The organism is Phycicoccus sp. Root563 (genome assembly GCF_001427915.1).
In the GTDB taxonomy this organism is placed as follows: Bacteria; Actinomycetota; Actinomycetes; order Actinomycetales; family Dermatophilaceae; genus Pedococcus.
In genome coordinates this window covers 1914657-1972327 of the sequence record NZ_LMGM01000001.1, presented here as the reverse complement: position 1 = coordinate 1972327, position 57671 = coordinate 1914657, and the positions used below count along the sequence as shown (strand labels likewise).

General features: G+C 71.1%; 51 protein-coding genes and 1 tRNA gene (2 of these 52 cut by a window edge). 41 read left to right on the top strand and 11 right to left on the bottom strand.

Features of this window, described 5'->3' with window-relative positions; genetic code table 11:
* The 9 genes from ASD62_RS09325 to ASD62_RS09285 form a co-directional block, all read left to right on the top strand.
* A protein-coding gene (locus ASD62_RS09325; protein ID WP_056915723.1) for a sodium-translocating pyrophosphatase crosses the window boundary here: on the top strand, window positions 1-1609 show its 3' portion. The gene continues 887 nt to the left of window position 1, outside the view; 1609 of the gene's 2496 nt are visible here — the last part of the coding sequence; the start codon falls outside the window, past its left edge; the stop codon is at window positions 1607-1609.
* A gap of 94 nt (window positions 1610-1703) precedes the next feature.
* Window positions 1704-2177, top strand: coding sequence for a GNAT family N-acetyltransferase (locus tag ASD62_RS09320; protein ID WP_056915722.1), 474 nt, complete (start codon window positions 1704-1706; stop codon window positions 2175-2177).
* Between the two features lie 9 nt (window positions 2178-2186).
* Entirely contained in the window at window positions 2187-2900 is a 714-nt protein-coding gene (locus ASD62_RS09315; protein WP_056915721.1) for an AIM24 family protein, read from the top strand.
* Window positions 2900-4405, top strand: a complete 1506-nt coding sequence (locus ASD62_RS09310; RefSeq protein ID WP_056915720.1) for a PqqD family peptide modification chaperone — start codon at window positions 2900-2902, stop codon at window positions 4403-4405. Before ASD62_RS09315 ends, ASD62_RS09310 begins: the two co-directional genes overlap by 1 nt.
* A complete protein-coding gene (locus ASD62_RS09305; protein ID WP_056915719.1) occupies window positions 4402-4953 on the top strand; it encodes a chloramphenicol phosphotransferase CPT family protein in 552 nt (183 codons plus the stop codon). The genes ASD62_RS09310 and ASD62_RS09305 overlap by 4 nt, the downstream gene beginning before the upstream one ends.
* Window positions 4954-5044: 91 nt before the next feature.
* Window positions 5045-5647, top strand: a complete 603-nt coding sequence (locus ASD62_RS09300; RefSeq protein ID WP_157581418.1) for a TetR/AcrR family transcriptional regulator — start codon at window positions 5045-5047, stop codon at window positions 5645-5647.
* Entirely contained in the window at window positions 5647-7380 is a 1734-nt protein-coding gene (locus ASD62_RS09295; RefSeq protein ID WP_056915717.1) for an ABC transporter ATP-binding protein, read from the top strand. Before ASD62_RS09300 ends, ASD62_RS09295 begins: the two co-directional genes overlap by 1 nt.
* A complete protein-coding gene (locus tag ASD62_RS09290) occupies window positions 7377-9413 on the top strand; it encodes an ABC transporter ATP-binding protein (protein ID WP_056915716.1) in 2037 nt (678 codons plus the stop codon). Before ASD62_RS09295 ends, ASD62_RS09290 begins: the two co-directional genes overlap by 4 nt.
* Complete coding sequence (locus ASD62_RS09285; protein ID WP_056915715.1) at window positions 9406-10209, top strand: pentapeptide repeat-containing protein; 804 nt, start codon at window positions 9406-9408, stop codon at window positions 10207-10209. The genes ASD62_RS09290 and ASD62_RS09285 overlap by 8 nt, the downstream gene beginning before the upstream one ends.
* A 62-nt stretch (window positions 10210-10271) precedes the next feature.
* On the opposite strand, the gene ASD62_RS09280 is transcribed toward ASD62_RS09285, so the two are convergent.
* Window positions 10272-11255 (bottom strand): hypothetical protein, encoded by a 984-nt coding sequence (locus ASD62_RS09280; RefSeq protein ID WP_056915714.1) that lies wholly within the window; start codon window positions 11253-11255, stop codon window positions 10272-10274.
* A gap of 159 nt (window positions 11256-11414) precedes the next feature.
* On the opposite strand from ASD62_RS09280, the gene ASD62_RS09275 reads away from it, so the two are divergent.
* Both ASD62_RS09275 and ASD62_RS09270 read left to right on the top strand, forming a co-directional pair.
* Window positions 11415-13175: a sodium:solute symporter family protein gene (locus tag ASD62_RS09275; RefSeq protein WP_056915713.1), complete on the top strand. Its 1761-nt coding sequence runs from the start codon at window positions 11415-11417 to the stop codon at window positions 13173-13175.
* A gap of 11 nt (window positions 13176-13186) precedes the next feature.
* Entirely contained in the window at window positions 13187-13498 is a 312-nt protein-coding gene (locus ASD62_RS09270) for a hypothetical protein (protein ID WP_056915712.1), read from the top strand.
* A gap of 13 nt (window positions 13499-13511) precedes the next feature.
* Here ASD62_RS09270 and ASD62_RS09265 read toward each other — a convergent pair whose 3' ends face one another.
* From ASD62_RS09265 to ASD62_RS09255, 3 genes are read right to left on the bottom strand one after another with little or no spacing between them, the layout of a single operon-like run.
* Window positions 13512-14699 (bottom strand): MFS transporter, encoded by a 1188-nt coding sequence (locus tag ASD62_RS09265; RefSeq protein WP_056915711.1) that lies wholly within the window; start codon window positions 14697-14699, stop codon window positions 13512-13514.
* A 20-nt stretch (window positions 14700-14719) separates the two neighbouring features.
* Window positions 14720-15121: a VOC family protein gene (locus ASD62_RS09260; RefSeq protein ID WP_056915710.1), complete on the bottom strand. Its 402-nt coding sequence runs from the start codon at window positions 15119-15121 to the stop codon at window positions 14720-14722.
* Window positions 15118-15822, bottom strand: coding sequence for a TetR/AcrR family transcriptional regulator C-terminal domain-containing protein (locus ASD62_RS09255; protein ID WP_056915709.1), 705 nt, complete (start codon window positions 15820-15822; stop codon window positions 15118-15120). The genes ASD62_RS09260 and ASD62_RS09255 overlap by 4 nt, the downstream gene beginning before the upstream one ends.
* Before the next feature lie 104 nt (window positions 15823-15926).
* Between ASD62_RS09255 and ASD62_RS09250 the strand changes: the two genes are divergently transcribed.
* Window positions 15927-16985 (top strand): NAD(P)-dependent alcohol dehydrogenase, encoded by a 1059-nt coding sequence (locus ASD62_RS09250; protein WP_082580660.1) that lies wholly within the window; start codon window positions 15927-15929, stop codon window positions 16983-16985.
* Between the two features lie 210 nt (window positions 16986-17195).
* Window positions 17196-18116: a hypothetical protein gene (locus tag ASD62_RS09245; RefSeq protein WP_056915708.1), complete on the top strand. Its 921-nt coding sequence runs from the start codon at window positions 17196-17198 to the stop codon at window positions 18114-18116.
* Window positions 18117-18264: 148 nt separating this feature from the next.
* Here the strand turns inward: ASD62_RS09245 and ASD62_RS09240 are convergent, their stop codons facing one another.
* Window positions 18265-19068 (bottom strand): dioxygenase, encoded by an 804-nt coding sequence (locus ASD62_RS09240; protein WP_056915707.1) that lies wholly within the window; start codon window positions 19066-19068, stop codon window positions 18265-18267.
* 187 nt (window positions 19069-19255) lie between these two features.
* On the opposite strand from ASD62_RS09240, the gene topA reads away from it, so the two are divergent.
* From topA to ASD62_RS09145, 19 genes are all read left to right on the top strand, one after another.
* Window positions 19256-22051 (top strand): type I DNA topoisomerase, encoded by a 2796-nt coding sequence (topA, locus tag ASD62_RS09235; protein WP_369818788.1) that lies wholly within the window; start codon window positions 19256-19258, stop codon window positions 22049-22051.
* A 103-nt stretch (window positions 22052-22154) separates the two neighbouring features.
* Window positions 22155-24407: a VCBS repeat-containing protein gene (locus ASD62_RS09230; protein WP_082580658.1), complete on the top strand. Its 2253-nt coding sequence runs from the start codon at window positions 22155-22157 to the stop codon at window positions 24405-24407.
* 139 nt (window positions 24408-24546) lie between these two features.
* Window positions 24547-25908: a serine hydrolase gene (locus tag ASD62_RS09225; RefSeq protein ID WP_056915704.1), complete on the top strand. Its 1362-nt coding sequence runs from the start codon at window positions 24547-24549 to the stop codon at window positions 25906-25908.
* Window positions 25909-26096: 188 nt separating this feature from the next.
* On the top strand, window positions 26097-26903 hold the full coding sequence (locus tag ASD62_RS09220) for an ABC transporter ATP-binding protein (RefSeq protein ID WP_235529318.1): 807 nt from the start codon (window positions 26097-26099) through the stop codon (window positions 26901-26903).
* The gene (locus ASD62_RS09215; RefSeq protein ID WP_056915703.1) at window positions 26896-27603 is read left to right on the top strand and encodes an ABC transporter ATP-binding protein; all 708 of its coding nucleotides are present in this window, start codon (window positions 26896-26898) and stop codon (window positions 27601-27603) included. Before ASD62_RS09220 ends, ASD62_RS09215 begins: the two co-directional genes overlap by 8 nt.
* A gap of 56 nt (window positions 27604-27659) precedes the next feature.
* Complete coding sequence (locus ASD62_RS09210; protein WP_056915702.1) at window positions 27660-28904, top strand: ABC transporter substrate-binding protein; 1245 nt, start codon at window positions 27660-27662, stop codon at window positions 28902-28904.
* A 92-nt stretch (window positions 28905-28996) separates the two neighbouring features.
* The gene (locus ASD62_RS09205) at window positions 28997-29869 is read left to right on the top strand and encodes a branched-chain amino acid ABC transporter permease (RefSeq protein WP_056915701.1); all 873 of its coding nucleotides are present in this window, start codon (window positions 28997-28999) and stop codon (window positions 29867-29869) included.
* Entirely contained in the window at window positions 29866-30894 is a 1029-nt protein-coding gene (locus ASD62_RS09200; protein WP_056915700.1) for a branched-chain amino acid ABC transporter permease, read from the top strand. The genes ASD62_RS09205 and ASD62_RS09200 overlap by 4 nt, the downstream gene beginning before the upstream one ends.
* A gap of 52 nt (window positions 30895-30946) precedes the next feature.
* Complete coding sequence (locus ASD62_RS09195; protein WP_056917280.1) at window positions 30947-31723, top strand: MerR family transcriptional regulator; 777 nt, start codon at window positions 30947-30949, stop codon at window positions 31721-31723.
* A 192-nt stretch (window positions 31724-31915) separates the two neighbouring features.
* A complete protein-coding gene (locus tag ASD62_RS09190; RefSeq protein WP_056915699.1) occupies window positions 31916-32311 on the top strand; it encodes a hypothetical protein in 396 nt (131 codons plus the stop codon).
* Between the two features lie 49 nt (window positions 32312-32360).
* Complete coding sequence (locus ASD62_RS20475) at window positions 32361-32909, top strand: hypothetical protein (RefSeq protein WP_056915698.1); 549 nt, start codon at window positions 32361-32363, stop codon at window positions 32907-32909.
* On the top strand, window positions 32910-34394 hold the full coding sequence (locus tag ASD62_RS09180) for a sensor histidine kinase (protein ID WP_056915697.1): 1485 nt from the start codon (window positions 32910-32912) through the stop codon (window positions 34392-34394).
* Window positions 34391-35017: a response regulator transcription factor gene (locus tag ASD62_RS09175; protein WP_056915696.1), complete on the top strand. Its 627-nt coding sequence runs from the start codon at window positions 34391-34393 to the stop codon at window positions 35015-35017. Before ASD62_RS09180 ends, ASD62_RS09175 begins: the two co-directional genes overlap by 4 nt.
* 240 nt (window positions 35018-35257) lie before the next feature.
* Complete coding sequence (locus ASD62_RS09170; RefSeq protein ID WP_082580656.1) at window positions 35258-36964, top strand: ABC transporter substrate-binding protein; 1707 nt, start codon at window positions 35258-35260, stop codon at window positions 36962-36964.
* 5 nt (window positions 36965-36969) lie between these two features.
* Window positions 36970-37926 carry an ABC transporter permease gene (locus ASD62_RS09165; protein WP_056915695.1) on the top strand — a complete coding sequence of 319 codons (957 nt, stop codon included), beginning with the start codon at window positions 36970-36972 and terminating at the stop codon, window positions 37924-37926.
* Entirely contained in the window at window positions 37923-38840 is a 918-nt protein-coding gene (locus tag ASD62_RS09160) for an ABC transporter permease (RefSeq protein ID WP_056915694.1), read from the top strand. Before ASD62_RS09165 ends, ASD62_RS09160 begins: the two co-directional genes overlap by 4 nt.
* Entirely contained in the window at window positions 38837-39898 is a 1062-nt protein-coding gene (locus ASD62_RS09155; protein WP_056915693.1) for an ABC transporter ATP-binding protein, read from the top strand. The genes ASD62_RS09160 and ASD62_RS09155 overlap by 4 nt, the downstream gene beginning before the upstream one ends.
* A complete protein-coding gene (locus tag ASD62_RS09150) occupies window positions 39895-40956 on the top strand; it encodes an ABC transporter ATP-binding protein (RefSeq protein ID WP_082580654.1) in 1062 nt (353 codons plus the stop codon). Before ASD62_RS09155 ends, ASD62_RS09150 begins: the two co-directional genes overlap by 4 nt.
* On the top strand, window positions 40953-42737 hold the full coding sequence (locus ASD62_RS09145; RefSeq protein ID WP_056915692.1) for a gamma-glutamyltransferase family protein: 1785 nt from the start codon (window positions 40953-40955) through the stop codon (window positions 42735-42737). The genes ASD62_RS09150 and ASD62_RS09145 overlap by 4 nt, the downstream gene beginning before the upstream one ends.
* A gap of 18 nt (window positions 42738-42755) precedes the next feature.
* On the opposite strand, the gene ASD62_RS09140 is transcribed toward ASD62_RS09145, so the two are convergent.
* Complete coding sequence (locus ASD62_RS09140; protein ID WP_056915691.1) at window positions 42756-43430, bottom strand: GntR family transcriptional regulator; 675 nt, start codon at window positions 43428-43430, stop codon at window positions 42756-42758.
* A 65-nt stretch (window positions 43431-43495) separates the two neighbouring features.
* Here ASD62_RS09140 and ASD62_RS09135 point away from each other — a divergent pair, with 65 nt between their 5' ends.
* The 5 genes from ASD62_RS09135 (at window position 43496) to ASD62_RS09115 (ending at window position 48699) form a co-directional block, all read left to right on the top strand.
* The gene (locus ASD62_RS09135; RefSeq protein ID WP_056915690.1) at window positions 43496-45109 is read left to right on the top strand and encodes an L-lactate permease; all 1614 of its coding nucleotides are present in this window, start codon (window positions 43496-43498) and stop codon (window positions 45107-45109) included.
* A 63-nt stretch (window positions 45110-45172) separates the two neighbouring features.
* On the top strand, window positions 45173-45790 hold the full coding sequence (gene tmk, locus ASD62_RS09130; protein WP_056915689.1) for a dTMP kinase: 618 nt from the start codon (window positions 45173-45175) through the stop codon (window positions 45788-45790).
* The gene (locus ASD62_RS09125; protein ID WP_056915688.1) at window positions 45787-46926 is read left to right on the top strand and encodes a DNA polymerase III subunit delta'; all 1140 of its coding nucleotides are present in this window, start codon (window positions 45787-45789) and stop codon (window positions 46924-46926) included. The genes tmk and ASD62_RS09125 overlap by 4 nt, the downstream gene beginning before the upstream one ends.
* 64 nt (window positions 46927-46990) lie before the next feature.
* On the top strand, window positions 46991-48544 hold the full coding sequence (locus tag ASD62_RS09120) for an alpha/beta hydrolase (RefSeq protein ID WP_056915687.1): 1554 nt from the start codon (window positions 46991-46993) through the stop codon (window positions 48542-48544).
* A 78-nt stretch (window positions 48545-48622) separates the two neighbouring features.
* A tRNA-Thr gene (locus ASD62_RS09115) sits at window positions 48623-48699 on the top strand.
* Between the two features lie 281 nt (window positions 48700-48980).
* Here the strand turns inward: ASD62_RS09115 and ASD62_RS09110 are convergent.
* From ASD62_RS09110 to ASD62_RS09100, 3 genes are all read right to left on the bottom strand, one after another.
* Window positions 48981-51212, bottom strand: a complete 2232-nt coding sequence (locus ASD62_RS09110) for a response regulator (RefSeq protein ID WP_056915686.1) — start codon at window positions 51210-51212, stop codon at window positions 48981-48983.
* Window positions 51209-51577 (bottom strand): STAS/SEC14 domain-containing protein, encoded by a 369-nt coding sequence (locus tag ASD62_RS09105; RefSeq protein ID WP_056915685.1) that lies wholly within the window; start codon window positions 51575-51577, stop codon window positions 51209-51211. Before ASD62_RS09105 ends, ASD62_RS09110 begins: the two co-directional genes overlap by 4 nt.
* A gap of 72 nt (window positions 51578-51649) precedes the next feature.
* On the bottom strand, window positions 51650-52399 hold the full coding sequence (locus ASD62_RS09100; protein WP_056915684.1) for a DinB family protein: 750 nt from the start codon (window positions 52397-52399) through the stop codon (window positions 51650-51652).
* 218 nt (window positions 52400-52617) lie between these two features.
* Here ASD62_RS09100 and ASD62_RS20085 point away from each other — a divergent pair, with 218 nt between their 5' ends.
* The 3 genes from ASD62_RS20085 (at window position 52618) to ASD62_RS09085 (ending at window position 54170) form a co-directional block, all read left to right on the top strand.
* Window positions 52618-52755, top strand: a complete 138-nt coding sequence (locus ASD62_RS20085) for a hypothetical protein (protein ID WP_157581416.1) — start codon at window positions 52618-52620, stop codon at window positions 52753-52755.
* 99 nt (window positions 52756-52854) lie between these two features.
* Window positions 52855-53475 carry a LysE family transporter gene (locus ASD62_RS09090; protein WP_056915682.1) on the top strand — a complete coding sequence of 207 codons (621 nt, stop codon included), beginning with the start codon at window positions 52855-52857 and terminating at the stop codon, window positions 53473-53475.
* Between the two features lie 35 nt (window positions 53476-53510).
* A complete protein-coding gene (locus ASD62_RS09085) occupies window positions 53511-54170 on the top strand; it encodes a GNAT family N-acetyltransferase (RefSeq protein ID WP_056915681.1) in 660 nt (219 codons plus the stop codon).
* 69 nt (window positions 54171-54239) lie between these two features.
* On the opposite strand, the gene ASD62_RS20470 is transcribed toward ASD62_RS09085, so the two are convergent.
* Both ASD62_RS20470 and ASD62_RS09075 read right to left on the bottom strand, forming a co-directional pair.
* The gene (locus ASD62_RS20470) at window positions 54240-54998 is read right to left on the bottom strand and encodes a hypothetical protein (RefSeq protein ID WP_056915680.1); all 759 of its coding nucleotides are present in this window, start codon (window positions 54996-54998) and stop codon (window positions 54240-54242) included.
* 178 nt (window positions 54999-55176) lie between these two features.
* Window positions 55177-56952 carry an ATP-binding protein gene (locus ASD62_RS09075; RefSeq protein ID WP_056915679.1) on the bottom strand — a complete coding sequence of 592 codons (1776 nt, stop codon included), beginning with the start codon at window positions 56950-56952 and terminating at the stop codon, window positions 55177-55179.
* Between the two features lie 477 nt (window positions 56953-57429).
* On the opposite strand from ASD62_RS09075, the gene ASD62_RS09070 reads away from it, so the two are divergent.
* A protein-coding gene (locus ASD62_RS09070; RefSeq protein ID WP_162254758.1) for an ATP-binding protein crosses the window boundary here: on the top strand, window positions 57430-57671 show its 5' end (the start). The gene runs 3430 nt beyond the window's last position; the window shows 242 of its 3672 coding nt (coding positions 1-242); it begins with the start codon at window positions 57430-57432; its stop codon lies beyond the right edge, outside the window.

The following is a 57671-nucleotide window of genomic DNA, read 5'->3' as shown; positions in this document are numbered from 1 at the left end:
CGGTGAGAACGCCCTCTCGGCCATCAACCGCGGCTTCTACATCTCGGCCGCCATCGCTGCCGTGCTCTCCGGTGTCGCCGCCTTCATCTACCTGCCCGACAGCTACGCCGGGCTCGGTTCGTCGAACGCCGGGATCAGCGCCCTCTCGGGCAACCCGCGCTACGCCGCGATCCTGGCCGTGCTCATCGGCATCGTCCTCGCGGCCGTCATCCTCTGGCTGACGGGGTACTTCACCGGCACCGACAAGCGGCCCACCAAGGACGTCGCCCGCACCTCGCTCACCGGTGCGGCCACGGTCGTCCTGTCGGGCATCGGGGTCGGCCTCGAGTCGGCCGTCTACACGGCCGTCATCATCGGTGGCGCCGTCTACGCGGCCTTCCTGCTCGGTGGCGGCTCGGTCATCCTGTCGCTGTTCTTCATCGCGCTGGCAGGCTGCGGCCTGCTCACCACGGTCGGCGTCATCGTCGCCATGGACACCTTCGGCCCGGTCTCCGACAACGCCCAGGGCATCGCCGAGATGTCCGGCGACGTCGACGGTGAGGGCGCGCAGATCCTCACCGACCTCGACGCGGTGGGCAACACCACGAAGGCGATCACCAAGGGCATCGCGATCGCCACGGCCGTGCTGGCCGCGACCGCCCTGTTCGGCTCCTACTCCGACGCGTGGCAGGCGAAGTTCGAGCCGATCTTCACCGCGTTGCAGCAGAAGACGCAGAGCGACCTCATCGCCAAGGTCCAGGGCGGCTCGCTCACCCAGGAGGCCGCGCAGGCGCAGTTCACGCAGATCCTGCAGAAGGCCAACGCGCCGTTCGACCTGCAGATCGTGACGCCGAGCGTCCTCGTCGGACTCCTCATCGGTGCCGCGACGGTCTTCCTGTTCTCGGGCCTGGCCATCAACGCCGTCACCCGCGCCGCCGGCGCCATCGTGTTCGAGGTGCGTCGCCAGTTCCGCGAGCACCCGGGGATCATGGACTACACGGAGAAGCCGGAGTACGGCAAGGTCGTCGACATCTGCACCCGCGACTCGTTGCGTGAGCTCGCGACCCCCGGCCTGCTGGCCGCACTCATGCCCGTTGCCGTCGGGTTCGGCCTCGGCATCGGGCCGCTCGCCGGCTTCCTGGCCGGCGCGATCGGCACCGGCTGCCTCATGGCGGTGTTCCTCGCCAACTCCGGTGGTGCGTGGGACAACGCGAAGAAGATCGTCGAGGACGGTGCGCACGGCGGCAAGGGCAGCGACGCCCACGCGGCCACGGTCATCGGTGACACCGTCGGCGACCCGTTCAAGGACACCGCCGGCCCGTCGATCAACCCGCTGATCAAGGTGATGAACCTCGTCTCGGTGCTCATCGCCCCGGCGATCGTCACGCTGTCCATCGGGGACGACAAGAACTCGCCGATCCGCTACGGCATCGCCGCGGTCGCCCTGCTCATCGTCGTCATCGCGGTCGCCGTGTCCAAGGCGCGCGACCTCGCCATCGGCGGCGACGAGGACGGCGAGAAGGCCGAGCGGATGGACGCCTCGGCGCCCAGCTCCGGTGAGGCCACCACCGCTCCCGGTGAGGCGGTCGACGACGCGACCGGTCACATCGAGGAGCCGGCGAACCGCTAGCCCGCACCACGTCGCCCGAACGGCCGGTCCCACCACCACGGTGGGGCCGGCCGTTCGCCGTCCACCCGGTATGGCGCCCGCGTAGATTCCGCCCATGGCCCCTCCCGCCGAAGTCACCGTCGCCACCGTCACCGAGCAGGACCTCGAGGACCTCGTGCCGTCGATGCTGTCCTACGCCCGCTTCTACCGCGAGGACCCGTCGGTGGACGACCTGGAGGCCATGGCCCGGGCCTTCCTCGCCGGCGGCGGGGGCACGCAGCTGATCGCTCGTGACGCGCAGGGGCACGCGGCAGGCCACGCGACCGTCCTGTGGAGCTGGGACACCACGCTGGGCCTGCCGCTCGCCGTGATGGAGGACCTGTTCGTCCACGCTGAGTCCCGCTCGCACGGCGCCGGGCGGGCCCTGCTCGAGGCCTGCCGCGGCCTGGCCGCGGACCGCGGGTGCCGCTGGCTCCAGTGGCAGACCGCTCCTGACAACGCCAGGGCGCAGCGGCTCTACGACAGCCTCGGCGGCGACCGGTCCGAGTGGTTCACCTACCGCCTCCCCACCGGGGTGCCTTCGGCCTAGGCTTGCCGCATGCAGAGTCCACTGTTCGAGCAGGCGAACCTCGAGGTCCAGGCGCAGCAGCGCTTCGCCCTCCAGAACCCGCAGATGCTGCGCGTCCACCTCGGCGGCGACGTGCTCGCCGTCAAGGGCGCCATGGTGTCCTACCAGGGCAGCATCCGCTTCGACCACGAGAAGGCCGGCAGCGTCGGCAAGCTGTTCAAGAAGGTCGTCACGGGCGAGGACGTCTCGCTGATGCGGGTCTCCGGCGAGGGGGACGTGTTCTTCGCGTCCGAGGCCGGGTTCGTCTTCCTCGTCGAGCTGACCGGCGACGGCATCAGCCTCAACGCCCGGAACCTGCTCGCGTTCGACTCGAGCATCGAGTGGGACATCAAGCGGGTCCAGGGCGCCGGGATGCTCAGTGGTGGGCTCTTCAACACGACCCTGCACGGCACCGGCACTGCAGCGATCCACACGGTCGGTCAGCCGGTCGTCCTCGACTGCGGTACCCAGCCGACCTACGTCGACGTCCAGGCCTGCGTCGGCTGGTCGGCGAACCTCGTGCCGCAGGTCGTCTCGAGCATGAACGTGCGCTCGATGCTCCGTGGTGGCTCCGGCGAGGCCTTCCAGTACGCGTTCCACGGCCCCGGCTTCGTCATCGTGCAGCCGAGCGAGTGGACGCCGCCGCCGGCCCAGGGTGGAGGCAGCGGGGGAGGGTTCAACCTCGGCGGCCTGCTCGACGGCTGATGGCCTCGACCCCGCCACCCACGGCCACCGACCCCGCACTCGTCGCCGCGCTGCGCACCGACCTGGCCGCCGCGACATACACGGTCGAAGGGGTGTCCGACCTCCTCGGCCCGCTCGCCGGGGCAGCCCTCGCCCGTGAGCAGGTGCTGCCCGCGCAGCGGGTCACCGCCGATGCGGGCACGCCGCTCGCCACCCTCGTGCGGCTGTTCGGGCTCGGCGACGCGGTCGACACCGACGACGTCGCCGCGGCGCTCCCGACGCTGGGCCTGCAGGGGGCCCAGTCCCTGGGCCTGGTGCGCGAGCAGGGCCCCGGCGTCGTCGCGACGTGCGACCTGCGCCCCTACGGCGACGAGGACCACGCCTGGTGGGTGGCCTCCGACCTCGCCGAGATCGCGACGCGCGAGCCGTTGCACGAGGACCACGTGCTCGGCATCGGCGGTGCCTCGACGACCCTGGCGTCCTGGACCCCGCGTCCCGTGGTCGGTCGGGCGCTCGACATCGGCACCGGGTGCGGCGTCCAGGCCCTCCACCTCGGGGCCCACGCCGGACACGTGACCGTGACCGACCTGTCCGAGCGTGCCCTCGACTACGCCCGCTTCAATGCTGCCCTCAACGACGTCAGCTGGGAGGTCGTGGGCGGTTCGATGCTGGATCCCGTTGCGGGTCGGCAGTTCGAGCTCATCGTCAGCAACCCGCCGTTCGTCATCACGCCCCGAACCCCGGACGTCCCGCTCTTCGAGTACCGCGACGGGGGTGCCTCGGGGGATGCCATCGTCGCGGGGCTCGTGCGCTCCATCGGTGACCACCTGGTCCCCGGCGGCATCGCCCAGTTCCTCGGCAACTGGGAGGTCGTCGGCGACACCGACTGGCGTGACCGGGTGCGCGGCTGGGTCGAGGGCACCGGGCTCGACGCCTGGATCGTCCAGCGTGACGTGCAGGACCCCGCCGAGTACGCCGAGACCTGGGCGCGCGACGGCGGCCACCACAGCGCCACGGTCGAGTTCGCGACGATGTATGCCGCGTGGCTGGACGACTTCGCGTCCCGCGACGTGACGGCCGTGGGGTTCGGGGTCGTCACGCTGCAGCGACCGCTCGGCGACCGGGACCCGTTCGTGCACCTGGACGAGGTCGGAGGGCCCGTCGCCCAACCGATGGGGCCCCACGTCCTGGCGGGCATCCGCGCCCGCACCTGGTTGGCCGAGCACGGTGACGACGAGCTGCTCTCCGTCGCCTGGACGGCAGCCGCCGACGTCACCGAGGAGCGGCACTCGCGCCCGGGTGACCCGGACCCCAGCGTCATCCTCCTGCGGCAGGGTGGCGGACTGCGACGCTCCGTCCGCCTCGACACCGCGGGGGCGGCGCTGCTCAGCGTCTGCGACGGCACGCTGCCCGCCCGCGCCGCGATCGCCGCCATCGCCCAGCTGCTCGAGGTCGACGAGGACGTCCTGCGGCCCGACCTCGTCGCCCTGCTCCGGGAGCTGGTGGCCGACGGTCTGCTGACGTGAGGTCGGGTCCCCACGTCATCGTGCTCAACGGCGGGTCGAGCTCGGGGAAGTCCGCGCTCTCCGCCGCCCTGGTCGACCTGTTGCCCGGCACCTGGCTGCGCCTGTCCGTCGACACGCTGATCGACGCCTTGCCGCCCGGCTTCGACCGGGTCGAGGGCGGCCTGGTGCTGCGTCCGGACGGCACGGTCGGGACCGGACCGGAGTGGCGGCACGTGGAGCACGCGTGGATGGGTGGGGTCGCGACCATCGCCCGCGAGGTCCCGGTCGTCGTCGAGGACGGGTTCCTGTCCGGACCGGCCGCCCAGGACCGTTGGCGCGGTGCGCTCGAGGGGCTGGACGTGCTCTGGGTCGGGGTCCGGTGCGACCCCGAGGTGGCCGAGGCGAGGGAGCAGGCGCGCGGCGACCGGGTCGTCGGGATGGCGCGGGCGCAGGCGCTCGCAGTCCACGAGGGGATCGACTACGACCTCGAGGTCGACACGGCGCGGTCGTCGCCCCGGGACGCGGCCGCTTCGGTGGCCGAGCAGGTCCGGGGCGCCCCGACGAAGTGAGCGCCCGCCCCGGTCGCGCACCTCATCTCCTCCATTTCCGCAGGTCAGGAAAGGTGTTGTGAGTGAGTGCTCACTCACTTACTCTGATCGGGTGACTCCCCGAGCCCCCGCCATGGCCCCCGACGAGCGCCGCGCCGCGATCATCGCGTCGACGGTGCCGCTGCTGCGCGACAAGGGCCGGACCGTCAGCACCCGGGAGATCGCCAAGGCGGCGGGGGTGGCGGAGGGCACGATCTTCCGGGTCTTCGAGTCGAAGGACGAGCTCGTCGACGCCTGCGTCCACGACGCGTTCCAGACCGAGTCGCTGGTCCTGCGGCTGCTCGAGATCGACGACACCCTCCCCCTGCGCGAGCGCCTGGCGGCCGCGGTGGCGACGATGCAGGACTACCTGCGCGGGATCTTCTCCCTCATGACCGTCCTGCAGGCCGGCGGCAAGCCGATGCGCCCGCCCCACAAGGGCCAGGACCCCCGGCGAGAGCGGGCCAACACCGCTGTCGACGACGCGTTCGTCGCGCTGATCGGGGCGGACACGGACCAGCTGCGCCTGCCGGCGCGCGAGCTCGTCAACTACCTGCGGATGCTGACGCTCTCGAGCGTGCACCCGATGCTCCACCACCAGGGCTCCTCACCGCAGGAGCTCGTCGACGTCATCCTCGAGGGCGCCCTGCGGCGTCCCGAGGGAGGGGGGAACTGATGCTCGTCCGGATCGTCCGCGACTACCTGCGGCCCTACCAGGGGCTGGTCACCGTGCTCGTCGGGCTGCAGCTCGTCGGCACCATCGCCTCGCTGTACCTGCCCAGCCTCAACGGCCGCATCATCGACGAGGGGGTGGCCCAGGGCGACACCGGGTTCATCCTGCGCACGGGTGGCTGGATGCTGGCCGTGTCGCTGGCCCAGATCGCCGCGACCGTGTGGGCGACCTACCTCGGCGCGCGTTCCGCCGCGGGCCTCGGCCGTGACCTGCGCGCCCAAGTCTTCGCCCGGGTCGGTGACTTCTCCGCCCAGGAGGTCTCGCGCTTCGGCGCGCCCACCCTCATCTCCCGCACCACCAACGACGTCACCCAGGTGCAGCAGGTCGTCTTCATGGGCGCGGCGATGATGGTCTCGGCGCCCATCATGATGGTCGGCGGCGTCATCATGGCCCTGCGCGAGGACGTCGGTCTCTCGTGGCTGCTGGCCGTGTCCGTCCCGCTGCTGGCGCTGTCGGTCGCCCTCGTGATCCGCCGCATGATCCCGCAGTTCCGGACCATGCAGGAGTCGGTCGACTGGGTGAACCGGGTGCTGCGCGAGCAGATCACGGGCATCCGCGTGGTGCGAGCCTTCGTCCGCGAGGACCACGAGCGGGCCCGGTTCGCCGAGGCCAACACGCAGTACACCGGCACGGCCCTGGCGGTCGGGCGGCTCATGGCCATGGTCTTCCCCATCGTCATGCTGATCTTCAACGCCTCGACGGTGGCGGTGCTGTGGTTCGGCTCGCACCGCGTGGCCAGCGGGCAGATGCAGATCGGCGAGATGACCGCCTTCATGAGCTACCTCATGCAGATCCTCATGTCGGTGATGATGGCGACCTTCATGTCGATGATGATCCCCCGTGCCACCGTGTCGGCCGGGCGCATCGCCGAGGTGCTGGACACCGACTCGACCGTGGTGCCCCCCGCCGACCCCGTCACCATCCCACGGGTCGGTGCCGGCATCGAGCTGCACGACGTGACCTTCGCCTACCCCGGCGCCGATGTCCCGGTCCTGCAAGGGGTTTCACTCAGGGCCGAGCCGGGCAGGACGACCGCGATCATCGGCAGCACCGGTGCGGGCAAGTCCACGCTGCTGTCGCTGGTCCCGCGCCTGTACGACGTCACGGGTGGTCAGGTCCTCATCGGGGGCGTCGACGTCCGGGACGCTGCGCTCGAGGACGTGTGGGCGCGGATCGGGCTGGTCCCGCAGAAGCCCTACCTCTTCACCGGCACCGTCGCGAGCAACCTGAGGTACGGCGACGCCGACGCGACCGACGACGAGCTCTGGGAGGCGCTGCGCATCGCCCAGGCGGAGGACTTCGTCCGCGCCATGCCGCAGGGGCTGGACTCGCCCATCGTGCAGGGTGGCACCAACGTCTCCGGTGGCCAGCGTCAACGGCTCGCGATCGCGCGTGCCCTCGTGGCCAAGCCGGAGATCTTCCTCTTCGACGACAGCTTCTCGGCCCTGGACCTGTCCACGGACGCCAGGCTGCGGTCGGCGCTCAAGCCGGTCACGCGGCACGCCGCCGTCGTCGTGGTGGCCCAACGGGTGTCGACCATCGTCGACGCCGACCACATCGTCGTCCTCGACGACGGGCTCGTCGTCGGGGCGGGGACCCACGACGACCTGCTCGTGACGTGCCCGACGTACGTCGAGATCGTCGAGTCCCAGCAGAGCGCGGAGGCAGCAGCATGAGCGAAGGTGTGAAGACCGCCGAGGAGAAGGCGGCAGAGGCCCGTCGCGGGCCGGGTGCGCGAGCCGGCCAGCGGCACGGACCCATGATGGGTGCCGGTGTGCCGGCGGAGAAGTCGCAGAACTTCGTCCCCTCCGCGAAGCGCCTCCTCGGCCTGCTCCAGCCCGAGCGCACGCCCCTGTATGCCGTGCTGGCGCTCGCCGTCGCGAGCGTGGGCCTGTCGGCCATCGGCCCGAAGATCCTCGGCCGCGCGACCGACCACATCTTCGCGGGGGTGGTGGGCGCACGGTTCCCGGTCGGGACCGACAAGGCGCAGCTCGTCGAGGCGCTCCGCGCCCGGGGCGAGGGCAAGCTCGCCGACCTCGTCGGCGGGATGCCGTACCTCGTCCCGGGACAGGGCATCGACTTCGGCGCGGTGGGTGACGTGCTGCTCCTGGTGCTGGGCATCTACCTCGTCGCCAGCCTGCTCTCCTGGGCACAGGGCTGGCTGCTCACCGGGGCGGTGAACCGCACGATCTTCGGTCTGCGCCGCGACGTCGAGGACAAGCTCAACCGGCTTCCGTTGCAGTACTTCGACGGCCAGCCGCGAGGTGAGCTGCTCAGCCGGGTCACCAACGACATCGACAACGTCGCCCAGAGCCTGCAGCAGACGCTCAGCCAGCTGCTGACGTCCCTGCTCACCGTCGTCGCGATGATAGCGATGATGCTCTACATCTCGCCGCTGCTCGCACTGATCGCCCTCGTCACGATCCCCGTGTCGATGGCGGTCACCGCCGCCATCGGCAAGCGCTCGCAGAAGCACTTCGTGCAGCAGTGGAAGAGCACCGGTGAGCTCAACTCGGTCGTCGAGGAGTCCTTCACCGGCCACGAGCTGGTCAAGGTGTTCGGTCGCCAGGACGAGGTGCGGTCGTCGTTCCGCGCCAAGAACGACGACCTGTATGCCGCGGGGTTCGGTGCGCAGTTCGTCAGCGGCATCATCATGCCGACGATGATGTTCATCGGGAACCTCAACTACGTCGTCATCGCCGTGGTCGGCGGGCTGCGGGTCGCGAGCGGCTCGATGACCCTCGGTGACGTGCAGGCCTTCATCCAGTACTCGCGCCAGTTCACCCAGCCCCTCACCCAGGTCGCCTCCATGGCCAACCTCCTGCAGTCCGGGGTGGCCTCGGCCGAGCGCGTCTTCGAGGTGCTCGACGCCACCGAGCAGCGGCCCGACGCGGTCGGCGCGACGGTCCTGGACGAGCCGCGCGGTCGGGTGGAGTTCGAGGACGTCTCGTTCTCCTACGACCCGGCGAACCCGCTCATCGAGCACCTCGACCTCGTCGTCGAGCCCGGCCAGACGGTCGCGATCGTCGGGCCCACCGGTGCGGGCAAGACCACGCTGGTCAACCTCGTGATGCGGTTCTACGAGCTGGATGCCGGGCGCATCACGCTCGACGGCGTCGACATCACGGCCCTGACGCGGCACAACCTGCGCAGCGAGATCGGCATGGTGCTGCAGGACACGTGGCTCTTCGGCGGCACGATCCGCGACAACATCGCCTACGGCAAGCCCGGGTCCTCCGAGGAGGAGGTTCTGGCTGCCGCGAAGGCCACCTACGTCGACCGGTTCGTGCACTCCCTGCCCGACGGGTACGACACCGTCCTGGACGCCGAGGGCGGCAACATCAGCGCCGGGGAGAAGCAGCTGCTGACGATCGCACGGGCGTTCCTGTCCGACCCGGCCCTGCTCATCCTCGACGAGGCGACGAGCTCGGTCGACACCCGCACCGAGCTGCTGGTGCAGCAGGCGATGTCAGCGCTGCGGCACGACCGCACGAGCTTCGTCATCGCCCACCGGCTGTCGACGATCCGCGACGCCGACGTCATCCTCGTGATGCGTGACGGCCAGATCGTCGAGCAGGGTTCGCACGCCGAGCTGCTCGCTCGCGACGGCGCCTACGCCGAGCTGTACGCCGCGCAGTTCAGCGGCGCGGCCGTCGACGTGGACTCCGGGGACGCCCCCGCCCCCGAGCTGACGCCGGCGCGTGGCTGAGGTCGAGCTCGCTGCGGACTGCTCGCGGTGCTTCGGGTTGTGTTGCGTCGTACCGTCCTTCGCGGCGTCGGCCGACTTCGCCATCGACAAGCCTGCCGCGACGCCCTGCCCCAACCTGGCCCAGGACTTCCGGTGCGGCATCCACACCGAGCTGCGCCCGCGCGGCTTCGCCGGCTGCACGGCATACGACTGCTTCGGAGCCGGCCAGCGGGTCTCGCAGGTGACGTTCGGCGGAGTGGACTGGCGCACGTCACCCGGGACCGCCGCGCAGATGTATGCGGTGTTCCCGGTGGTGCGCGAGCTGCACGAGCTCCGGCGCCACCTCGGTGAGGCGGCGCGGCTGGTGGCCGGCACCGACCTCGCCGTCGAGGTGTCCGCCCTGGACGCCGAGGTCGAGGCGCACGCCGCCGGAACACCGGTCGCCCTGCAGGAGGTCGATCTGGCCCGCGTCGGCGCAGCGGTCGGGGCCCTGCTGGCCACGGTGAGCCTGGCCTCGCGGTCAGGTGGTGGTGGCCCGGGCCCCGACCTGTCGCGCGCCGACCTGGTGGGCAGCGACCAGAGGATGCGCGACCTGCGGCGAGCCAGCCTGCGTGGTGCCCTCCTGCTGGGTGCCGACCTTCGCGGGGTCGACCTCGGACGGACGGACCTGCTGGGGGCGGACCTGCGCGGTGCGCGGCTGGACGGGGCGGACCTGTCCGGCTCGCTCTTCGTCACCGGCCCGCAGGTGGCTTCTGCACGCGGGGACGGAGCGACCCGTCTGCCCTGCGAGCTGGCACGGCCTGATCACTGGACCTGACGCCCGGGGTGCCAGGAGCAGCGCAGGCCGTGCTCCTGGCACCCCGGGGGACCGGCAGGAGGTCAGCCCCGGTGGGCCCGCAGCGGGGTGATCCAGTAGGGAGCGGTGTCCGGGTTCGCGACACCGAAGCGGGCGTTGACCGCCCACAGGGTGCCGCCGACGAGGACCGCGGTGGACGGGACGTCGAGGCTGGCGTCGGTGAGGGTGCGCTGGTACCTCGCCGACCATCCGTGGCGACTCTGCTCGAGTCGCACGACCGACACCTCGGCCTGACCGGTGCCCCTGACGTTGTAGAGGGTCCGCCCCGACAGCTCGAGGCCGTCCCCGCCGGTGATGGCAGGGCCGCCGCGGACCGGGATCGACGTCGTCACGCCGGTGCGCGGGTCGACCCGCCAGAGCCCGCCGACCCGGCTGTTGTTGAGGACCGCCGAACCATCCGACAGCTGGCGGATGCCGTTGGCGTTGTTGGCCACCCCGTCGCCGGCGGGCCAGGCACCACGCAGTGGGAGGAAGGCCGCTGCGGCCCCGGTCGGCTGCGCGTGTCGTCCGAGGGCGATGACCGTGAGCCGGTCGACCCTGGAGTCGGTGACCCAGACCGCGTCGCGGGTCACGACCAGGTCGTTGAGGAAGACGCCGCCGGGGACGACGGTGTCCGAGGCGACCCGACCCGTACGACTGTCGACGGCCCAGACGTGTGCGACGCTGCCGACGTTGCCGGCTGCCCAGACCAGCCCGGTGCGGTCGTCGCGGTCGAGGCCACGGATCTGGCGGCCCTCCGCTCCGGGGAGCAGCACGCGGCTCGTCCGGCGGCTCAGGTCGCCGGTGACGATGCGGCCGTCGGCGAGCGACCCGACGTAGTAGGTGTCGCCCGGACCCGCGGTGATGCCTTCCGGGCGCAGGCCGTCGGGGAGGGGGACGAGGGACGTCCTGGCGGCGCCGGCGGGTGCGGCCGCGGCGACGAGGAGTCCGAGGACGGCCGCGAGGGCCGTGAGCAGGGGTGCCGGTGACCTGAGCCATCCGGCGCGTGGGTGCACGGTGTGTTCCATCAATCCATGATGCGTGGGTTGTCCCGAAGCTGCACCGCGACGTCGTGGTCGGCGCCATGCCAAGGAGCAGCGGCGGGGAGGAGCGCGGGGCCCGGATGCCCTTTCGCCCCACAACGCCTAGGTTTGATCCGCTGGTTTGTCGTCACCTAGGAGCCGCTGATGTCTCACCTCTCCCTCGCGGTGCCCGCCGCGACCACCTTGATCGACGCGAACTGGTTGGACTACCTGCTCGTCGTCATCTACTTCGGGTTCGTCCTGGGCATCGGGTTCATGGCCCGGCGGTCGGTCTCCGACTCCATCGACTTCTTCCTGTCGGGACGCTCGCTGCCCGCGTGGGTCACCGGCCTCGCCTTCATCTCGGCCAACCTCGGTGCCGTCGAGATCATGGGCATGTCGGCCAACGGCGCCGAGATCGGCCTGCCGACGGTCCACTACTTCTGGGTCGGCGCCATCCCCGCGATGTTGTTCCTCGGCGTCGTGATGATGCCGTTCTACTACGGCTCCAAGGTGCGCTCGGTCCCCGAGTTCATGTTCCGCCGGTTCGGCACCGGCGCCCACCTGGTCAACGCGATCAGCTTCGCGGTGGCCCAGCTGCTCATCGCCGGCGTCAACCTCTACCTGCTCGGCTCGATCGTCCACGCGCTGCTCGGCTGGCCCCTCTGGGTCGCGCTGATCGTCGCCGCCGCGATCGTGCTGTCCTACATCACCCTCGGCGGGCTCTCGGCCGCGATCTACAACGAGGTCCTGCAGTTCTTCGTCATCGTGGCCTCGCTGCTGCCGCTGACCCTGATCGGCCTGCACCGCGTGGGTGGGTACGGCGGCCTCAAGGACAAGATCGCCGCGTTCGCGGAGTCTGCTCCCGCTGCCGCGAAGGTCGCTCCCGCGGCCCAGCAGCTCGAGTCCTGGCCCGGTCAGGCGCTCTCGGGGTTCAGCTCGTCGTTCCTGTCGGTCATCGGCATCGTGTTCGGCCTCGGGTTCGTCCTGTCGTTCGGCTACTGGACGACGAACTTCGTCGAGGTGCAGCGCGCCATGGCCTCCAAGTCGATCTCCGCGGCGCGCAAGACGCCGATCATCGGCGCCTTCCCGAAGATGTTCGTCCCGTTCATCGTCATCCTCCCCGGCATGGTCTCGGCCGTCCTGGTCAAGGAGATGATCGACCTCAAGGGTGGCGGTACCCCCGCGGGTGGCGCGTCCGGCGAGGGCGTGAAGTACAACGACGCCCTGCTGCTGCTCATGCGTGACGTCCTCCCGAACGGCCTGCTGGGCCTGGCGATCGCGGGTCTGCTGGCCGCGTTCATGGCCGGCATGGCCGCGAACATCTCCGCGTTCAACACCGTCTTCAGCTACGACCTGTGGCAGCGTTACATCCGCAAGGACCACAGCGACGACTACTATCTGCGCATCGGCCGCCTCGCGACCGTCGCGGCGACCGTCATCGCGATCTTCACCGCGACGATCGCGTCGAGCTTCAGCAACGTCATGGACTACCTCCAGACGCTGTTCGGGTTCTTCAACGCACCGTTGTTCGCGACCTTCATCCTCGGCATGTTCTGGAAGCGGATGACGGCCACGGCCGGCTGGGTCGGTCTCTCGAGCGGCACCATCTCTGCGGTGGTCGTGGCGTTCCTCTCCGAGGACGCGTTCGGCTCCGCCAGCCTCGGCGTGCTGGGGCTGTCGGGGCAGGGCGCCAGCTTCGTGGCCGCCTCGACCGCGTTCGTCGTCGACATCGTCGTCAGCGTGCTCGTCACGATGGTGACGGAGCCGAAGCCGGCCTCGGAGCTCAAGGGCCTCGTCTACTCCGAGACGCCCAAGGAGGACCTCCGTGATCCCGAGGAGGCCAGCCAGCCGTGGTACCAGCGCACGATGCCACTCGCCGGCATCGCGCTGCTCATGGTCCTCGTCCTCAACTTCGCCTTCTAGGAGACGCTGCCATGTCCGACAACACGACCTCGACGAAGCCGGCCAAGAAGACCGCCGGCGCGTTCGACATCCGCAACATCATCGGCAGCCTCCTCGGCCTCTACGGCGTGATCCTGCTGCTCGCAGGGCTGTTCGCCGACAAGGCCCTGGACAAGACCGGAGGCGTCAACGCCAACCTCTGGACGGGCATCGTCCTGATCGTCGTCTCGGCCCTGTTCCTCGGCTGGGCCCGGGTCAAGCCGATCGTCGTCCCCGACGAGGTCGAGAAGGTCGGCGACGACCCGACGCGACCGGCTCCCCGGCGCCGCTCCGGCGGTCACTGACCCGCACCTCCCGTCACCGAGGGGTATGCCGCGTGGTCACCACGCGGCGTACCCCTTTGTCGTCCCTCGCCCGGGTCAGCCCCAGGACCGCCGCGGCGGCGAGGGCGAGGAGGCCTCCCACGACCCACATCAGGTGAGGTGAGGAGCTGAAGAGCGCGCCGGCCAGGGGTGGCGCGACGACCGTGCCGCCGATCGAAGCGGCGCCGTAGAGGCTCTGGTAGCGGCCGTGCATGCCCTCGGGGGCCCGGTCCGCGGCGTGCGCCGTGGCGGTCGGCTTGTAGAGCATCTCCCCGGCCGTGACGACGACGACGGCCGCGAGCACGGTCACGACGGCGGGGGAGGGGGCGACGACCAGCCAGCCGACGCCGACGAGGACGAAGCCGGCGACGATGAGCGGCTCGGGTCGTCGGGCCCGCAGGCGATGGGCCAGCCACGGCTCGAGGAACACGATCAGGGCGCAGTTGAGCGAGATGGTGCTGCCGTACACCCAGGGCGCCGCGCCGAGCGCCTCGAGCTGCCACGGGACGGCCGAGTACGCGAACCGGTAGGCCGTGTCGGCGGCCACGACGGTGAGCAGCAGCAGGACGAATCGCGGGTCGGCCCGGAGCGCGTCGAGGACGCGGCGTGGGGCGCCGTCGGCGACCGTGGCCCGGGCGGAGGCGGGGACCACGAGGAGGACCACGGCGAGCATCAGCAGGCTGGCCACCGCGTCGATCACGAAGACCGCGCCGAAGTGGTGCACGGCGAGCAGGCCGCCCAGCGGGGGTCCGAGGACGGTGCCGGCGTTGTTGACCGACCGCATCCAGGCGCTGGCCTGGCGGCGGTCCTGCGCCGGGAGCGCGCTGGTGACCAGCGCGAAGGAGACCGGGCGCCCGATGCCACCGAGGGCGCCCATGACGAACAGGACCGCGGCGAGGCCGGTGGTCGGCGTGAGCGGGACGGCGACACAGCCGAGGGCGGAGGCGAGCGACGCGACGGCGAGCGTCGGGCGCAGGCCCCACCGGTCGCCGATCGACCCGCCGGCGAGGTTGCCGGCGATCGTGCCCACGCCCCATACGGCGGCGATCGAGCCGGCGGCCACCTCGTCGAGCCCGCGGTCGGAGACGAGGTAGAGCGGGACGAACACCCAGGCCATCGAGCCGAGCGCGTTGACGAACCGGCCGACGAGCAGCCACCTCACCCAGACCGGAAGCTCGCGCACGTCGGCATCCTGTCAGGTGGTCACCACATGGCGTCGAGCTCGGTGCCTCCGAGGGCCGGGGGGTCGTAGCTGGGCTGGTAGAGCACCATCGTCCCGGCTCCGGGGACCACGAGCTGGACGGTCCGCCCCCATCCCTGATCGACGACATCGCCCTCGAAGCGGGCGCCGCGCCCCTCGAGCTCGGTCATGGTGGCCTCGAGGTCGTCGCACATCAACGACAGGTCGAACCTCTGGTCGGTGCCACCCGAGCGCCCTTCGTGCTCCCACGAGGAGGGGTGGACGCCGAGCTCGCTCGGGCCGGTTCGGAAGATGAGCCAGCCGCCGCCGGTGTCGGCGCCGGGCAGCTGGAGGACGTCACGGAAGAAGGCGCGCGCGGCCGCGGGGTCCTCGGCGTAGACCAGGGTGTGCAGGGCAGTGATCATGGGACGACGGTAGAGGCCCGGCGGCGCTCGAGCCCCTCGAGCAGGACATCGAGCCCGAACTCGAACTCGGACTGGTCGTCGCACCACCCGAGGGTGGAGGCCGGGTCGTCGTGGGCGACCTCCGCCAGCATGCCGACGAGGTGGGGCACGTGCTCTGCCATCGCCTCGAGCATCTCCTCGGACGCGTCGTCGGCGGCCGCGCCGGGGTCGAAGAGCTCCTGCGAGAAGCCGACGACCCGGCTGCCGAGCGCGTGCAGCGAGTGGTGTGCCAGGTCGTTGCTGAACCCGCCCGCGCGTAGCACCCCCACGACGCCGTCGTAGTAGCGGACGAGGTCGAGGTTCATCGCCGTCCGGGTCTGCAGCACCCCGGGTGCCCAGCGGTGCCGCAGCATCACCTCCCGGGCAGCCAGCGCCCTCGCGCGCAGCGCCCCGCGCCAGTCCGTCGCGGGGTCCGGCGCGTCGAGCGAGGACGTCCCGGCGATGAGCTGGGCGGCCACCAGCTCCACCATCGCGTCGAGCATGGCGTCCTTGTTGGCGACGTGGTTGTACAGGGACATCGCCTCGACGCCCAGCTCCTGACCGATGCGTCGCATCGAGACGGCCCCGATCCCCTCGGCGTCCGCGACGGCGACGGCGGCCTCCCCGATCCGCCCACGACTGAGGGGGCGGGTTGCTGCGGCGGTCCGGGCGGTGTCGGTCACCAGCCAAGGGTAGCCCGCAACCGTTGACAGACTTACGGCGTAGGTCTAACTTACAGCGTACATATTTACACCGTAAGTTGGACTTGAGGCACCGGGAGAGGGCCATGACCGACATCGACAGCAGCATCTCGCTGGACCATCGTCCGGCCGGCGGGGACGAGGGAGCCGGCACGACGCCGACGACCATGCGAGCCGCCGTCCACGAGCGCTACGGCCGACCCGAGGACGTCGTGGCGGTGCGCACCGTGCCGGTCCCCGCGGTCGGCCCGACCGATGTGCTCGTCCGTGTGGCGGCGGCCTCGGTCAACGCCCTGGACTGGCACTACGTCACCGGCCTGCCGATGTTCGCGCGACCGACGCTGGGGCTGCGCCGGCCCAAGCGGCAGGTCCCCGGTGCGGATGTCGCGGGGGTGGTGGAGGCGGTCGGCGCAGACGTCACCCGGCTCCGACCGGGGGACCGGGTCTTCGGCGAGGTGTCCGGCGGGGCCTATGCAGAGTACGTGGTCGCGCCGACCGACTGGCTCGTGCCGGTACCGGCCGGGGTCCAGCTAGAGCAGGCAGCCACCATCGGGGTCGCGGCGGAGACGGCGCTCCAGGGGCTGCGCGACTGGGGCGGCCTGCAGCCCGGACAGCGGGTGCTGGTCAACGGCGCCTCGGGGGGTGTCGGCAACTTCGCCGTCCAGCTGGCCAAGGCCCTCGGCGCCTCCCACGTGACGGCGGTCTGCAGCACCCACAACCTCGAGGCGGCGCGACGGGCGGGCGCCGACCGGGTCGTCGACTACACCTGCGAGGACCTGCGGGCGGTGGGGGACACCTTCGACCTCTTCTTCGACAACGCCGGCAGGCTGAGCCTGCGCGACAGCCGCCGGCTGGTCGCGGACGGTGGAACGTACGCCATGGTGACCTCGCCCAAGTCCACGTGGCTGCACCCCCTGCCGCGCATGCTGAGCGTCCCGTTCGTCTTCGCGTTCGGCGGTCGCACGGCGCCCGCGTTCAAGGTCGCGTCCCGCAGCCGTTCCGACCTCGAGCTCCTGATCGACCTGGTGGCGCAGGGAAAGGTGAAGCCGGAGATGGATCGGCGCTGGTCGCTGGACGACGCCGCGGAGGCCCTGCGCGTGCAGGGCGAGTTCCACGCTCGCGGCAAGTCAGTCGTCATCCCCTGACCCCAGTTCGGACCCGTCCCGCCCGCCGACCCCCGACCCCCGACCGACCCCTTCCGCGCTTTGGGTGCCCAGACGGTCGGGATTCCGACCACCTGGGCACCCAAACTCGGGCAGCGGGCGGCGTCCACAGGGCTTCCGCTGCCGCCGGGGGGTCCACAGGAGTGGACGCGGACGTCGTGAGCTCGCCGGGACGTCGACCACCCTGCCGTCATGGGTGGGGAGCGGCTGTGGGAACGGCGACGGAGTGTCCAGCTGGCCGCAAGCGACAGGGACGGCGTCATCTCTCGAGCGGACCTGCGCGACCTCGGAGTCGACCGCCACGCGGTTGCGCGTGAGGTGGCGGCCGGTCGGTGGCGGCTGCACGGTCGCGCCACGGTGGCCGTGCACACGGGGAGCCTCTCGCGCACTGCCTGGTGGTGGCGTGCCGTCTGGGAGGTGGGTCACGGCGCGGCGCTGGATGGGATCTCGGCGCTGCACGCAGCCGGACTGGAGAACTTCACGTCCGACGAGGTGCACGTGGCCGTCCCCCACCCGGCGGTGCCGCGACCCGTCGACGGGGTGGTCCTGCACCGCATACGCGACCTGGACCTGGATCGGGACGCGGTCGGGGCGGGTCTGCCGCGGGTCCGATCCGAGGTCGCGACGATTCGCGCCGCGCAGTGGGCGGTCAGTGACCGGCAGGCCGCGCTCATCGTCTGCATGGCGGTGCAGCAGAGGCTCGTCCGAGCCGAGCAGCTGTGCCCCGTTCGGCACCCCGGCGCGCACTACGGCCGGACCCGGTTCGTGCGACGCCTCGTGCGCGACGTGGCTGACGGAGCGCAGTCCCTGGGCGAGCTCGACTTCGCGCGGCTGTGCCGCGAGCGGGGGTTGCCCGTGCCCAGTCGACAGGTGGTCCGTCGTGGCCCTCGGGGTCGCCTCTACCTCGACGTGGCCTGGGAGGATCACGGCGTGGTCGTGGAGATCGACGGGGCGCAGCACCGGCAGGGGCTGGCCGTCACGTTGGACAACCTCCGTCGCAACTCGCTCACCCTCGGCGACGACATCGTGCTGACGATCGACCTGATCGGGCTGCGCCTGGAGGAGGACCTCTTCATGGCGCAGGTCGGGCAGGCGCTCCGTCGAGCCGCCTGACCGGCTGCCTCTCTCTTTCTTCCGCGCTTTGGGTGCCCAGATGGTCGGATTTCCGACCGTCTGGGCACCCAAAGCCAGGCCGGGGCGGCGTCGGGGCGGCGTCGGGGCCGGGGCCGGGGCCGGGGTGGGGCGGGCTTGGAGGGTGGGGCTACGCGAACTGCCAGGAACGCTTGCTCAGGCCGAACCAGAACCCGTCGATGACGCTCTGGTTCTCCAGCGACCCGGACTCGTATGCCGCGCCGAGACTCACGTAGAGGGGGGCCCAGTGCTCGGTGCGCGGGTGGGCCTCGAGGGCAGCGGGGGCCTTGTGGACGAAGTCGAGGATGCCGTCGACATCTTGGCGCTCGAGCGCCTCGGCGGCCCAGTGGTCGAACTCGCTCGAGGCGGCCGGGGGAGTGCCGTCAGGGCCGGCCGACGGGTTGAACCAGCGCAGGTTGTGGGTGGTGAACCCCGAACCCACGATCAGCGTGCCCTCGTCGCGCAGCGGGGCGAGCTTGCGACCGATCTCGAACAGGGCCCTGGGGTCCAGTGTCGGCATCGACATCTGCAGGACGGGGATGTCCGCCTCGGGGTACATCTCGACGAGCGGCACGTAGGCGCCGTGGTCCAGGCCGCGCGACTCGTCCCGGTGGACCGGGGTCTCGGACGACTGCACGAGCTTGGTGATGCTGTCCGCGAGCTCGGGCGCACCCGGGGCGGCATACGTGACGTCGTAGTACTTCTGGGGAAAGCCCCAGAAGTCGTACACGAGGGGGACGTCGCCGGAGGTCGCGCTGAGGGCGAGCGGGGCCTCCTCCCAGTGCGCCGACACCATGAGGATGTTGGTGGGCTTGCCGAAGCGGCCGGACCAGTCGGACAGCTGGCGGGTCCAGCGGGGGTCGTCCGCCAGCGGCGGCGCGCCGTGGCTGAGGTACAGCACGGGCTGCCGCTCGGGCAGGGAGGACTCGGTCATGACATCAGTGTACATCTACTTGAACTTTCAACCAAGTGCTCGAGGCAGACCGCTCAGGACCAGCACCAGGCACGTCCGCGAGACCGGACGAGGCAGATTTGACGGGACCGGCTACCGTCTTTCGCGTTGCCATGTCCACGCTGCGACGAATCCGCAGCACATGGGAGCAGGAACCGAGGAAGAGAACGTGGCTGAAGGGCGCAAGCTCGTCATCGTCGAGTCGCCGGCCAAGGCGAAGACGATCGGCGGATACCTGGGCAAGGACTGGGACGTCGAGGCGTCCGTCGGTCACATCCGCGACATCCCGACCCCGTCGGAGATGCCCGCAGACATCAAGAAGGGCCCGTTCGGCCGGTTCGGCGTCGACGTGGACAACGGCTTCGAGGCCTACTACGTCGTCGACAACGACAAGAAGAAGAAGGTCGCCGAGCTCAAGCGCCTGCTCAAGAACGCCGACGAGCTCTACCTGGCCACTGATGAGGACCGCGAGGGCGAGGCGATCGCCTGGCACCTGCTCGAGGTGCTCAAGCCCAAGGTCCCGGTCAAGCGCATGGTGTTCCACGAGATCACCAAGGAGGCCATCCAGCGCGCCTCCACCAACACCCGTGACCTCGACGTCGCGCTCGTCGACGCCCAGGAGACCCGCCGCATCCTCGACCGCCTGTACGGCTACGAGGTCAGCCCGGTCCTGTGGCGCAAGGTCAAGGCGGGACTGTCCGCCGGCCGTGTGCAGTCCGTCGCCACCCGCATCGTCGTGGAGCGCGAGCGCGAGCGGATGGCGTTCGTCCGTGCGTCCTACTGGGACGTCGAGGGCGACTTCACGCCCGACGGCGCGTCGAACCAGTTCACGGCGCGGCTCAGCTCCGTCGACGGCAACCGCGTCGCCATGGGCCGTGACTTCAACGACGACGGCACCCTGAAGGGCAAGTCGGTCGTCCACCTCGACCAGGCCACCGCGACCTCGATCGCGACCCAGGTGCTCACCTGCCAGGTGGCCGTGACCAGCGTCCAGGAGAAGCCGTACACCCGGCGTCCCAGCGCTCCGTTCACGACCAGCACCCTGCAGCAGGAGGCCTCCCGCAAGCTGCGCCTCTCCTCGAAGAACGCCATGCGCGTCGCGCAGCGCCTCTACGAGAACGGCTACATCACCTACATGCGTACCGACAGCACCACGCTGTCGGAGGCCGCCCTCACCGCCGCGCGCCAGCAGGCCCGGGACCTGTATGGCGCCGAGTACGTCCCCCAGTCGCCTCGCCTCTACGAGAAGAAGGTCAAGAACGCGCAGGAGGCCCACGAGGCCATCCGTCCTGCCGGGGACCGCTTCCGGACGCCGGCGCAGGTGGCCGGCGAGCTGCGCGGTGACGAGTTCGCGCTCTACGAGCTGATCTGGAAGCGCACCGTCGCCTCGCAGATGGCCGACGCGCGTGGCTCGACCGCGACCGTGAAGCTCGGCGGCACGCTCGAGGACGGCCGGGTCGTGGAGTTCAGCGCCTCCGGAACGGTCATCACGTTCCGCGGCTTCCTCGCGGCATACGAGGAGGGTCGCGACGAGGAGCGCGCGTCCAAGGCCGCCGAGGCCGAGGAGGAGCGCCGCCTCCCCAAGCTGAGCGAGGGCGTGTCCCTCACCGTCGTCCGGGCCGAACCGGACGGCCACGAGACCACGCCGCCGCCGCGCTACACCGAGGCGACGCTCGTGAAAGCCATGGAGGAGAAGGGAATCGGTCGTCCGTCGACCTACGCCTCCACCGTCGGCACGATCCAGGACCGTGGCTACGTCAACACGCGTGGCTCGGCCCTGATCCCGACCTGGCTCGCGTTCGCCGTGACGCGGCTGCTCGAGGAGCACTTCACCGAGCTCGTCGACTACGACTTCACCGCCTCGATGGAGGAGGACCTCGACCGCATCGCGGGTGGCGACGCCCAGCGCGCGGAGTGGCTCAAGCGGTTCTACTTCGGTGAGGGTGATGGGGCGCTCGTCGGCTCCGAGCCTGGTCTGCCCGACGCGGGCAACGCGCACCTCGGCCTCAAGCAGCTCGTCGAGGACCTCGGTGACATCGACGCCCGCGCGATCTCGACGATCGACATCGGCGAGGGGATCGTCGTGCGCGTCGGCCGCTACGGCCCGTACGTCGAGGAGACCGTCCCGCGCGGTGTCGACCTGTCGACCGGTGAGATGACCGACGACGCCGACACCACGCCGCGTCGCGCCACCATCAACGACGACATCGCCCCCGACGAGATGACCCCGGCCAGGGCGCGTGAGCTGCTCGAGCAGTCCGCCGACGACGGCAAGGTCCTGGGCCAGGACCCGGAGAACGGTCGCGACATCGTGGCCAAGGCCGGGCGCTACGGGCCGTACGTCACCGAGGTCCTCGACGAGGAGACTGCGGCGCTCAAGGGCAAGAACAAGGTCAAGCCGCGCACCGCGTCGTTGTTCAAGGACATGGACCTCGCGACCATGGACCTCGAGACCGCGCTCAAGCTGCTCAGCCTGCCCCGCGTCGTCGGCACCTCCACGGAGGAGGACGGCAGCGTCGTCGAGATCACGGCGCAGAACGGTCGCTACGGTCCCTACCTCAAGAAGGGCACCGACTCCCGGTCCCTGGTCACCGAGCAGCAGCTCTTCGACATCACGCTCGAGGAGGCGCTGGCGATCTACGCCCAGCCCAAGCAGCGTGGTCGGGCCGCCACGGCTCCCCTCAAGGAACTCGGCAACGACCCGGTCTCCGGTCGCCCGATGGTGGTCAAGGACGGCCGGTTCGGTCCGTACGTCACGGACGGCGAGACCAACTCGACCCTGCGCAAGGGCGACGAGCCCGAGTCGATCACGCCCGAGCGTGGTGCCGAGCTGTTGGCCGAGAAGCGCGCGAAGGGTCCGACGACCCGCAAGCGCGCGGCCAAGAAGGCCCCGGCCAAGAAGGCTGCGAAGAAGACGACCGCCAAGAAGACCACCACGAAGAAGGCCGCCGCCAAGAAGGCCTGAGGAACGTTGCCGGTTCGCGCAAGTTCCGCCGCTCCCGGCCCGCGACGCGCCCTACCCGTCTAGGCTCCCGCCAGCATCAGCTGGAAGTTGGGGAGCAGAGGGTATGGCGCGTCGTCGCGTTCGGGGAATTGTTGCTGTCGTCGGTGGGGTCGTGGCGACCCTCGTGGCGGGTCTGCTGACCGCCACACCAGCCAGTGCTGCGGCCGGACCGGTCATCACGTCCATCTCGGTGAGCACCAACGCCGTCAAGGCGCCAGGCGAGGTGGTGCTGTCCTACACCGCGACCACCACCGCCCCCGTGGACGAGGCTCTGGCCGGGTACAAGGACCCAGCCGGCCGGCTCTACTCGGTCAACCTGTCGAAGGGAACGTCAGGCTCGGGGACCCGGAAGGTGCCGGACGGGGTGCAGAACGGGACGTGGACGTTGCAGTACGTCTTCCTCACGTACTCCCCGAACGACTTCACGTACGCCTGCAACCCGTCGTACGCCAGCACTAACGCCAAGTGCACCGAGACCCGGGACCTGTCGCCGTACGACGTCGTGGTGTCGGGGTCCACCGAGGACTTCGAAGCGCCGGTGCTGACGTCCATCTGGGTGTCGCCCACGAAGGTCGAGCCAGGGACCCCCGTCACCATGCGCTTCGCCGCCCACGACCTGCACCCCGTCGTGAAGGCCACCTTCACCTGGGTCCACGGCGCGCAGGACGAGCACTTCTCTCTGACGTCGACGGATCCGGCGGAGCTCGCGGCAGGTGCGTTCACCCGCACTGTGCCCCACCTGCAGTCCAACGGCGGCTACGTGCTGTCGTCGGTCGTCCTGGAAGACCCCAACGGTTTCGCCTCCCGGTACGCAGCAGACGGAACGATCGGGTACACGGCACCAGCCGGGATCTTCTTCCCCCAGCCGACGCGACCCCGCGGGACCCACAGCATCCCGTTCTCGGCATCAGGTCTCACCGTCGCAAACTCCTACTACGACGGACCCGGCCCGGTCCTCGCGAGGCTGGCGGTGACGTCCTCTGCCGTGTCCGGTGGAACAGCGACCGCCACCTACTCCACGACGCTGACCTCCTCCACGCTCCGGTCGATCTCGGCGCTGTACCTCCTGGACGGCGATCCGGGTGTTGCCACCAGCCTGTGGTCCGAGGACGGCCGGGCCGCGGGGAGCGTGACTCGCGGCCTCCCCCAGCGCGTGGGCACCTACCGGTTGCAGCGCGTGGTGCTGCTGGACGCAGCGATGCGAAGGACGGAGTACACCCGCGATGGTCGGGTGCTCGACGAGCGGGGGAAGACCATCGGCGAGCACGCGCTGGACCTCGCGGCCGAGCACATCGTCGCGAAGCCCAGCAAGCTCGACGTCTCGGGACGGAGTCGTCCGCAGTCGATCGAGCTGGGGGTCTCGACCATGCCCGACGAGGCGCAGGACCTCACGTCCTACCGGGTGGTGGTCAACCCGGGTGGTCGGGTCGTCACCGTGCCGGTGACGGGGGAGTACAGCAAGGTGGTCGTCCCCAGCCTGCGCAACGGCACGACCTACACCCTGGCAGTCACGCCTCAGAGCAAGATCGGTCCCGGTCCCACGACGACGGTGTCATTGACGCCGATGATCTCCGGGAACGTCTGGGGAGCCGGGGACGTGAACATCGACCGGCGCGACGACCTCTTCGCGCGACTGCCGGCAGGACAGGTGCGGCTCTACCGTGGCGCCGGGTTCCCGAAGTTCAAGGCCGCAACCACCGTCACGGACCTCCCTTCGAGCCGCAACTTCCCGTCGGGCCGGATCTACGGGTACACGGCGTTCCTCACGATCAACCAGGACGGTGGCCTCGAGGGAAACATGGTCGACCGGGACGGGAAGTCGCTCGGGTCGACGATCAGCGGGACCGGCTGGGGGAGCATGCGCTCCATCGACGGCACTGCCGACTTCTCCGGAGACGGTCTGCCCGACATCGTGGCGGTGACGTCGACCGGTGCGATGCGGCTCTACAAGGGCAACGGCCAGGGGAGGTTCGCCGCGGGGACCCAGATCGGGACCGGCTGGGGCTCGATGGTCCGGGTGTTCGTGCCCGGGGACGTGACCGGTGACCGCAAGGCCGATGTCATGGCGGTCGACGCGACCGGCGTCCTGTGGATCTACCGCGGCAACGGCCGGGGCGGCTTCCTGGGTCGGGTCAAGGTGGGTCCGGGCTGGGGCGGGATGGGTGCGCTGTTCTCTGCGCGCGACGCGAACGGCGACAGCCGTGGCGACCTCGGGGCGATCACGATGAACGGTGAGCTGCGGTTCTACAAGGGTCGCGGCAACGGCACCTTCACCGGCGCGACCGTCGCCGGCACCGGCTGGGGGTCCTTCCTCTAGACCCAGCCGGGCGACCCGGCCCACGAAGCGACCCCGCCCACGAAACTGCGCTCTGCCCATGGAACTTCGTGGGCAGAGCGCACTTTCATGGGCTGGGTGGCAAGCCACCCGCCGACGGTGGCGGCTACGGTGAGGCACCATGCCGCTCGAGACCACGACCGTTGCCGCCCTGGACCGCAGGCTCGCCGAGGAGCAGTCGACCTGCCGCCTCCCCTCCATCGCTGCCGGCCTGGTCCGCGGTGGGGAGCTGGTCTGGTCCGGTGCCGTCGGCACGGTCGACGGTCGCAAGGACGGTGAACCGGCCACCGACGACACGCAGTACCGCATCGGCTCGATCACCAAGACCTTCGTCGGCGTCGAGGTGCTGCGCCTGCGGGACGAGGGTGCCCTGGACCTGTCCGACCGGATCGACGCCCACCTGCCCGAGACCTCCGACAGCGAATTCGGGCACGTCTCGGTGGCCCAGCTGCTCTCGCACAGCTCCGGCCTGCAGGCGGAGACCAACGGCCCGTGGTGGGAGCGCACCGAGGGCGGCGACTGGGCAGCCCTGCTCGCCAGCCGCCCGGGCCTGCGGTTTCGCCCCGGCGCCCGCTTCCACTACTCCAACACCGGGTACGCCGTCCTCGGCGAGCTCGTCGGCCGGCTGAGGGGAGTGCCGTGGGACGAGGCGGTCCGCGCCGGCCTCCTCCACCCCCTCGGTATGGCGCGGACCTCCCTTCGCCCGCAGGCCCCCAGCGCCCCGGGCTGGGCCGTGCACCCGCTGGCCGACCTCGTCCACGTGGAGCCCGAGCACGACGCCGGGGCGCTGGCGCCGGCCGGCCAGCTGTGGTCCACGGTGTCGGACCTGGCGCGCTGGGCGGCCTTTCTGGGTGGGCGGACCGAGGGGCTGCTCTCGGCTGCGACGTTGGCGGAGATGTGCCTGCCGATCGTCGTCAACGACAACCCCGGCCAGGCGTGGACCGCGGCGCACGGACTCGGGTGGCAGGTGTGGAACCTCGAGGGCCGCAGGTTCGGTGGCCATGGCGGCTCGATGCCGGGGTTCCTCGCCGGGCTGCGGGTCGACCTCGAGACCGGTGACGGCGTCGTGGTGTTCGCCAACGCGACCTCCGGGATGGGCACGATCACCGTCGACCTGATGACCCTGCTCGCGAAGCGCGAACCCCTCCCGCCGACCCCGTGGACCGCCGACGCCGAGCAGGTGGGCGGACTGGAGCTGGTGGGGGACTGGTACTGGGGGACGACGGCATACTCGCTGCGCCTGGCCGCAGACGGTGGACTGGTCCTGGGCGAACCCGGGCTGAAGCGTGGCTCGCGGTTCAAGCGCACCGAGACCGGCTGGGTCGGGCTCGACAGCTACCACGAGGGGGAGCCGCTGGTGGCGCACCGTGGCCCCGACGGGCACGTCAGCCACCTCGACCTCGCCTCGTTCCGGTTCAGCCGCACGCCGTACGACCCGACCGCGCAGATCCCCGGGGACGTCCACCCCGACCGCTGGCACTGACCGCGTCCTGAGCACGGGAGCGCCTCGCGAGGCTCTCTCGCGCCTTGATCAGGTATGTGGGGCCCGGACATGTTCTCTGGCGGCTCTGTGTCGAGGGCGGCCATGTCCGGGGTCACTGGGCGCCCCTAGTGTTCTGCAGAACCGCGACGGTCCCCCTGCCGTCGCACCAGCCGCACGAGGAGGTGCCGGTGCCCACCGAGGCCAGCCCGAAGGCATCAGGCTCAGCAGGTCGAGCAGCATCAGCCCTGCTCGAGACCCGCGACCTGACCAAGGAGTTCCGCGGATTCCGCGCCGTCTCCGACGTGAGCCTGCGGGTCGTCGAGGGCACCGTGCACGCCCTGGTCGGCCCCAACGGCGCCGGCAAGACCACGCTGTTCAACCTCCTGACCGGCTTCCTCACGCCGACGTCGGGCGAGGTCCTCCTCGCGGGCCGCGACGTGACCGGTATGCAGCCGGAGCAGATCGCGCACCTCGGCATCGCCCGCTCGTTCCAGATCACCAGCCTGTTCGACCAGATGAGCGTCGTCGACCACGTCGAGCTCGCCCTCGCCTCGCCCACCGGGCTCGGCTACCGGTTCTGGCGGTCGAGCTCGGCGATGAAGCAGTTCCGCCCGCGAGCGATGGAGCTCCTCGACGAGGTGGGCCTCACCGACCGTTCCGGCGCTGCTGCCGGTTCGCTGGCCTACGGGCAGAAGCGCGCCCTCGAGCTCGCGCTCGCCCTGGCGCTCGACCCCAAGCTGCTGCTGCTCGACGAACCCACCGCAGGCATGGGCCTCGAGGACGTCGACCGGACCATCGCCCTGGTCAAGAAGGTCGCGGCCGGCCGCACCGTCGTGTTCGTCGACCACAACATGCACGTCGTCGGTTCCCTGGCCGACACCGTCACCGTGCTGCAGTCCGGGCAGGTGCTCGCCGAGGGCACCTACGAAGAGGTCCGGAACGACGACAAGGTCATCACCGCATACCTCGGACAGGCCGGAGACCAGCATGTCTGACCAGACCCTGGAGATCGCGGGACTGTCCGCCTGGTACGGCGAGGCCAAGGTCCTCACGGACGTGGACCTGCGGGTCGAACCCGGTGAGGTCGTCACCCTCGTCGGCCGCAACGGCGCCGGCAAGACCACGCTGCTGCGCTCGGTCATGGGACTGCACCGCCAGGTCGAGGGCACCGTCACCTGGGGCGGCGACGACCTCGGCAAGGCCAGCGCCGACAAGCGCGCCCGCGCCGGCATCGGCTGGGTGCCGGACGACCGCGGCATCTACGCCACCCTCACCGTCGCCGAGAACCTCCTGCTCCCGCCGGTCACGAGCAAAGCCGATGCCTGGAGCCTGGACCAGGTCTACGAGCAGTTCCCGGTCCTGCACGAGCGCCGGGACTTCCCCGGCACCAAGCTCAGCGGCGGCGAGCAGCAGATGCTGGCCATCGCCCGGGTGCTGCGGATGGGGTCCACGCTCCTCCTGCTCGACGAGCCCAGCGAAGGCCTCGCCCCGGTGATCGTGCAGCGGATCGGCGAGATCATCCGCCAGATCAAGTCCCAGGGCGTCTCCGTCCTGCTCGTCGAGCAGAACGTGAAGTTCGCCTCCACGGTCGCCGACCGCCACTACCTGCTCGCCCAGGGCCGGGTCGTGGAGTCCCTGGACAACGACAGCTTCCAGTCCCGCACCACCGAGCTCCTCGAGTACCTCGGCATGTAGCCGCGGTGCATCACGCACCACAACCAACGCACCACCGAACCACCCCAGGAGGGGACATGAAGCGCAGCAAGTCCTTGGCCCTCGCGGCCACCGCTGTCACGGGCAGCCTCGTGCTCGCCGCCTGTGGCGCAGGCGGTCCCGCCGCCAGCGGCGGCAAGATCAGCGACGACAAGGTCGTCCTCGGTCTGCTCAACGACCAGTCGGGGGTCTACAAGGACCTGTCCGGCCCCAACTCCAAGGTCGCCATCGAGATGGCCGTCGCGGACTACAAGGCCAAGTACGGCGACAAGGCGGTGGCCAAGAACATCGAGATCGTCCAGGCCGACCACCAGAACAAGCCCGACATCGCCAACACCAAGGCGCAGGAGATGTACGACCGCCAGAAGGCCGACATCATCCTCGACGTCCCCACCTCCTCGGCCGCGCTCGCCGTCGCCACGCAGGCCAAGGCCAAGAAGAAGCTGTTCATCGACATCGGTGCAGGCACCACCGCGCTGACCGGCAAGTCGTGCAACAAGTACACGTTCCACTGGGCCTACGACACCTACATGCTCGCCCAGGGCACCGGTGCCACGGCCGTGCAGAACGGTGGCAAGAACTGGTCCATCGTCTACCCCGACTACGCCTTCGGCCAGGACATGACCAAGTCCTTCACCAGCGCCGTCACCAAGGCCGGCGGCACGGTGCAGCAGTCCATCGCGACGCCGTTCCCCAACGACAACTTCTCGACCTTCATCACCAAGGCCGAGTCGAGCAAGCCCAACGTCATCGGGATCATGGCCGCCGGTGGCGACCTCATCAACTTCGTCAAGCAGTTCAACCAGGCCGGCCTGCAGGGCAAGACCCAGCTCGCCGTCGGCCTGATGTTCATCACCGACATCCACAGCCTGGGTGTCGACCAGTTCCAGGGCACGCAGTTCACCGACGCCTGGTACTGGAACTTCGACGACCAGAACCGCGCCTGGGCCGACAAGTTCAAGGCCAAGACGCAGACGCGTCCGTCCTTCGCCCACGCCGGCAACTACTCCGCGGCCCTGCAGTACCTCGAGGCCGTGCAGCGCGCGGGTACGGACAACTCCGACGCCGTGGTGAAGGAGCTCGAGGGAAAGAAGCTCAACGACGTCTTCCTGCGCAACGGTGAGGTCCGCGCCGCCGACCACCGCGTCCTGCACGACGCCTACCTGGTCAAGGTCAAGAGCAAGGACCAGGTCAAGGAGGAGTGGGACTACGAGGAGGTCGTCTCCACGATCCCCGCGGCCGAGGCCTTCAACCCGACCGTGAGCACCGACTGCACGATGTGACGGCCCGGACCCGGTGGGCGACCCCCACCCACCGGGTCCGCACCCTCCCCGCACCCTTCCCGCCACCGCCGCACCGACGAACCGGAAGAGCCATGACCGCATTCATCCAGTACACCCTCCAGGGCCTGGCCCTCGGCGGGTTCTACGCCCTGGCCGCCCTGGGCCTGGCGGTGATCTTCGGCGTGCTCGGCGTGGTCAACTTCAGCCACGGCGCCTGCTACATGCTCGGCGCCGTCGGCGCCGCCCTGCTGCTCGACGCGACCGGCCTCGGTTTCTGGGCCGCCCTGCCGATCATCACGGTGGCGATGTTCCTGTTCGGCGTGCTGCTGGAACGGCTCTTCGTCCAGTGGCTGCTGCGCCTGGACCCCCTCTACAACTTCCTGCTCACCTTCGGCATCACCTTGTTCCTCGTCGACTTCGTCAAGCGCCGGTATGGCGTCTCGTCGCTGCCGTACGAGCTGCCCGCCGGCCTGCAGGGCCGGGTGAACGTCGGCAGCGTCTCGCTGTCGAGCTACCAGATCTTCGTGGCGGTCTTCTCGGTCGCCCTGTGCCTGGCGGTGTGGCTGCTGCTCACCAAGACGCGGGTGGGCATGATCGTGCGGGCCTCGACCGAGGACGCCGAACGCTCGCGGGCGCTGGGCATCAACGTCGGCCGCTGGGTCACCCCCGTGTTCGGCTTCGGCATCGCCCTGGCCGGCCTCGCCGGTGTGCTGCGGGCGCCCACGGGTTCGGTCAACGCCGACATGGGCAGCTTCTTCATCATCATCCTGTTCGCCGTGGTCGTCATCGGCGGACTCGGGTCCATCCTCGGCGCAGTGGTGGCGGGCTTCCTCGTCGGACTCGTCGAGGCCTACGGCCAGGGCTACGCCGGGTCGTTCAGCCAGGTCCTCATCTTCGTCCTCATGGCCGTGGTGATCCTGGTCCGGCCCTCGGGCCTGTTCGGTCGCGAGGAGGCCGCATCATGAGCTCCCAGCTGGTGTCCAAGGTCGACGTCGACCTCCCCGACGCCCCGTCCATCACGGCGCAGCGCCCCTACCTGCGGTGGGTGGGCCTGGCCGTCGGCCTCCTCGTCGTCCTGGCGCTGCCGTTCTTCATCTACCCGCCGGTCGCGATGGACATCGCCGCCTGGGCGCTGTTCGCGATCTCGGTCGACCTGCTGCTCGGCTACACCGGCCTGCTGTCCTTCGGGCACGCCGCCTTCTGGGGCACGTCGGCATACACGACCGGCCTCATCGCGATCCACGCCGGCCTGCCGTTCCCGGTCGCGGTGCTGGGCGGCGCGGTCTGCGCCATGATCCTGGCGGTGCCGACCGGGTACCTCGCGGTCCGGCGCACCGGCATCTACTTCGCCATGGTGACCTTGGCGTTCGCGCAGATGGTCTACTTCATCGCCAACCAGTGGCGCAGCGTCACCGGCGGCGAGAACGGCCTGCAGGGCGTGCCCAAGAACCTCGGTCCGCTGACCGACCTGATCAACCAGGACCCGTTCTACTTCTACTACGCGGCCCTCCCGCTGATCCTCATCGGCGTCGTCATCGCCTGGCGCACGGTCAACAGCCCGTTCGGCCGGGTCCTGGTCGCCATCCGCGACAACCCGGCCCGCGCCCGCGCCCTGGGTTACGACGTCGAGCGCTACAAGATCATGGTGTTCGTCATCTCGGCGGGCCTGGCCGGCCTGGCCGGTGGGGTGTTCTCCGCCAGCCACGGGTTCGCGTCGCTGCAGGAGCTCATCTGGACGACGTCGGGCAAGGTCGTGCTGATCACCGTCCTCGGCGGCATCGGCACCCTCTGGGGCGGTCCTGTCGGCGCCGCGCTCGTGGTGCTCCTCGAGGACCGGCTCGCCTCCTCGGGGTTCAACGGCATCGGCATCATCACCGGCGCGATCTTCGTGATCATCGTCCTGGCCTTCCGGCACGGCATCTGGGGCACCGCCCGCAACGGCATCGGTTCCTGGCTGCGGTCGCGGCGCCGGGCCCGCGAGGACGCCTGAGTCACGGAACGGCCTTGACCCTCACGCGGCGTGAGGGGTCACAGTGGTCGTCATGACCGAAGGCACGCAGCTGACCATGCTCACGGTGGGGCAGGTGGCCGAGCAGTTCGACCTCACGGTGCGGACCCTGCACCACTACGACGAGATCGGGCTGCTCACGCCCACCGACCGTTCGCGGGCGGGCTACCGGCTCTACACCCCCGACGACCTCACGCGCTTGCAGCACGTGGTGGTCTACCGGCGGCTCGGGTTCACCCTCGAGGAGGTCGCCCTCCTCCTGGACCACCCGGAGAGCGCGGAGCAGCACCTGCGTCGCCAACGCGCAGCGGTCATGTCCCGGCTCGACGAGATGCGCGATCTCGTCGTGGCCATCGACCGAGCACTGGAGCGAGAGATGAACAACCAGCCAGCCAGCACCGAGGACATGAAGGAGCTCTTCGGCGACGGCTTCCACGACAGCCAGACCGAGGCCGAGCAGCGGTGGGGCGACACCGACGCCTGGAAGCAGTCCCAGCAGCGGACCAAGGGGTACACCAAGGCCGACTGGGCGCAGGTCAAGGTCGAGAGCGACGCCCTGCACCAGGGTTTCACCGACGCCATGGACGCAGGGGAGCCCCCGACGAGCGTCGCGGCCATGGACGCGGCCGAGGCGCACCGGCGGCACATCGACGAGCGGTTCTACGACTGCTCGCCCCAGTTCCACCGCAACCTGGCCGACCTGTACACCAGCGACCCGCGGTTCACGGCGACGTACGACGAGATCCGCCCGGGCATGGCGCTCTACGTGCGGGACGCGATCTACGCCAACGCCGACCGCCAGGAGGCCTGACCTCCCTCGCCCGACGACCCACCGGTATGGAGCCGGCTCCCCCTCGAGGGAGCCGGCTCCTCCGCGTGGGGTGGCCGGTCGGAGAAGGGCGCGTGGGTACTACGACCATCGCCCAATACCGCGTGAACCGACCTGAACCGCACAGTGGTCGCACGGTCACAGGTGGTGACCACCTCACGGAAGGACAGAGCGATGAACACCTCCACGAAGAGCGCAGCGGTGGTCCTCGGCGTCGCGCTGGTCGCCACCGTCGGCGCCCAGCCCGCCAGTGCCAAGGGCCTGGACGTCCGCGCCAGTGGCACCTGCTCCAAGGGCAGCGTCTGGAAGCTCAAGGCCAAGGCCGACGACGGCCGTATCCAGACCGAGCTGGAGGTCGACTCCAACCGGGTCGGCCAGGCCTGGTCGGTGCGGCTCTCGGACAACGGCGTGCTGCTCTGGTCGGGGAAGCGCACGACTGTGGCCCCGAGCGGCTCGTTCACCCTGGGCCGCCTCGTCGCGAACCGTGCGGGCACCGACCGCATCAGGGCCACCGCCACCACGACGTCGACCGGCGAGACCTGCTCCGCCGTCGTCGTCTTCCCCGGATAGGCCCCCTGCACCTCCATCACCCGTCACACTGGTCCCGGAAGGATCTGTCATGAAGCGCACCACCATCACCCTCGCCGCCCTCGTCGTGGCCCTCTTGCCCGCCGCCGCAGGGCTCTGGGGCAACGCCTCCTTCTCCCAGGCGGTCCCCGTGCGGGTCCCGGCCAGCGGCCAGGTCGCCACCGGGACGGCCACGTCGCCCACCGGGACCTCGACCACGGCCGACGACCACGGCGGCGACACCCCCCGTGACCAGCGCACCGAACCCGGTGACGACCGCGACCACAGCGCCACCTCGACGGGCTCCTCCACGTCCTCCGGCCACTCCGGCCGCGGGCACTCGGGTTCGGCCACGCCGAGCGGCACCTCCACCACGGCCGACGACCACGGTGGCCGCACCCCGCGCGACCAGCGGACCGAACCCGGTGACGACCGCGGGTCGGCGACGTCAGGCAGCGCGACGTCCGGCGGCTCTGGTTCGGGGTCTGGTTCGGGGTCTGGTTCGAGCGGATCGGGCTCGAGTGGTTCCGGCTCGGGCGGCCACGGTGGTTCCGACGACAAGGGCGCCGACGACCACGGCGGCCACGGAAGCGACGACTGAGTGACCAGCACCCCCAGCAGCCCGGCCGTCTCGGAGCACCCCTCTCCCGAGACGGCTGCGGCTGTGTCCGCAGCCCCCGCCGACGAAGCCGTCGCCGTGCCCACCGACGAGGCCGTCGCCGTGCCCTGGGTGACGGTGTCGCGGCCCGTCGTCGAGGCCGAGGTGGACCCACCGGTGCGGCCCAGGCGGGTGCTGCTGCAGCTCATCGCGGGCCTGGTCGCGGTGCTCGTGGTCGTGGGGGTGCTGGGTTCCCTTGCGTCGCAACGGCTCGCCGAGCGCGAAGCCGTCAACGACGCCGCGAACACCGCGGACGTCCTCGCCGATGCCGTGATCGCCCCGTCGCTCAGCGACGCGCTCGTCGCGGGCGACCCGACCGCGCTGGCCGAGTTCGACACCCTCGTGCGCGACCGTATCCTCGGTCCGGCGATCATCCGCGTGAAGCTGTGGGCGCCCGACGGCCGGGTCGTCTACGCCGACGAGCCCCAGCTGGTCGGTCGCACCTTCGCCCTCAGCGAGGACCAGCGCATCGCCCTGTCGGACCCGCAGACCAAGGCCGAGGTCTCCAACCTCACCGGCTCCGAGAACCAGTTCGAGACCGGGGGCAAGGCGCTGGAGGTCTACCGTCCGGTGTGGTTGCCCGACGGGCGCCAGCTGCTCTTCGAGACGTACTCGCCGTACGAGCCGGTCCAGCAGCGGTCCTCCCAGCTGTGGCGCGGCTTCTCCGGGGTGACGCTGAGCAGCCTGCTGCTCCTGGTCGTGCTCATGGCGCCGATCCTCTGGCGCCTCCTGCGCCGCCTGTCCGAGGCCCAGCGGCAGCGCGAACGCCTGCTCGAGCGCACCGTCGACGCCTCCGACGCCGAACGCCGCCGGATCGCGGGGACCCTGCACGACGGTCCGGTCCAGGACCTGGTCGCGACGTCGTTCGTCGCGGCAGGGGCGGCGGCGCGCGCGCAGATCGCGGGTGACGACCGGACGGCTGCCGAGCTGCACGAGCTGGCGGGCTCGGTCCGGGGCAACATCCGGGTCCTGCGCTCGCTGCTCGTCGACATCTACCCGCCGAGCCTGGCCGGGGCAGGACTGGGTACGGCGCTCGCGGACCTCGCGGAGTCCGCGACCAACCGGGGGCTCACCGTCCACCTCGACACCGAGGGGGAGGCGGACCTCGGGCTGGACGAGAGTGAGGAGCGACTCGTGTACGGAGTGGCCCAGGAGTGCCTGCGGAACGCGGCCAAGCACGCCGCACCGTGCACGGTCAGCGTCCGGCTGGCTCGCGAGGAGGGTGACCGGGACGAGGTCGTCCTCGACATCGTGGACGACGGACCAGGGTTCGACACGGTGCTGCTGCGCGAACCCGCCGACGGGCACTTCGGCCTGCGAGTGCTGGCCGACCTCGCCAGCGACGGGGGTGCGACCCTCCAGGTGGCCTCGGCTCCCGGGGCCGGCACGCACTGGCGGCTGGCCCTGGTTCCCGGGGGTGCCGCGTGATCAGGGTCCTGGTCGTCGACGACCACGCCATGGTCCGCAGCGGCCTCACGGCCCTGCTCGAGGCCAGCGGCGACATCACCGTCGTGGGCCAGGCGCCGGACGGCCGGGTCGCGGTGACCCAGGCCGGCACGCACCAGCCCGACGTGGTCCTCATGGACCTGTCGATGCCGGTCATGGACGGTGCCGAGGCCACCCGCGAGGTGCTCGCCGTCGCCCCGGACGCCAAGGTCGTGGTGCTGACGTCCTTCTCCGACAAGGACCGCGTCAACGCCGCCCTGCGTTCGGGTGCCGTCGGCTACCAGCTCAAGGACGGCGAACCCGCCGAGCTGCTCGCGGCCGTCCGCGCCGCCGCGGCCGGGCACGCCCCGCTCGACCCCAGGGTGGCGCGGGTGCTCCTGCCGACGCCGGGGGAGCAGTCCGGTGACGGCCTGAGCCCGCGGGAGCGCGAGGTGCTGCGGCTCGTCGCACAGGGCCTGGCCAACAAGCAGATCGGTCGCGCGCTGGGCATCAGCGAACGCACCGTGAAGGCGCACCTCGGTCGGGTGTTCCGTGAGATCGGGGTGGTGGACCGGACCAGCGCGGCCCTGTGGGCGCGCGACCACCTCCCCGACGCCGCCCTCTGACCAGCAGCGTCCTGACCCCGCGCCGTCCTGCGGGTCCGTCGTCCCCTCCGGGTCCACCCCGACGCGCTCCTCGCCCGGCCGCTCTGGGTCAACCCCGACGCGCTCCGCGCCCGGCCGCGACGGGTCCGTCGTGACTGCGCGCTGTCCGGATCGTGGAAAAAGTCATGACTCGTCCCTGTGCAGTGGACTGTATACAGGATACGATCCGACGGATCCGGCCCACACCCCCTGGGAGCGTCCATGACCATCCGCACCGTCCTGCGCCGCACGTCCGAACCCCGTCCACACGGCCCCACGGCTCGAGCGACCCATGCCTGGGGTCGTCCACTCGCCCTCGCCGTGGCGCTGTCCCTCGCCGCCGCGGGCTGCAGCGCCGTCCAGCCCGCGTCCGACTCCGGCTCGTCCGGTGGTTCGGCAGCCACCGGCAAGGACTCGTTCGGCGAGCCGGCGGCTGCCGACCAGGTCAAGGACGGCGGCGACCTCGTCATGGCGCTGTCCGCCGAGCCGGACCAGCTCGACCCGGCCCTGTCACGCAGCCTCTACTCGCGCTACGTGTTCCATGCCATGTGCCAGAAGCTCTACGACGTCGACCAGGACGCGAAGGTCGTGCCGCAGCTGGCGACCGCGCTCCCGACGACGAGCGCAGACGGCAAGACGGTCACCATCCCCGTGCGGGACGACATCGTGTTCGCCGACGGGACGAAGTTCGACGCGCAGGCCGTCAAGGCGACCCTCGACCGCAACCTCACGATCGAGGGGTCCGGACGCAAGAGCGAGCTGGGACCGATCACCGACGTCGAGGCCAAGGACTCCAAGACCGTCGTCGTGAGCCTGTCCAAGCCGTTCGCGCCGCTGACCGCCGCGCTGACCGACCGAGCCGGGATGATCGTCAGCCCCAAGGCCGCCAAGGCCCTCGGTGACAAGTTCGCCACGGCTCCGGTCTGCGTCGGTCCGTTCAAGTTCGCCAAGCGCGTCCCGCAGAACTCGATCGAGCTCGTGAAGGACCCGAAGTTCTACGACGCCGACAAGGTGCACCTCGACAAGGTGACCTACCGGATCATCACCGACGCCAGCATCCGTGCGGCCAACCTGCGCTCCGGCGACGTGCAGATCGCGGACTCCCTCTCGGCCCAGGACGTCCCGGCCCTGCAGAAGGAGAAGGACCTCCAGGTGCTGCAGTCGCAGTCCCTCGGCTACCAGGGCGTGACGTTCAACATCGCCAACTCCGACGGCATCGGGTCGCCGCTCAAGCAGGTCGACCGGCCCGAGGCCAAGGACCCCCGGATCCGCCAGGCGTTCGAGCTGGCCGTCGACCGGGCCGGGCTCGTCAAGGTGATCTTCAACGACCTCAACACCGTCGCCTGCTCCCCGATCGCCCCCCAGAGCGAGTTCTCCACCGAGGCCGCGCAGGCGTGCACCCCGCACGACCCGGCCAAGGCGAAGGCGCTGCTGAAGGAGGCCGGCATCACCACGCCGTTCCCCATCGAGATGATCACCTCCAACAACCCCGACAGCCTGCGCCTGGCCCAGGCGCTGCAGTCGATGGTCAAGGAGGGTGGCTTCGACCTGCAGATCAAGCCGGTCGAGTACGCCTCACTGCTCGACCAGCAGGACCGCGGCGAGTTCTCGCTGCTCCAGCTCGGCTGGTCGGGACGCATCGACCCTGACGCCAACATCACCAACTTCGTCGGCACCGGTGGCAGCCAGAACGTCGCCGGCTACAGCAACGCGACCGTGGACGGGCTGCTCGACCAGGCGCGTGAGACGAACGACGTCGAGAAGCGCAAGGGCCTGTACGACCAGGTCGTGGCGAAGCTCCACGAGGACGACCCGCTCATCTACCTGTACCGCCAGCGCAACCTCACCGGTGTGTCCACGTCGGTCAAGGGCGTCCAGGTCTTCCCGGACGGCGTCGTCCGGCTCGGGTTCGCCGGGATGGCCAAGTAGACGCTGTGCGCAGCTACCTCCTCAACCGGGCCTGGCAGTCGCTGGTGACCTTGGTGCTGGCCACCGTCGTCGTCTTCCTCGGCGTCCGGGCCCTCCCCGGGGACCCGGCCCTCGCCCTCGCGGGTGAGGACCGGACCCCGGAGGCCCTGGCCGCCCTCCGCGAGCGCTACGGCCTCGACCAGCCCCTGCCGCTGCAGTTCTGGCACTTCGTCACCAATGCGCTGCAGGGCGACCTCGGCACCTCGGTGCGCACCGGCCAGAGCGTCAACGACATGTTGCGGACCGCGCTGCCCGTCACCCTCGAGCTGTCCCTGCTCGCCATCGCGATCGCCGTCGTCCTCGGCGTCGGGGCCGGAGTCGTGGCAGCGGTATGGCGCGGCGGGCCGGCGGAGTGGGTGGCCAACGCCTTCGCACTGCTCGGACTGTCCGTCCCGCACTTCTGGCTCGGCCTCGTCGCGATCCTCTACCTGTCGGTGGCGACCGGACTGTTCCCCGCCTCAGGGTTCGTGCCGCTGGGGGAGGACCCCGTGGACAACCTGCACCACATCATCCTCCCGGCGCTCATCCTCGGTACCGGCCTGTCCGCCGTGATCATGCGGCAGACCCGGTCCTCGATGCTCGACTCACTCGCGACCGACTACGTGCGGACGGCTGAGGCCAAGGGGCTGCGGCCGAGCGTGGTCGTGCGCCGGCACGCCCTGCGCAACAGCCTGATCGTCGTGGTGACGATCGTGGGCCTGCAGCTCGGGGGACTCATCTCGGGCGCCGTCGTCACCGAGCAGATCTTCGGGCTGCCCGGCTTCGGGAAGATGACCATCGACGCCGTGTTCCAGCGGGACTACCCCGTGATCCAGGCCGTCGTCCTCGTGACGGCGACCGCCTACATCGTCATCAACTTCGCGGTCGACCTGCTCTACTCGGTCATCGACCCGCGGGTCCGCGTCACCGGAGAGGCCTCATGAGCGTCGACACCGCCCTGCCGCCCGCGTCCTCACCGGCGGCCCCCGACCCGGCCGGGTCGAAGGACCGCGAGTCCTCGCAGCGCTCCCGGGTGCTGCGCCGGCTGCGTCGCAACCCCCTCGCGGTGGTGAGCTTCGTCGTCCTGGCCGTCGCGGTGGTGGTCGCCGTCCTCGCGCCGTGGATCGCGCCATACGCCCCCGAGCAGACCGACTTCGCCAACACGCTCGCCCCTCCCGGCACGGCAGGGCACGTGCTGGGCACCGACGACCTCGGCCGGGACGTGCTCTCACGGATCATCCTGGGCAGCCGTGCCTCGCTCGAGGTCGCCGCGCTCGCCGTCTTCACCGCGTTGGTGATCGGGGTGCCGCTCGGCCTCTCCGCGGGGTACTTCCGTGCCGCCGACGCCGTCATCTCCAGGCTCACCGACCTGCTGCTGGCGTTCCCCTTCCTCATCCTCGCGGTCGGGTTCGCCGCCATCCGAGGCGCCAGCCTGGGCAACGCCGCCGTGGCCATCGGGATCGCTCAGATCCCGGGCGTCATCCGCGTCGTGCGCTCGGATGCGTTGCGGCTCAAGGGACTCGACTTCGTCGCCGCTGCCGTGGTCGACGGCGCGAGCGACCTCTGGGTGCTGCGTCGCCACATCCTCCCGAACGCGACCTCCGTCGTGCTGGTCCAGGCGACCGTCGCCATCCCGGCGGCGATCCTCGGTGAGGCGGTCCTGTCCTTCCTCGGGCTCGGCATCCAGCCGCCCGACCCCAGCCTCGGCACGATGCTCGCGAACGCCCAGCAGTTCGCCGCCCGCGCACCGTGGGCCGCGGTGCTTCCCGGGATCGCGATCATGGTGCTGGCTCTGGCGTTCAACGTGTTCGGCGACAGCCTGCGCGACGCACTCGACCCGAAGGCGAGCCGCCGATGACCGCCACCGCCACGTCGACCGAAGCCGGGACGACGACCGCGCCCGTCCTCGAGGTGTCCGGCCTGGGGGTGCGGTTCGCCACCGAGGCGGGGACCGTGTGCGCCGTGGACGGGGTCGACCTGACCCTGGCCCAGGGCGAGATCGTCGGCATCGTCGGGGAGTCCGGCTGCGGCAAGTCCGTGACCGCGATGAGCCTGGCCGGCCTCCTGCCGCGCAGCGCCACCATCGACGGCTCGGTCCGGCTCCTCGGCCGCGAGCTCGTGGGTGCCCGACCGGCGGTCCTGCGGGCGGCGCGCGGACGCGACATCGCCTACATCTTCCAGGAGCCGATGTCCTCGCTGAACCCGGTCCTCACGGTCGGCCGGCAGATCACGGAGGTCCTGCAGGTCCACGAGAAGCTCTCGCGCACCGATGCCCTCGAGCGGGCCGTCGAGCTGCTCGGCGTCGTCGGCATCCCCTCCGCGCGCGAGCGGGTGAAGCAGTACCCCCACCAGCTGTCTGGGGGCATGCGCCAGCGCGTGATGATCGCCATGGCCGTCGCCTGCCAGCCGAAGGTGCTCGTGGCCGACGAACCGACGACCGCACTCGACGTGACGGTGCAGGCCGGCATCCTCGACGTGCTCCGTGGCCTGCGGGACCGGTTCGGGACGAGCATCCTCGTCATCACCCACGACCTCGGCGTCATCGCCGACGTGGCCGACCGTGTGGTCGTCATGTATGCCGGGCGGGTCGTCGAGCGCGCCGGCGTGGACGAGCTCTTCGCCCGTCCCCAGCACCACTACACGTCGGGCCTGCTGTCCGCGTCGCCCACGCCCGGCCGGCACGCCGGAACGCACCGGCTGCAGGAGATCCCCGGCCTGGTGCCGGTGCTGTCCGAGCAGCCGGACGCCTGCACCTTCGCCGACCGCTGCCCGGCGGCGACCGACCGGTGCCGCGCGTCGGCTCCGCCGCTCGAGCCCGCGGGGGCGACCGCCGGTGCGGACCGGCACGAGCACGTGGTGGCCTGCTGGCACCCGCGGGGCGACGCGCCCCGCCCGAGCACGGAGGATCCCCGATGAGCACCGTCCCGACGCACGACGTCCCCCAGCCGGAGGTGCCACCGGCGTTCGAGGGGCAGCCAGTGGTGCTCGAGCTCGAGGACCTCGCGATGCACTACGGCGCGGTGCGCGCCGTCGACGGTGTGACGATGCAGATCCGGCGCGGCCAGGTCACCGCGCTGGTCGGCGAGAGCGGTTCGGGGAAGTCGACGGTCGGGCGTTGCATCGTGCGCCTCGTCGAGCCCACGAGCGGGTCGGTCCGCCTCGCCGGTACCGACGTCACCCACCTGTCCCGTTCCCGGATGCGCCAGCACCGTCGCGACGTGTCCATCGTCTTCCAGGACCCGGCGGGGTCGCTCGACCCCCGGATGCTCGTGGGCGACGTCATCGCCGAACCCCTGAGGCTGCAGGGGGGCCGGCTCAGTCGCCAGGAGAGGGCCGAGAAGGTCGCCGACGGCCTGGGCAGGGTGGGGCTGCGGCCCGAGGTGGCCCGGCGCTACCCGCACGAGCTCTCCGGCGGCCAGCGCCAGCGGGTCAGCATCGCGCGGGCACTGATGTCCGAGCCCACGCTCCTCGTCGCCGACGAGCCGACGAGCGCGCTCGACGTCTCGGTGCAGGCCTCGGTGCTCAACCTGCTCGCCGACCTCCAGAGGGACATCGGGTTCGCGTGCCTGTTCATCACGCACGACCTGTCGGCCGTGGAGTACCTCGCCGACGACATCGCCGTGATGTACCTCGGGCAGCTCGTCGAGCAGGGCACCCGCGAGGAGATCTTCGCCCACCCTCGCCACCCGTACACGCAGGCCCTCCTTGCGGCAGCCCCCGTCGCGGACCCCGCGAAGCAGCGGGCACGTACACCGGTGCTGCTCGGGGACGACCTCCCCTCGGCGATGGACCCGCCCTCGGGGTGCCGGTTCCACACCCGGTGCCCGGTCGCCGTCGCCAGGTGTGCCGACGAGGTGCCTCCCCTGCGGCAGGTGGGGGGCAGCACGGTGGCCTGCCACCTCGTCGGCGACGATGGCTCCGGGCCCGACATCCGCAGGACCGAGACCGCCACGACGACAGGACCTCCCGCATGACCTTCACGACCCGGCCGACCCTCGAGGGCACCTTCGGCATGGTCTCGTCCACGCACTGGATCGCCTCGCAGGCGGCGATGCGCGAGCTCGAGCTCGGCGGCAACGCCTTCGACGCCGCGGTCAGCGCCGGCTTCGTCCTGCACGTCGTGGAGCCGCACCTCAACGGTCCCGGCGGCGACATGCCGGCGATCATCGCCACCGCGGACGACCCGACCCCACGGGTGCTGTGTGGCCAGGGCCCGGCCCCCGCCGGGGCGACGATCGAGCACTACCGCTCCGAGGGCCTGGACCTCGTGCCGGGCTCGGGTCCGTTGGCGGCGGCGATCCCCGGCGCGGTCGACGCCTGGCTGCTCCTGCTGCGTGACCACGGGACGCGCGCCCTGCAGGACGTGCTGGCCCCGGCGATCGGGTACGCCCGGCACGGCCACCCCCTGCTGGGCCGGGTGAGCGCCACGGTCGAGACGGTGCAGGAGCTGTTCGAGACGGACTGGCACACCTCCGCCGACCTCTGGCTCCGGGACGGCAAGGCGCCCGCACCCGGCGCACTCTTCACGAACCCCGCCTGGGCGGACACCCTCGACCGTCTCGTCGCCGAGGGCCGGGCGGCAGGCTCGACGCGCGAGGCCCAGATCGACGGAGCCCGGCGGGCGTGGAGCCAGGGCTTCGTGGCGGAGGCGGTGGACGCCTTCTCCCGCAAGCCCTTCCGCGACTCCAGCGGTGAAGCGCACGGGGGGCTCGTCACCGGTGCCGACCTGGCCGGGTTCAGCGCGACCTGGGAGGCTCCGGCCACCCTCGACTGGCGCGGTCACACCATCGCCAAGACCGGCGCCTGGGGCCAGGGCCCCGCGCTCCTGCAGACCCTGCGCACCCTCGACGCGCTGGGCGACGACACGCTCCTCGACCCCTCGAGCGCCGCAGGGATCCACGCGGCCGCCGAGTCGCTCAAGCTCGCCTTCGCCGACCGTGAGGCGTGGTACGGCGACGTCGACGTCCCACTGGAATCCCTTCTGTCCGAGGATTATGCGGCGCGACGCGCCTCTCTCGTGGGCGACCGGGCCTCCCTCGAGGTGCGACCCGGGAGCGCGGACGGGCGCGAACCCAGGCTCGCGGCATACGTCACGGGGGCTGGTGCGCCACAGGCCGCTGGTGATGCGACGACGGGGGAGCCGACGGTCGCGCCGTCGGGGGCGACGCGGGGCGACACCTGCCACGTGGACGTCGTGGACCGTTGGGGCAACATGATCTCGGCGACACCGAGCGGGGGCTGGCTGCAGAGCTCGCCGACGATCCCCGAGCTGGGGTTCTGCCTCGGCAGCCGGATGCAGATGTTCTGGCTGGAGGAGGGCCTCGCATCCTCGCTCGCGCCGGGGCGACGCCCGCGCACCACCCTCACTCCCACGCTGGTGCTGCGAGACGGGTTGCCCTACATGGCTTGTGGCTCACCCGGTGGTGACCAGCAGGACCAGTGGCAGCTGGTCTTCCTGCTGCGCCACCTCGTCGGCGGGCAGCAGCTGCAGGAGGCCATCGACGCACCCTCGTGGCACACGACGAGCTTTCCCGGGTCCTTCTACCCGCGGCAGAGCGAACCCGGTGTCCTGGTGGCCGAGGACCGGCTAGGGCCGGACGTGCTCTCGGGACTGGAGGCCCGCGGGCACACGGTGCGGGTGTCCGACCCGTGGAGCCTGGGTCGCCTGTGCGCCGTCACGCGCGACGCGGGGACCGGGGTGCTGCGCGCCGGGGCGAACCCGCGAGGGATGCAGGGCTATGCCGTGGGCCGCTGACCACGACGCGACCGTCGGTCAGCCGACGGACTCGTCGACGTTGTCGAGCGCGGCCCGGGCCGCAGCCGCCACGTGGGCGTGTGCCGCAGCCTCCGCCTCGTCGGGGTCACGGGCCTCGATCGCGTCGACGAGCCTGATGTGCTCCTGCCACGAGTGCGGCGCCCGGTGGGCGGCGCCGATGCGGAAGATCCAGTGCACGTGCAGGTACAGGGCGGCAGAGATCGAGGCGAGCCAACGGTTCCCGCTGATGTCGATGACCCGCAGGTGCAGGTCGCTGTTGAGCTGTGCGACTCGGGACAGGTCGTCCTCCTCGGTCGCGACCCGGGCGGAGTCGAGCAGCCTGCGCAGGTCGGCGACGTCGGGCGGGGTGGCCCGTTCCGCGGCCATGCGGGCGGCGACGGTCTCGAGGCTCGAGCGCACGGCGAAGAGGTCGGCGACGGTCGAGGCGTCGGGGGTGGCCACGACCGCACCGCGGCGGGGCATCATCACGACCAGGCCGTCGGCCTCGACGATGCGCAGGGCCTCCCGCACGGGGTTGCGGGAGACACCGAAGTCGGCGGCGAGGCGCTCCTCCGTGAGCCGCTCGCCCGGCGGGTAGTCGCCGTCCACGATCCGTCGACGCAGCTCGGCGAGGACCTGCTCGCGCAGGGCCAGGTGCTGGCTGCCGATGGTGTGCCCTAAGCCGCTGGTCATGGCGTCCTCCCCCTCGCTCGTCGTCCGGTGCGCCCTCCACCCCGACCGTATACGAAAGACAATCTATGCCACTGCCCACGCTGACCCTCGCAGCCCAGCCCGAGACGCTGGCCGCCGTCCCGCCACTCACGTGGGTGCTGGCGGTGAGCCCCGTCGTGCTGCTGCTCGCCCTGGTCCTCTGGGGGAGGTTCTCGACGATCGTCAACGCGTCGGTCACCGTCGCCTACAGCATTGCGGTCGCCGTGCTCGCCTTCGGAGCCGGCGGGCTGACCGTCGCCGTCGGACTCGGCAAGGGGGCGTGGGTCGGGCTGTGGATCCTCTACGTCATCTGGCCGGCGCTGCTCATGCACCACCTCGCCACCCACGTGGGCATGAAGGCCCTCGGCCAGGCCCTGTCGACCATGCTGCCGCGACGCACGGAGAACGTCCTGCTCCTCGCGTGGGTGCTCCCGTCGTTCATCCAGGGGGTGTCGGGGTTCGGGACGCCGATCGCGGTCGCGGCGCCGCTGCTCGTCGCACTCGGGATCGGCAAGGCCCGGGCCGTGGCCCTGCCCCTTATCGGCTACCACTGGGCGGTGGGGTTCGGCTCGATGGGTTCGTCCTTCTACATGGGGGCCCTCACCGCCCACCTCGACAGCCCCGGCCGGGCTGCGTATGCCGCGTCGGCGGCAGTGCTCCTCGGCGTCAACTGCCTGCTCTCCGGTGTGCTCGTCGCCCTGATGGACGGCGGGCTGGGGGGCCTGCGGGAGGGTTGGCGGCTGCTGGCCACCGCCGGCCCGGTGATGGCCCTCGTCCAGGCCGGGGCCGCCCGACTCGAGCCCGGGATCGCCGCCCTGTGCGCCGGTGCCTCGGGTGTTGCCGTGGTGTTCGTGCTGCGCCGGTTCTCCGCGCGCGACCGGGAAGCCACGCCCTCGGACCCGGGTGACGCGCAGATGCGCTCGCGGGCGCGAGCCGCGGCCGTGCCCTACGCCCTGCTCGGGATCGTGGCGCTCGCGGTCTTCCTGCCGCCCGCCCTGCGGTCGTGGGCCAAGGGACACCTGTTGATCGGACCGTCGTTCCCGCAGACGAGCACCCACCAGGGGACCGTCAACGACGCCGTGTCGGTCTACAACCCCATCGCCCTCCTGGGCCACCCGGGCACGTTCCTGCTCGTCGCGTCGGCGGGCAGCGTCGCGGTCTGGGCCGCACGAGGGATCTGGGCGCGGGGCGCGTGGGGGCCCGTGTGGCGGGGCGCCCTGAAGCAGGCCTGGAAGTCCTCGCCGTCCGTCGTCCTGCTCGCTTCGGTGGCCGGCGTGCTCGTGGACAGCGGCATGGTCCGCACCGTCGCCCAGGGTGCCGCGGTGGCCACGGGGAGCGCGTACCCCGCCATCGCGCCGCTCGTCGGTGCCCTGGGTTCGTTCATCACCGGCTCGACGACGAGCTCCAACGCGCTGTTCTCCTCGTTGCAAGCCGACGTCGCCCACCTCATCGGCGAACCTCCGGCCGATCTGCTCGCAGGCCAGCTGGCCGGTGGCAACATCGGCAACTCCTTGGCGCCGGTGGTCATCCTCCTCGGCTTGAGCGCCGTCGGTGCCTCCCGTCGCGCGGGCGAGGTCCTGCGCATGACCCTCGCCCCTGCCGCCGTCCTGCTCGCCTCGGCCATCGCGGGGACCTGCCTGCTCGTCGCCGTCCACCACTGAGCCCCTCGCACCGCACGGGACCAGCCGGCACCCGCTGTCCGCCGGACGGCCTAGGCTCACTGCGTGACCGACGGACTCTTCATCGCCTTCGAGGGTGGCGACGGCGCGGGCAAGTCCACGCAGGTGGCCCTGCTCCGTGACGCCCTCCAGGCTGCGGGCAGGACGGTCACCGTGACCCGCCAGCCCGGTGGCACCGACCTCGGGCACCAGATCCGCGACCTGGTGCTGCACGGCGCCCACGTGGCCCCCCGGGCCGAGGCCCTGCTCTTCGCCGCCGACAAGGCGCATCACGTCGACCAGCTGATCCGCCCCGCCCTCGACCGGGGCGAGGTCGTGCTGACCGACCGCTACACCGACTCCTCGGTGGCCTACCAGGGCGCCGGTCGCGACCTCGGCGCGCAGGAGATCCACGACCTCAACATGTGGGCCGTCGACGAGCTCGTCCCCGACCTCACCGTCATCGTCGACGTGTCCGCGCAGGAGGGGCGCCGTCGGCGGGGCGAGGTCCACGACCGGCTCGAGGCGGAGGCGGACGCGTTCCACGAGGCCATCCGTGCGCACTTCCTGGCCATGGCGGAGGGCAACCCCCAGCGCTACCTCGTCGTCGACGGCACCCTGCCTCCCGACGAGATCCACGCGGCGGTCCTCGCACGGCTGAGGTCGCTGGTGGTGCTGCCGTGACCGTCTGGCGCGACGTCATCGGGCAGGACTCCGCCGTCGCGACGCTCCAGCGAGCCGTCGCCGAGCCCGGGTCGATGACGCACGCGTGGCTGCTCACCGGACCACCCGGATCGGGACGCTCGGTGGCCGCGCGGGCGTTCGCCGGTGCGCTCGAGTGCCCGCTGAACGGCTGCGGCGAGTGCCGTGAGTGCCGCACCGCGGTCGACGGCACGCACGCCGACGTGGACCTCGTCGCCACGGAGGGCCTGTCGATCAAGGTCGAGCAGGCGCGCGAGCTCGCCGCCATGTCTGCCCTGCGCCCGTCCGTCGGGCCCTGGCGCGTCATCATCGTCGAGGACGCCGACCGCCTCACCGAACGCGCCGCCGATGCCCTGCTCAAGGCGATCGAGGAGCCCGTCGCACGCACGGTCTGGATCCTGTGCGCGCCCTCGCTCGAGGACGTCGTCATCACGATCCGTTCGCGCTCGCGCCACGTGCGGCTGCGCACCCCTCCCGTCGAGGCGGTCGCCGAGCTGCTCCACCGCCGCGACGGCATCGAGATGCCGATGGCCCTGTATGCCGCGCGAGCGGCCCAGAGCCACGTGGGCCTCGCACGCCGGCTGGCCCGTGACGAGGGTGCCCGCATCCGGCGCCGGGACGTCGTCGCCCTCGCGGGCAGGATCCACGGTGTCGGCGACGCGGTGGGCGCGGCCGCCGACCTCGTCTCCATCGCGGACGAGGAGTCCTCGGCCGCGGCCAGTGAGCGGGACGTCGCCGAGAAGAAGAGGCTGATGGAGATGCTGGGAGCCGACCCGTCGGCGCGCACCCAGCCGCCCCACATCCGCAGCCAGCTCTCGTCGCTGGAGAAGGAGCAGAAGGCGCGGGCCACCCGCCACTCGCGCGACGTGCTCGACCGGTCCCTGGTCGACCTGTTGTCGGTGTACCGGGACGCCCTCGTGGTGCACAGCGGTGCCGGTCTCGGGCTGGTCAACCAGGACAGCATCCGCGAGGTGCAGGCGCTCGCGCGGTCGATGACGCCCGAGCAGCTGCTCGGGGCCATGGATGCCATCGGCACCGCCCGCGAGCGCATCGGGCTCAACGTCGCACCGCTGCTGGCCCTCGAGGCGATGGCGATCACGCTGCGCGTACCCCGCTGAGGCGCGCACGCGCCATACGCGTCCGGGGCGGCGTCTCCCAGCACGGCGGGATACCGTGCCGCCCATGACTTCTCGCACACGGATGCTCGTGGCGGCGACCGCGATCGTGACCGTCAGCCTCTCCGGGTGCTCCCTGCTCGGTGGGGGCGACTCCGGCGCAACGCCCTCGACCTCCTCGACCGCGGCGGCCAGGCCCCCGGCCGGGTCCGAGGCGCTCGCGTCGTACTACGGGCAGAAGCTGGACTGGCAGAAGTGCCGGATCTCCGAGTGCGCGAAGCTCGAGGTCCCGCTCGACTACGCCAAGCCGGACGGCGACCGGATCGAGATCTCGGTGCTGCGCATGAAGGCCACCAAGCCCAGGGACCGCATCGGGTCGCTCGTGGTCAACCCGGGCGGCCCCGGAGGGTCGGGCGTGGACTACGCGCAGGCTGCGGACTTCATCGTGGGGAAGCCGGTGCGTCAGCGCTTCGACGTCGTGGGCTTCGACCCCCGCGGCGTGCAGCGGTCGCAGCCGATCGATTGCCTCCCGGACACCCAGATGGACGCGTTCCTCGGGCAGGACCCGACCCCGGACGACGCCGCCGAGGCCGCCGCGTTCGCCGCCTCGGGCAAGGAGTTCGCGCAGGGGTGCGTGCAGCGGACCGGGGCGCTCATCAGCCACGTCTCGACCGTCGACGCCGCCAAGGACATGGACATCCTGCGGTCGGCCCTCGGGGACGAGAAGCTCAACTACCTGGGCAAGTCCTACGGCACCTTCCTCGGCGCCACGTATGCCGGGCTGTTCCCGAAGCTCGTCGGTCGGTTCGTCCTCGACGGGGTCCTCCCGCCGGACATCAGCGCCGCAGAGGTGGCCAAGGGCCAGGCCGAGGGGTTCGAGCGGGCCACTCGCGCGTATGCCGCCAACTGCGTGGACGAGGGCGACTGCCCCCTCGGTGGCTCCGTCGACGAGGTCATGTCCGGGATGCGTGCGCTGCTGACCCGGCTGGACCAGCAGCCGGTGCCCATGCAGGACGGCACCCTCAAGCAGCTCACCGAGGGGTGGGCCGCCACCGGCATCGCGCAGGCCATGTACGACCAGGGTTCGTGGGGGACCCTCACGGACGCCCTGGCCCAGGTCGTGCGCAAGGACGACGGCACGGAGCTGATGAAGCTCGCCGACCAGTACGCGCAGCGCAACCAGAACGGCGTCTACGCCGGCAACCTGCTCGAGGCGTTCTACGCGATCTCCTGCCTGGACAACCCCGACAGCCCCGACCCGGCGGTGTACGCCCAGCGGGCCGCGGACAACGCGAAGGTCGCCCCGACCTGGGGGCCGTTCCTCGCGTGGGGGTCGCTGGTCTGCGGGCAGTGGCCGGTGAAGTCGACAGAGGGCCAGACCGGCCCGCACAAGATCAGCGCGGAGGGCAGCGGCCCCATCGTCGTGGTCGGCACGACCCGCGACCCCGCGACGCCGTACGAGTGGTCGGTGCGGCTGCGTGACCAGCTCTCCAACGCCGCACTGCTGACCTTCGACGGCGACGGGCACACGGCCTACACCCGCTCCAACAGCTGCGTCGACGACGCGATCAACGACTACTACACCGACGGCAAGGTGCCCAAGGACGGGACCAGGTGCTGACCTGACGGGTGTCGTCGGGCCCGGTTCGGAGATTCCGCGGCTCATCCGTATACTCATCGTCCGTGCCTTCGGGCACCTGCCGCCTTAGCTCAGTCGGCCAGAGCGATTCACTCGTAATGAATAGGTCATCGGTTCGATTCCGATAGGCGGCTCCACAGCACCACCCCAGGAAAGCCCCCACGACTCCGGTCGCGGGGGCCTTTCCCTTGCCCGTCCGTCTGGGACGTGCGTCGACAGGTCGAGCGATGGCGCCGCCGGGCGGTGGTGGCTCAGCGGTGCTCGTCGACGCTGCGCGAGTCGGTCAGGGTGAGGGCACCCCAGCCGGCCACGAGGCCGACGACCACGGACAGGGCGCCGTACGCGATCCGCCGACCGTGGAAGAAGGAGGCGACGAGCTGCGGGCTCCACGCGCCGGCGCCGGAGCGTGCGGTCGCCGTCAGAGCGACTCGCGAAGCAGCTGGCCGGCCCGCTCCAGCTCGGTCTCGAGCCGGTCGAGCAGGGTGGCGGCGGCCGCTAGGCCGCCCGTCTCGACCTGTCGGGCGAGCTCGGCGACCCTGACGGCCCCGATGCTCGCCGCGGACCCGGTCAGCTCGTGCGCTGCGTGCCGCAGTCCCTGCGCGTCGTCGGCGGCGACCATCGCCCGCATCGTCGCCACGAGGACCGGCGAGGCCGTCGTGAAGGCCTCGGTCAGGGCTGCGAGGAGGTCCTGCCCGGTGGTGGCGCCGAGGTCGCGCAGCGTCGCGAGCCTCGCGCTGTCCAGCGGCTCCTGCCCGGGCGAGGGGTCCGGAGCCCGAGCCGCGCCGGTCGGACCCGGCCCTGCGCCGATGGCGTCGGCCGGGCGCGCCCACGCACCCAGGACCTCCCTCAGGGTGGACTCGTCGACCGGCTTGGAGACGTAGGCGTCCATGCCGACGGCCAGGCAGCGCTCGCGGTCCTCGGTGGTCGCGCTGGCCGTCATCGCGATGATCGGCAGCCGCTCTCCGCCGACCTCCCGTCGGCGGACCTCTGCGGTCGCGGAGTACCCGTCCATCACGGGCATGTGGCAGTCCATCAGCACGGCGGCATACCGTTGCCCCGCAATGGCTTCCAGCGCCTCGGCGCCGTTCTCGACGACGTCCACGTCGTACCCGATCCGGGTCACGAGGCCCCGTGCCACGAGCTGGTTGACCGTGTTGTCCTCGACGACCAGGACCCGACCGGGGGAGGGGCGGTGGGCGGGACGGTCGACGGCGTCCACGTCCGTCGCCGGCCCGGCGTTCTTCGTCGGGCGGCGCACGCTCGCTGCGGGTGCGCCGGCCACCAGGCGGACCAGGCGGTCGAACAGGTCGCTGCTGCGCACCGGCTTGCTCAACGCGTCGCGCACCCCGACCCGCGCCAGCTCGGCACGGTCGATCTCGCCCGTGGAGGACAGCATGATCATGAGGGTGTCGCGCAGGGAGGGGTCGGCGCTGATCCGTCGGGCGAGCTCGATGCCGTCGAGATCGGGCATGCACATGTCCAGCACCGTGATCGCGTACGGGTCGCCGGCAGCGCGCGCGGCGCGCATCAGGTCGATGACGGAGCCCGGGTGGTCGGTGCTGTCGGGCCGCAACCCCCACTGGGTGAGCTGGGACCCCAGGACCAGCCGGTTCGTGGCGTTGTCGTCGACGACCAGGGCGCGCAGCCCGAGGAGCAGGTCGCTGGCCGGGACGGGAGGAGGTGTCGTCGCGGAGACCGGCAGGGGGAGCTCGAACCAGAAGGTGCTCCCGACGCCCACGTCGCTGTCGACCCCGATGCTGCCGCCCATCGCCTCGACGAGGGTGCGCGAGATCGCCAGGCCGAGGCCGCTGCCGCCGTACCGGCGGGTGGTCGAGGCATCGGCCTGTCGGAACGAGTCGAACATCGCGGGTCGGACGTCCTCGGGGATGCCGATCCCGGTGTCGGACACCTCGAAGCGCACCCGTCCGTCGCCCGGGTCGACCATCCGGGCGCTGATCACGACCTCGCCCTTGTCGGTGAACTTCACGGCGTTGGAGGCCAGGTTGAGCAGGACCTGTTGCAGCCGTCCCTCGTCACCGACCAGGCGTGGCGGCACCTCGGCAGCGCAGTAGGCGATGACCTCCAGCTCCGGCGTGGTCGTCATCGGTGCCACGAGGGCCGCCACGGACTCGACCAGGGACCGTGGGTCGAGGTCCACGGCCTCGAGGTCCACCTTGCCGGCCTCGAGCTTGGAGAAGTCGAGGATGTCGTTGATGACGCGCAGCAGCGACTCCCCGGCGCTCTGCAGCCCCCCGACGTACTGCTGCTGCGTCTCGTCGAGGTCGGTGTGGTGCAGCAGGGTGGTCAGGCCGATCACGCCGTTCATCGGCGTCCTGATCTCGTGGCTCATCGTGGCCAGGAACTCCGACTTCAGCCGGGACGCCTCCAGGGCCTGCTTGCGCGCGGCCTCGAGCTCGATGGTGCGCAGGTGCACCCGGTGCTCGAGCTCCGAGCGGTTGGCCTCGAGCTCCTCGGCGAGCATGTTGATCCCCACGATGACCGCATCGAGGTCCTCGTCGTCCGTGCGGGGCCCGCGCGCGTCCAGGTCGCCGGCAGCCAGCCTCGTGAGCAGCTCGATGACGGCGTCGATGGGGGAGCCGCCTGGGCCCTCCTGGCCCTCCGTGTCCGTCGTGGCGCCCCCGTCGCTCATGGCTGCGCTTCTAGCCAGGTGACGGCGTCGGCCTCGGACGTGAACATCTTCACGGGGATGGAGCCACGCTTCAGGCCCAGGAAGAAGTTGGCCAGCATGCGGGTGGAGGCCGAGCCCGCCACGAGGGCCACGGCCCGGTAGTTGGGGTTGCGGTCCATGAAGAACTCACGGGCCGGCCGGTCGATCGAGGCGACCTCGCGCAGGTCGACCAGCGAGCGGACCTTGTCCTGCCCGAGGGCCTTGATCTCCGCGTCGACGGCGCGGGCCTCCTCGATGCCGCACACCGCACCGGGGAGCCAGTCGGTCCGGGCGATCCCCGTCGCCTCGTCCCACGTGATCTCGTAGCACTTCTCCTCCGCGGCCATCCCGCTCCCCCTCTGCAGCAGTCCACGATCTGCGGTCAAGGTACCCCAGCGGGCCGGCGAGGACCCCTGGGATCAGTCCCGAGCGGTGCCGCCCACCGTGTCCAGGTCGCGCACGGCATACCGGTGGTGCTCCCACTCCTCCTCGAGGATGGTGTGCAGGCACGCCAGGGTGCTCTCGCTGTGCTCCGGAGCCCAGGGGTGGCGCCGCGCCACCGCGAGGTCCTCGGTGGTGGCGGCGGCGAGGAAGTCCCGCACCATGGCGACGCGCCCGGCGCGCACCTCCAGCACCTCGTCGAACGACGGTTCCGTGCGGGAGAAGAACGAGGCGTCGTAGCCGTCGAGCTCGTACTCCGCATGGGGCTGGCCGATGGGGTGGTACGGCTGCTCGCGTCCCAGGACGGCGCGCCCGAGCCACGTGTCGGTCGCCATCACCAGGTGTCGCAACGTCTGCGCGAAGGACCACTCGCCGTCCACCTGGACGTCGACCGTCCCCGGGGGCATCGTGCCGACCCGGTCGAGCGTCGTGGCCCAGGCCGCCTCGACCGCGGCCCACGCCCCCCGGAGGCCGTCAGGGTCCGTCGCCCTCCGCAGCGAACGCCCGGGAAAGCGGCGGTCCAGCTCCGCGTCCACGTATGGCGCCACGTCGACTCCGTTGACCCACAACGAGTTCCCGCCCTCGAGGAGCCAGGGCGCATCGATGTCGGCGCCGGTGACGTGCACCGCGCGCATGACGACGCCGGACAGGTCGCTGCGGACGAAGCGGGCCCCGCTCAGGTCGGCATCGACGAACACCTGCACCTGCGGCTGGTCGGGTGGGCTCATCGGTTCACCGTGGTGGCAGGGCCGCGCCTCGTCAAGACCGTGGGCCAGGACCGCTCGTCAGGACCGCTCGGCGAGGAGGGCGTGGATCAGGTCGTGCAGGGGAGCGGCGAGGTCCGCGGCGTCGGCCGAGGCGAGGGGCTCGAGCCCGGCGGAGCGCAGCAGCAGGATGAGGACCTGGTTGGGCCGGCCGCCTGTTCCTGCTTGCGACCGTCCTGATGATGATGGTGTTCGGTCCCGTCGCCGGGGTCATCGACCGCCGGTATGGCCCGAAGGTGCCGAGGACGATCGGTACCGCGCTCGCCGCCCTCGCCCTGCCGTCCGGCCGTGCGCGCCGCGAGGTCCCTGCGGCGACCTGACCCGCCACCCGGGAGCCCGGGACCACCCGGCCCTCGAGGGCAGTTCGGTGCCGTGGACGCCCGCCGGGGCGGCCGCGGCACCGAACTACACTCGCCGCTGTGTCGTGGTCGCTCTGGTTCACCCTGCTCGGGGCCGCGGTCCTCATCTCCCTGACGCCGGGTGCGGGGGCGATCAACACCATGGCCAACTCGATCGGCTCGGGGTGGGCCCGCTCCATCTGGGGCATCATCGGCCAGCAGCTCGCCCTCCTCGTGCACATCGCCGTGGTGGCGGCCGGGGTGGGCGTCCTCGTGGCCGAGTCCCCGTTGCTGTTCAACGTCATCCGGTATGCCGGTGCGGCCTACCTGGTGTTCCTCGGCGTCCGTCAGCTGCGTGCCCAGCCGACCGCGCAGGACGTCGAGGCGTCGGTGCCGCCGGCCTCCCGCGGGGCGATGCTCCGCCAAGGGGTGCTCGTCAACCTGACCAACCCCAAGGCCGTGGTCTTCTTCCTCGCGTTCACGCCGCAGTTCATCCGTCCGGAACGGCCCCTCGTGCCGCAGTACGTCGTGCTCGCCGCGACGGTCGTGGTCGTCGACGTCCTCGTCATGTGGTTCGTGTTCGCGTTCGCCGCGCGGTGGCTGCGTCGGCTCACCCGCAGCCGCGACGGCCAGCGTCGCCTCAACCGCGTGTTCGGTGGGCTCTTCGTCGGGGTCGGCCTGCTGCTGGCCGCCGTGCACTGACGGCACCGGCCACGGCGTCCGCGAGGATGGGGCCCATGCTGCAGGACCACTGGCCCCTCTACGCCCTGACCACCCGGACCACTGTCGCCGCTGGCGACGCAGTCGTCGAGCTGCGACTGCCTCGGGAGGAGGAGGTCGCCGAGCTGGCCGACCTCGCCGGCCGTGGAGTCCACCGACCCGGCGAGCGACCGTTCCTCACGCCCTGGACCGAGGGCAGCGCCGGTGAGCGGGCCGACGCCGTCCTGCGCGGTCACTGGGAGCGGCTCGCCTCATGGACGCCGCAGTCGTGGCGCCTCGGGATGGCGGTCCTCCTCGACGGACGCCCGGTGGGCATGGTCACGTTGAGGGCCGACGACTTCCGCGTCGTCCGGGACGTGAGCACCTCGTCCTGGCTCGGGCTCGCGCACCAGGGCAGGGGCGTCGGGACGGCGGCGCGCGCCAGCCTCCTCGCCGTGGCCTTCGATCACCTGGGGGCGGAGTCCGCCCTGACCGAGGTCTTCCGTGACAACCACGCGTCGCAAGGGGTTTCGCGACGCCTCGGCTACGAGCCGGACGGCATCTCGCGCGATGCCCGCGGCGACGAGGTGCTCGTCTCCGACCGGCTCCGTCTCACCAGGACCCGGTGGTCCGCCCGGTCACGACCGGTGGTGGAGGTCACGGGGATGGACGGCTGCCGCGGGATGTTCGGGGTCTGACAGGGGAAGTGCACGACGGAGCCCGGCCACCGTGATGGTGACCGGGCTCCACCCCTCGGGTGGTGAGGGTCAGACGGTACGGAACGCCGTGGTGCTCGCCGTGCCGTTGCTCTGGGTTCCGTTGCTCTCCGTGCCCGAACCGGTCGAGCCGCCCGGGGCGCCGGGGCCGTCGCCGTCGGGACCGTGACCGTGGCCACCGCCGGGACCGCCGGGACCGCCGGTGCGGGCGGTGATGGTCTTGAGGTCCTTGCTCACCTCGAGCATGACCTGGGCGCCGGCCCTGGTGCCGAACACGTCGTACGAGCCGTCCTCGTCCTTGCGGACGGAGGTGACGGTCACGGCGGAGTCCTTGGCCTTGACCGCGGCGGTGACCTTGGAGAGCTCGGTGCCGGTGACCGCGGTGTGCGCGCCACCACCGGGCCCTCCACCGTGGTTGCCACGACCGCCGGGACCGCCGGGACCGCCGGTGCGGGCGGTGATGGTCTTGAGGTCCTTGCTCACGTCGAACATGACCTGGGCACCGGCCTTCGTGCCGAACACGTCGTACGAGCCGTCCTCGTCCTTCTGGACGGAGGTGACGGTGACGGCGGAGTCCGTGGCCTTGACCGCGGCGGTGACCTTGGAGAGCTCCGTGCCGGTGACCGCGGTGTGCGTTCCGCCGCCGGGTCCACGGCCCTGGCCGGACTGCTGCCCGTAGCCGAAGGCGTAGCCCGTGACGGCGGACGGGGACGTGCTGGTGGAGGCGTTGGCCAACGAGGCGACGGTGACGACGATCCCCGTCGCGGCGACCAGGCCGGCGGCTGCGGTGATGATGGTCTTGCTGGGCACTGTCGTGCTCCCCTCGGGTGCGGTGCCCGGCCGGGTGGCGAGGCTGTCACCACACCGTCGGCCCCCCACCTGTGGTGAGCCTGTGGTCGAACTGGCGCGACCCTAGGAGTCGGCGACCCGCCGCACAGGCGGGGTGTGGCGCATGGTCGCCCGTGCGCCATACCCGACCGGGTGGGTGCTAGCCGCGGTCCTGGGCGGAGTCGGCGCGGGGGAGCAGCACCGTGAATCTGGTGCCCTTGCCGAGCTCGGAGTCCACCGAGATCGTGCCGTTGTGCCGAGCCACGATGCGCTGGACGATGCTCAGCCCGAGCCCTGTGCCCGGGACCTCGAGGGCGTCGGGGTTGGTGCTGCGGAAGAACTCCGTGAACAGCGACTGCAGGTCGGTGCGCGAGATACCCAGGCCCTCGTCCGCGACGACCATCTCGACCTTGTCGCCGAGGGGACGCAGGGACACCGTGACCTCACCACCGTCGGTCGTGTACTTCACGGCGTTGCTCACGAGGTTCTCGACGAGGCGGGCGAGCTCGTCGGTGCTGCCCAGCGCGGTCGGTGGGTGCTCCGGCGCGATGACCTTGATCGTGACGTCCTGCTGCGCCGCCCGCGGGAGGAACATGTCGGCGGCATCGCGGACGAGCTCGGAGATGTCGACGTGGTTGCGCACGAGCGGCCGGTCGGGGTCGCTCACCTTGGACAGCGTGAGCAGGTCGTCGACCAGGCCCTGGAGGCGGTGGGTGTTGCGGGCCATCACCTTCAGCGACCACGTGGCGTCCCCGGTCGGGTTCTCCTTGAGGAGCTCGACGTGGCCGACGATCGACGCCAGCGGGTTCTTGAGCTCGTGGTGCACCGTGGAGAAGAGCGTCGTCTTGGCCCGGTCGGCACGGCGCAGCTCGGCGATCATCCGGCGCTCGAGCTCGAACAGTCGGGCGTTGACGATCGAGCGGCCCACGTCACGGCCGATCTCGAGCGCGGCGACCCGCTCGGCGTCGCTCCACGGCGGGGCGTCCGGGGACCGCGTCAGCACCATGTGGCCCAGGCACTCGGTGCCGGCACCGATCGGTGCGAGGAGCAGGGAGCCGGCGCCGGTGTTGGCGAGGTAGGCCAAGAGCTCGTCGAGGTCCTCGTCCGACAGCGCGCCGGCGGGTTGGACGGCTCCGTTGCTCACGACTCCGGAGACCTGCTCGGCCCAGGCCCGCTCGGCGAGCGTCCTGGCGACCTCGACCATCTTCGCCGGCGTCCGGGTGGTGCCCTGCGCGGAGTAGGCCGCGACGCTGTCGGTCTTGGCGGCGTCCTTGGTCGCGAACGCCCGGACCCACAGGCCGAGGCAGTCCAGCCCGGTGCGGATGGGGTCGACGATGGCCTCGACGACCTTGGAGGGCTCGAGGATGCCCTGCGAGATGCGGGCGACGCTCTGCACCGTGGCAGCGAGGCGCACCTGCTCGGCGAGGGTCTGGCGCTGGCGGAAGGAGTTGATGGCGATGCCGGCCTGGTTGGCGAAGACCTCGAGCACACCCTGCTGGACCTGTGTCGGGCGCTTGGCCGACAGCGGCAGGTCGACGGAGATCATGCCGAGCATCTCGCCGGTCGGGTCGTAGAACGGTGCGAGCAGGGTGTCCTCGGGATCCCAGGCGTCCGGGTCGCCGATGACCTGCTCGTCCCACTCGGGCGCGACCCAACCGGGGCGCGCGTTGCTCGGGAGGTTGGCTGCCGGGATGAACCGCAGCGAACCCCAGTGCTCGGCAACAGCGAACTCCCCGTCGAGGCTCTCGCGCGGTGTGCGCCGACCGACGAGCTGTGCCGTGGCGTCCGGGTGGCCCCCCACCGCGACGATCTGCAGGTCGCCGTTCGAGCGCACGAGGCTGATCGCCGCGACCTGGAAGCCCACGACATCGGCGGCACCGGCGACCACGAGGTCGAGCAGCTCCTGCAGGCTCTCCAGACCACTGGCCTGGTTCATCAGCTGAGAGAGCCGGCGCAGCGCCTGCACCTCGGCTGATGAAACGGTCGATTCCATATCGATTCCCATTGTGTACCTCGCCCCCTGACGATGACGGGGAAAACGTACCCATAGCGCAAAGGCGCTACGGGCAAAACACCGATCAAGACACCTCTGGGACTAGGACCGTTCCGACGTTCGTGCCTTTTTTCGTGGACAGGTTGAGACGAGTCGGATCTCGTGCTTCGCTCTGGCGTCGGTCGCATGGTGCGGGCCTCGGGGGAGGCCGTGCCACCACCGTCCCGCATGTGGACCCCGGCAGCCCTGGGGAGTGGTCGGGACGACCGCTCCCGTGGTCGTCCGAGCGGCTCTAGTCCGTTCGGCCAGACGTGCAGCATCCGAACGTCCCAAGTCGGCTTCCAACCCCGTGTCGTGGCTGTACTCCCGGCCATATGTTGCCGTTCGCCCGAGTTTTCGTTGATGAGGAAAGGTGGCTCAGTGTCCAGACTGCAGTCGGTAGCTGGCCGTGTCCCGCAAGGCTGGTCCTTCGGGCACTGGCCCCTGCGCCGAAAGCTTGCGGCGGCCGTTGCCCTGCCCGTGATCCTGGCCTTCGTGTTCGGTGGCCTGCGCGTCCAGAGCGACGTCAACTCGGCACAGCAGCTCTCGCGGGCGGCCGACACCGTCCTCGTGATCCGCCCCGTCGTCGACTACAACCTGGCCGTGCAGCGCCTCGCCGCCGC

Bases quoted from the DNA above. Each gene is read 5' to 3' on its own strand.
- ASD62_RS09320 (WP_056915722.1), top strand. From the start codon at position 1,704: ATGGCCCCTCCCGCCGAAGTCACCGTCGCCACCGTCACCGAGCAGGAC.
- ASD62_RS09315 (WP_056915721.1), top strand. From the start codon at position 2,187: ATGCAGAGTCCACTGTTCGAGCAGGCGAACCTCGAGGTCCAGGCGCAG.
- ASD62_RS09310 (WP_056915720.1), top strand. From the start codon at position 2,900: ATGGCCTCGACCCCGCCACCCACGGCCACCGACCCCGCACTCGTCGCC.
- ASD62_RS09295 (WP_056915717.1), top strand. From the start codon at position 5,647: ATGCTCGTCCGGATCGTCCGCGACTACCTGCGGCCCTACCAGGGGCTG.
- ASD62_RS09290 (WP_056915716.1), top strand. From the start codon at position 7,377: ATGAGCGAAGGTGTGAAGACCGCCGAGGAGAAGGCGGCAGAGGCCCGT.
- ASD62_RS09280 (WP_056915714.1), bottom strand. From the start codon at position 11,255: ATGGAACACACCGTGCACCCACGCGCCGGATGGCTCAGGTCACCGGCA.
- ASD62_RS09275 (WP_056915713.1), top strand. From the start codon at position 11,415: ATGTCTCACCTCTCCCTCGCGGTGCCCGCCGCGACCACCTTGATCGAC.
- ASD62_RS09270 (WP_056915712.1), top strand. From the start codon at position 13,187: ATGTCCGACAACACGACCTCGACGAAGCCGGCCAAGAAGACCGCCGGC.
- ASD62_RS09260 (WP_056915710.1), bottom strand. From the start codon at position 15,121: ATGATCACTGCCCTGCACACCCTGGTCTACGCCGAGGACCCCGCGGCC.
- ASD62_RS09250 (WP_082580660.1), top strand. From the start codon at position 15,927: ATGACCGACATCGACAGCAGCATCTCGCTGGACCATCGTCCGGCCGGC.
- ASD62_RS09245 (WP_056915708.1), top strand. From the start codon at position 17,196: ATGGGTGGGGAGCGGCTGTGGGAACGGCGACGGAGTGTCCAGCTGGCC.
- ASD62_RS09240 (WP_056915707.1), bottom strand. From the start codon at position 19,068: ATGACCGAGTCCTCCCTGCCCGAGCGGCAGCCCGTGCTGTACCTCAGC.
- ASD62_RS09230 (WP_082580658.1), top strand. From the start codon at position 22,155: ATGGCGCGTCGTCGCGTTCGGGGAATTGTTGCTGTCGTCGGTGGGGTC.
- ASD62_RS09225 (WP_056915704.1), top strand. From the start codon at position 24,547: ATGCCGCTCGAGACCACGACCGTTGCCGCCCTGGACCGCAGGCTCGCC.
- ASD62_RS09215 (WP_056915703.1), top strand. From the start codon at position 26,896: ATGTCTGACCAGACCCTGGAGATCGCGGGACTGTCCGCCTGGTACGGC.
- ASD62_RS09210 (WP_056915702.1), top strand. From the start codon at position 27,660: ATGAAGCGCAGCAAGTCCTTGGCCCTCGCGGCCACCGCTGTCACGGGC.
- ASD62_RS09205 (WP_056915701.1), top strand. From the start codon at position 28,997: ATGACCGCATTCATCCAGTACACCCTCCAGGGCCTGGCCCTCGGCGGG.
- ASD62_RS09200 (WP_056915700.1), top strand. From the start codon at position 29,866: ATGAGCTCCCAGCTGGTGTCCAAGGTCGACGTCGACCTCCCCGACGCC.
- ASD62_RS09195 (WP_056917280.1), top strand. From the start codon at position 30,947: ATGACCGAAGGCACGCAGCTGACCATGCTCACGGTGGGGCAGGTGGCC.
- ASD62_RS09190 (WP_056915699.1), top strand. From the start codon at position 31,916: ATGAACACCTCCACGAAGAGCGCAGCGGTGGTCCTCGGCGTCGCGCTG.
- ASD62_RS20475 (WP_056915698.1), top strand. From the start codon at position 32,361: ATGAAGCGCACCACCATCACCCTCGCCGCCCTCGTCGTGGCCCTCTTG.
- ASD62_RS09170 (WP_082580656.1), top strand. From the start codon at position 35,258: ATGACCATCCGCACCGTCCTGCGCCGCACGTCCGAACCCCGTCCACAC.
- ASD62_RS09160 (WP_056915694.1), top strand. From the start codon at position 37,923: ATGAGCGTCGACACCGCCCTGCCGCCCGCGTCCTCACCGGCGGCCCCC.
- ASD62_RS09155 (WP_056915693.1), top strand. From the start codon at position 38,837: ATGACCGCCACCGCCACGTCGACCGAAGCCGGGACGACGACCGCGCCC.
- ASD62_RS09150 (WP_082580654.1), top strand. From the start codon at position 39,895: ATGAGCACCGTCCCGACGCACGACGTCCCCCAGCCGGAGGTGCCACCG.
- ASD62_RS09145 (WP_056915692.1), top strand. From the start codon at position 40,953: ATGACCTTCACGACCCGGCCGACCCTCGAGGGCACCTTCGGCATGGTC.
- ASD62_RS09140 (WP_056915691.1), bottom strand. From the start codon at position 43,430: ATGACCAGCGGCTTAGGGCACACCATCGGCAGCCAGCACCTGGCCCTG.
- ASD62_RS09135 (WP_056915690.1), top strand. From the start codon at position 43,496: ATGCCACTGCCCACGCTGACCCTCGCAGCCCAGCCCGAGACGCTGGCC.
- ASD62_RS09120 (WP_056915687.1), top strand. From the start codon at position 46,991: ATGACTTCTCGCACACGGATGCTCGTGGCGGCGACCGCGATCGTGACC.
- ASD62_RS09110 (WP_056915686.1), bottom strand. From the start codon at position 51,212: ATGAGCGACGGGGGCGCCACGACGGACACGGAGGGCCAGGAGGGCCCA.
- ASD62_RS09105 (WP_056915685.1), bottom strand. From the start codon at position 51,577: ATGGCCGCGGAGGAGAAGTGCTACGAGATCACGTGGGACGAGGCGACG.
- ASD62_RS09100 (WP_056915684.1), bottom strand. From the start codon at position 52,399: ATGAGCCCACCCGACCAGCCGCAGGTGCAGGTGTTCGTCGATGCCGAC.
- ASD62_RS20085 (WP_157581416.1), top strand. From the start codon at position 52,618: ATGATGGTGTTCGGTCCCGTCGCCGGGGTCATCGACCGCCGGTATGGC.
- ASD62_RS09085 (WP_056915681.1), top strand. From the start codon at position 53,511: ATGCTGCAGGACCACTGGCCCCTCTACGCCCTGACCACCCGGACCACT.
- ASD62_RS09075 (WP_056915679.1), bottom strand. From the start codon at position 56,952: ATGAACCAGGCCAGTGGTCTGGAGAGCCTGCAGGAGCTGCTCGACCTC.